The organism is Bacillus cereus ATCC 14579, assembly GCF_000007825.1.
Lineage (GTDB): Bacteria > Bacillota > Bacilli > Bacillales > Bacillaceae_G > Bacillus_A > Bacillus_A cereus.
Map to the genome: position 1 here is coordinate 5,329,043 of NC_004722.1, position 57,671 is coordinate 5,386,713.

A 57,671-nucleotide genomic window follows, 5' to 3' on the forward strand; every position below is an offset into this window, starting at 1 on the left:
TGGTGCATATCGTAAATTCGTTGTATCAAAAGAACTTGTCTAATATATAAATAAAAACACTCACAAGGTTCATACATTGCCTCTGTGAGTGTTTTTTATAAGTTTTATGTCTTCCGGTCATCTTATCTTTAAGATGCAGAGCTGACCTTATTTCTACCATTTCGTTTCGAGTAGTATAACGCATCATCCGCCGCTTGAATAAATTGCTCTGATGCCCCTTCATACTCTGAAACCCCTACCGAAACTGTAATTTTTATTTTTGTTCCATCTAACAATTCAAATGAATGTTTTTCAACAGCTATACGAGTTTGTTCCCCAACATGAATTCCATAAGCTATTCCTTTCCTTGGTATCAAAAGCGCAAACTCCTCTCCACCCTTTCGAAAAACCAAATCCGGAAATGCTGACATTTCTCGCAAAATATGCCCTACTTGTTTTAACACTTCGTCTCCCGCTGGGTGCCCATACGTATCATTTACATGCTTAAAATGGTCAATATCTATAAGTAGTAAACAAAGTGAATCGTTTTTCAAGTGTTTATTACTAATATGACGATTCATCTCTAAATCAAACTGCCTTACGTTTCCTAGACCTGTCAATGCATCTATCGTTGCGTATTGCTTCATCGTTTGAAATAGCTCATTGGATTGTAAAACATAATTTGCACTTATGAATGTTATGTAACCTGTAATAATACTAGAAATTAAATATAATCCCACTATGTGGAACTCTTTAATTAACCATATATATAACGCTGGGATTAGAATAGATAAAATATATGCGTGTAACCATACCCACTTTTCCCCTAAAGAAAGCTTCATACGCGAAATAAAGATACTCCCTATTCCTATCGCAATGATTGTATAAAAGGCCACTTGAGAAGCTAATGAATAATCCATAAACAACAGTCTAGTTACTAAAATCATAATAATTGTTATGGTACTCGCTATCGGCCCTCCAATAATAACAGCTAGAATAACAGCTAAGTAGCGTAAATCCAATAGGATGGTACCAACACGAACACCGAAATACATTAGTAATATACCTAGTATCCCAGTAAAAATGCCTACTACACATTTCTGCCCAAAAGAGAATCCTTCTTTTAACGGCTTATCTCTTAAAAGCTGACCTCCAACAAAAATAAAGGAAAGAATAATTGTTGTATTTACAAATAAGTCCCTTAACATAAAATGATCTCCTTACTTTTCTATCTATCCCTTTCCTTACTTTATTTTATACGAAATCCCTATAATTCCCAAAGTTTTTATTTATTTTTTGCTGTTCCACGTGAAACAGCAAAAAATAAAAAGGGCGAAAACTCGCCCTTTTTCATTAACAACAGCGTGATATTTTTCCACCCTTTGCGTTAAATCTTGCTTCTTGTGCCTCAGCAAAAAATTGCTTTTGACATAAAACCTCTTCTTCAGGATGATGCTTTTTCATATGCTCCACATATACTTCATAACTTGGTACCCCAACGAGCAAACTAATAAAGCGCTTCCTTTCCTCCCATACTTGCCACAGCTTTTTAAGCATAGTTCCTCGACTCACTTTCATCTCTAGGAATATATGGTGCCTCTTTTAACGGCATTGGCTTATTTCTTAATACTTGTATCCAAATTCGAAGTGCTGAAATTAACACAGCGATTACAACTATCATAAAAATCCCACAAAGCGCTGCATCAATATAATCATTGAAAATAATTTGCTTCATTTGAGCGACATTTTTAGCTGGCGCTAACACTTTTCCCTCATCTAATGCTCTCTGAAATACCTTTGCATGCGATAGAAATCCAATTTTAGGATTTTCATGAAATAGCTTTTGATACCCCGCCGTCATTGTTACAATCAGCAACCCGACAGTTGGAATAAGTGTTACCCAAACGTACGCCTTTTTTCCCATTTTGAACAAAATTGTCGTTCCAAGTAATAATGCAATACCTGCTAGCATTTGATTTGCAATACCGAAAAGTGGCCATAATGTATTAATTCCACCGAGCGGATCTATTACCCCTTGGTATAAGAAATATCCCCACCCTAATACACATAATGTTGTAGCGATTACATTTGCTAATGTAGAATCCGTTTTCCCAAATGGCTTATATACATGCCCTAAAATATCTTGAATCATAAATCGGCCGACACGCGTTCCGGCATCAATCGTTGTTAAAATAAATAGGGCTTCAAAGAGAATCGCAAAATGATACCAAAATGCCATCATGGCCGTTCCACCTATTACTTGTGAGAAAATATATGCCATACCTATCGCTAATGTTGGCGCACCACCTGTACGTGATAAAATCGTTTGCTCTCCAACATTTACAGCGAGATCTTTTAGTTCATTTGGTGTAATAGCAAATCCCCATGAGGAAATAACTTGAGCTGCCTGCGAGACATCTGTACCGATAAGTGCTGCGGGACTATTAATTGCAAAATACGTTCCCGGTGTTAATACACAAGCTGCAATCATCGCCATCGCTGCTACAAACGACTCCATTAACATTGCTCCATAACCGATTGGCTGTGCGTGTCCCTCTTGCTCAATCATCTTCGGCGTCGTACCTGATGAAACAAGAGCATGGAATCCAGACACTGCACCACAAGCAATAGTAATAAATAAGAAAGGGAATAGGTTTCCAGAGAACACAGGACCAGTTCCATCAATAAATTTCGAAACTGCTGGCATTTGTAAATCTGGTGCTACAATTAAGATACCGATTGCTAACCCTACAATTGTTCCGACTTTTAAAAATGTACTTAAATAATCACGTGGTGCTAAAAGCATCCAAACTGGTAATGCAGATGCAATAAATCCATATACAATAAGCATAATAGCAATTGTTTCACCACTAAATGTGAACATACTTGCAAGTGTTGGATTTTCTGCTACATACTGTCCTCCAACAAGAGATAAAATAAGTAGGATAATACCAATTACTGATCCTTCTCCAACACGACCAGGCCTAATATAGCGCATATAAACTCCCATTAAAATAGCGATAGGAATCGTTGCTGCTATCGTAAACATTCCCCAAGGACTTCCGATTAGTGCCTTTACTACGACCAACGCTAATACTGCTAATAAAATAATCATAATTCCTAAAATACCTATCATTGCAATTAGTCCTGTAACAGGTCCAATCTCATCTTTAATCATTTCTCCTAACGATTTACCATTACGTCTCATTGAAGCAAATAAAATAACAAAATCTTGGACAGCCCCCGCAACAACTACCCCAACAATAATCCAAATGGTCCCTGGTAAATACCCCATTTGTGCCGCTAAAATCGGTCCTACTAAAGGTCCCGCTCCAGCAATCGCTGCAAAGTGATGTCCAAACAATACCCACTTATTTGTTGGAACATAGTCTTTCCCATCATTTAATGTATGGGCTGGTGTTTGCCGATTATCATCTAAATTAAAAACCTTTCTCGCTATAAATCTACTATAAAAGCGATAAGCAACTGCATATACACATACGGCAGCTACTAAGAGCCATACAGCATTAATGGTTTCACCTTGTGATAAAGCTATTACCCCAAAAGCACCTGCTCCTACTGCTGTAATAACGCCCCAAAGTAAGATCGATTTCAATGTCTTCACATACAATTCCCCCAATACTATTTCTTAGTGGAGATTGTACTAAATTTTCTGAATATTTAACTTGAATCCTCCCTATCATGAAGGATTTTCAGTTTATCATGTTAAAATACTCTCATTATCTACTATAATTCAATGTTATTTCGAAGGCGTTTTACATAATTACGACTGACTGGAATCGGTTGCTCATCATACCTATCTAAATACAAATTATACGTGCCATTATAATAAGGTTTCAGTTCTTTTACATATGACATATTAATTAAATAGCTTTTATGTACACGTAAAAAATCATATGCATTTAGCTTATTTTCTAATTCCTGAAGTGTATATGTTGAAATATACTGATTATTCGTTGTGTAAATTGAAACAGTTTTATTTTCTTTATTTTTACTTACATATACGATATCTTCTGGAAGAATATATCGTATGCCCTCTTGACTTTCTATCGGTAGTTTTCGCAAATAACTCTTTGCTTTCTCACCTTGTTCTTTACCTATTTTATATAAAAGAAATTGTAAATCTTCTTCACGAAATGGTCGCAATAAATAATAAAATGCTTGAAAACGAAAAGCTGTAATAGATTCTTCTATGTTTTCACCTACAAAAATAAATTTTGTATAGCAATTTATTTCTCGTAATAAACTTGCATATTCAAAACCAGTACCATCTAGTAATTTGGAACTTAAAAAAACAAAGTCTGGTATATGTTTTTTCATCATAAATAAAGATTCTGTTCCTGTCTTTGCTTCAAAACATTCTACATTTCTCATATTTTCAGTGAAATTTTCAGCTAACTCTCTTCTCTCTTCTGCCTCTTCCATAATCAGTAAAATTTTCATTTCTTCAACCACCTAATTCTTTGTCCATATGTCCTGTTGTATACATTCGCTTTTATAAGAAATAATCCCTTTTTCTTACTATACCATTATTTATCTAAAAAAACAGAAAAAAGGAAACCACTTCGGTTTCCTCTCCCCCTTTATCCCGTACTAACTGCCTATAAAGAGACAAGTAGTGTAGGATGATAAACGATCCAGGATACGTTTAAATTTTCACTTTATACTAATTCTCGTTGCTTCGTTTCCTGTCCAAGTATTATTACAGCGAATACACCAATTAAAATTGATCCACAGAAAATCGTAAATATTAATGATAGTGAAGCTTCTGAGGCAACTAAATATCCCACTAATAGTGGCCCAAGGATACCACCGATACGACCAAATGCTGCTGCCATTCCTGCACCTGTACCACGAATAACCGTTGGATACTGCTCAGGTGTATAGGCGTATAATGCTCCCCAAGCACCTAAGTTAAAGAAGGATAGTAGCATACCTGCCACAATTAATACTGTTAATGAATCCGCAACCCCAAACAAATAAGCACTGCAAGCTGTCCCAATTAAATACGTAACCAAAACAAATTTACGACCGAGACGTTCAATAAACCAAGCAGCGGTGAAATATCCTGGAAGTTGAGCTAATGTCATAATAAGTACGTATTGGAAACTTTTTATTAAACTAAATCCTTTTAGCACCATTACACTCGGTAACCAAAGGAACATTCCATAATAGGAAAAGACAACACAAAACCATAGAATCCATAGCATAATTGTTGCTTTACGATATTCCCCAGACCAAACTGATTTTATATTTTCAATAACAGATGGCCTTTTTTCAACTTTTTGGAACCTTGGGGAATCCGGTAAATTCCATCTTAAATATAAAGCATATAGTGCTGGAATTGCACTCAATACCATCGCAACTTCCCAACCATATTTAGGAATAACAAAATACGAGATAAGAGCTGCAATTAGCCATCCACCTGCCCAAAAACTTTCTAATAACACAACAATTTTCCCACGCTCATGCGCTTCAACACTCTCTGATACTAGTGTAGAGGCAACTGGAAGCTCTCCGCCAAGCCCCATACCAATTAAAAAGCGTAAAACGAGAAACATTGCAAGTGTTGTTGTTAATGCAGTTAAACCACTACCGATAGAAAATAACAATAATGTAATAATAAAGACTGATTTCCGCCCTATTTTATCTGATAGTATCCCAAAAATAAGCGCTCCTACTGCCATACCGATTGAGTTAATACTGCCTATCCAGCCCATTTCTTGCGTACTTAATCCCCAATCCTTTTGCAAGGCTACCATTACAAATGAAAGCATTCCAACATCCATTGCATCAAATAGCCATCCAAGCCCAGCTATACCAAGTAGTTTGCGCTTCGAAATTTCTTTTACCTTGCCCACTAGAAGTCCTCCTCACACAGGTGTCTTTACACATCATTTTACATGTGTGAATTGTATAAGTAAAATACTTTTGTGTAAAAAATTCTCCTTCATCATTCCCAAAAAGTAAAACGTCTATCCCGATTGGTGAGAGCTAATAATCAGTGGGGATGCCTCACTAATTAAAGTTTCAATTTATTAAAAATGAACAAATAAAAAAAGCAGCGATATTTCGCTACTTTTTCGAACGCATTACTTCTTTTAAAAATTCCGCTAATACTAACTGACGACGCCAGCGTGTTGGATTACTGCATAATCTATAAAACCACTCTAAATGAATCGCTTGAATCCATTTTGGTGCACGTTTTACCTCTCCAGCCCATACGTCTAAACTTCCACCCACTCCAACAGCCATTTTCGTTTCTAAACGATGCTTATTGTTTTGGATAAAGTTCTCTTGTCTCGGGAAACCAAGTGCAACAAGTAATAAATCTGGTTTTGCTTCTTGAATGCGAGAAATAATATTCTCTTCGTCTTCTTGTTTAAAATAACCATCTTGTATACCGGCGATGGATACAGCTGAATATGTCTTTGTTAAATGATCTGCTGCAGCTTGTACAACATGCGGCTTTGCACCTAATAAGAAAACAGATACCGGCTTACTATCTTCTGATAACTTCGCAAGTAAATTACACATTAAATCAAAACCTGCTACACGTTCTTTTAAAGGTGTACCAAGCATCCCGCTTGCCTTTACAACCCCAATACCATCAGGTGTAATTAAATCTGTATTCAATAATGTTTGATAGAACTTTTCATCCTTTTTTGCGCACATAACAATTTCAGGGTTTGCTGTTACTACCTGAAACGTATGAGTTCGCTCCGCCTCTAGTTGTTCTTTTAAATATTGGACCGTTTCATCCATTGTCATTGTAGAAAAAGGAACGCCTAGAATATCAACTGTTTGTACTGCCATAGTTAACTATCCTCTCTATCATTACAAGTTTTTCGCTATTAATTGCTTATATGTTTCCTTTGTATCTTCATATAGTTTTTGAAGTGAGAAGTTCATAGTAGCATGCTCATAAATATGTTTACCCATTGCTGCTAACTCTCCAGTTTTCCACTTATCATACGCTTCTTCTAAAGCTAATGCTAATGCCTTTCCATCACCTGTTGGCACAATCCATCCGTAAGTTTCATCTACGATTAATGGCTCAATTTCTCCAGCCCTAGTCACAATTGATGGTACGCGTTGATTTGCCGCTTCTAATAAAACTAGTGGGAACCCTTCACTATGGGAAGTTAATAAATTTACATGTGACGACGCAAATAATTGTTTTACATCTTGACGATGTCCTAAAAACTCTACTTTATCGTTAATCCCTTTTTCAGTAGCTAATGACTTTAGATTTTCTTCTAATGGGCCATCGCCAACTAATAATACTTTAATTTTCTCTAATTTTGTTTGTTGTAACGCATCGAATAAAACTTCATGTCCTTTGACAGGATGTAATCGTGCTACTTGGATTGCCGTAAATACATCTTCATCAATATTGAACATTTCTTTTTTATTATAACCTTCTGCTTTTTCCTTATCGTATTCAATTCCATTATAAATAACATGCATCTTTTCATTTGAAATACCTAATGCTGCCAGGCTTTTTTTCAATCTATTCGTTACAACGAAAAATAAGTCTATATTTTTTAAGGCTTTCAAATTTAATTTCGTAAAAATCCAACCTTTTAAGCCCTGTTTAGTAAAGTCTTGAAACGGATCACTATGAATAGTCGTTACCCATTTTGCCTTTATTCTCTTTTTCATTAAAGAAACATAGAAATTAGCCCTAGGGCCATGTGTATGAACTACATCAAATTTTTCTTTATTAATAAATTCACTTATATTCTTTAAAATGGATAAATCATAGCGCGATTTTTGTGAAAACACATGGACTTTTATCCCTAATTCCCTTGCTTCCTTCGCAACAATTCCATCTTCAAATACTGCTAATTCTACTTCACCAGTTGGAAACTGATCGAGAAGTGAAATAATATGTGTTTTCCCTCCCCCATCTTCTGCTCCTGCATTCATATGCAATATTCTCATATTTTTTCCTCCTTTAAATCCTCGCTACGTTTCCATCTATTTTTATTTTACTGTACTAAAAAATAAAAGCTAACAAAAGTTAGCTTTTATTTTTATCATTCAATTTCTAGGTCTACTATTAGATAAGCTAACACCACTACAAAGTAAATTCCAACTCCTGGTGCTGTTAAAATATGTCCTGCAATATAAGCAATACCTAACGCTAACAATAAGCTTGCTGAAATCATTCCATATTTTATATTAAATATGTCCTTAAATCTCGTAGCAAATGCTAGTAGAATTCTTAGCCCGTAATAAATAAATGGGAATCATTAGTAATACAAAGCCAATAATCCCGAAATCATAAAACCAATCATGGAAATCCATTTCGATTAGTTTTGGATCTGGCTGCTTTTGTTCATTGTATTTAAAGTTACCTGCATAACCCATTCCTAATAACTTTTGTGACATTGGCGCTTCTTTAAAGAACTGCTTATGTCTTTCTTCATATACTTGACGTCCACTGAAAATAAGGTTTTCTTGATTTTCTTTCTTTTGCTCTTTCTCAAGCTCTTTCTTAACTTCAACTTCTATCTTCGCTTTTTCTTCTGGTTTTTCAACCTTATGGTGCTTTTCTTCTTTTTCTTTAAGTTCTTGTTCTTTTTTCAGCTTCTCTTTAATTTCTTGTTCTTTTTGATCTTGTTGTGCTACATTTTGCTCTGTTAAATAGTTATTGTGAATACCCATATTTTGCGCTAATGGTGTTTGCTTAAACGTCCCAACTACACCGGCTAATAGGATAATAGCAATTACTGCGTTAAGTGCAAGAGATTTTTTGTTCGGGTTTTTTCTATCAAATAATAATTGTAGTACAATGATTCCGATTGCTGCCGCTAACGTAACACCAATTGAGCCCATTCCTACTTTCGTACCAACTTGAATTAAAGAGTAAATCATTAAAAGTGATGGAATCCAATATAAAATATGTTTCCAGCTCTTTGTTTTTTGAATAGAATATAGTACCACAATAGGGAAAATAATAGCTAAGATTGAACCTAGTTCATTCCCTGCATAGAACCAACCTCGAGAACCAACCTTCATCCATTCATAACTACCAAAGTCAGTAGATGTTGAAATAGAAATAACCATAATTGCATTAATGATTAATGTAGAATATACAATACTATTTCGAACCTTATCACTAATATTAACTGTCTTTTTCAATGATTTTAAAGCTAAAATGTATGACCCCAGCATAATATATATATATAATGCTTTCGCAACGAATTTAACTTCTTCACTAAGTACAATAGGATCCTTAACTATTTTGTTATTAATAAATCCTACCCCTAAAACTCCGGCTAATAATATAAGGTAAATTAAAAACTTTCTATTTTCCTTCTCTTTTGCCTGAATTAAAATGTAAATACCACCAACAGCCATAATAAGGAATCTTACTAAAATCCCAACGGTAGCATTTGACTTTAATAAAGTGATGCTAAGAGACGTTAATAAATCTAAAACAGGCTGTAAAATAATAAAAAAGAGCAAAAAATGCTCAAATCTAACCCTAGCTTGATTTGCTAACATTCCAAGACCTCCATACAAAATCTTAACATTATCTTTTAATCATAATTTATTATCGTTAAAACACACCTAGCAATTATAACATAACTCATATTTAAATTGAGAACTATTTTTATACCGAAACTAGCCAATCCACCTTAAGTAGTACTAGAAAATATTATCCTTTAGCTATCCTTCCCTATCTCTATAAAAACTATCTAACACTCTTTCACTTATTATCAGCATTATAGTAACATTCATTAATCCTTGTATTATTATATAAAATTTAATAATTACAAAATGACATCTACTCTGCTATCCTACAACTAAAGATTAACCTTGCTTCATTTTCCCCTAAACATTTTCAAACGCTTTCTTTATGTATTTTATCCATTTTTCTACATGTAACGAAAAGTAATTGTTATTTCCAATACTTTAGTGTATATTTTTTCTCTGGAACATCTTTAAGAGAAAGGGATTAAGGCCATGTTATTAATCGATATATTTACGTTTCTTGGCATTATCGCCGCTGCCATTTCTGGTACATTAGTTGGTTTAAAAAAAGATTTAGATTTATTTGGTGTCCTTTGTTTAGCTGTAGCTACTGCGCTCGGCGGCGGTATTATTCGTGATATCATGATTGGTAACCTGCCCCCTGTCGCATTTGTAAAACCCATTTACTTTTTCGTAAGTGTATTATCAGCATTATTTACTTGTATGTTTTTTGAGCGCATCAATAAACTTCAAGTCGTTATTATGCTTTCTGATGCTGTTGGCTTAGGCGTTTTTACAGCTATTGGTGCAAATGCGGCAATGTCACATCATGTTGACGCCTCATTTCTAGTTGTTTCAATGGGAGTCATTACAGGTATTGGAGGCGGTATTTTACGTGACATTTGTGCTCAAGATATCCCTTACGTATTCCGAAAAGAAATTTACGCAATCGCTTCTATCTTAGGAGCAATTAGCTTCCTAATCACACACGCTATGGGCGCGCACGTATTAGCTTTCTATGTTTGTTTATTAGTAACATTCGTTATTCGTGTCGTCACTGTAATATATAATGTGCATTTCCCTGTTTTCTTTAAAACACATGCTAAAATTAATAAAGGCCATTAAGAGAATTCTAAATAGAATTCTCTTAATTTATATACTATTCAACGAACTAATATAGAGTAATTATATATAAGCATATATAATTACTCTATATTAGTTTTAAAATTGAAAAGGTTTTATATACAGGGGGAAGAATGATGCTTGGGGTTTTCAAAAAAAATATTAATAAAACAAATGTCAGTATAATCGAATTAAGTAAGGACCAACAAATAACTTTTAATGTACCTACTAATTCTGAATTGAAAATTCAAATGGATATGCTACATATTTCAAAAGAAGATCTACAAGTCGTAAAAGTACTACAGCCTTTTATTTATGCAGAAATTGATTGGATTACTGAAAAATTCTATGCCAACATTACAAAACAACCTAATTTAATTACTATTATTGAACGTTACAGCTCTATTCCAAAACTAAAACAAACTTTAAAAACACATATTAAAGAATTATTCAGCGGCAATATGCATGAAGATTTTATTGAACAGCGTGTTAGGATTGCCAAAAGGCATGTACAAATTGGTTTACATCGAAAATGGTATACTGCTGCTTATCAAGAATTATTCCGCTCTATCATAAAGATTTTGCAAACAAAAATAACAACAATCGATGATTTTTCCTATTCTATAAATGTTATAAATAAATTATTCACTCTTGAACAAGAACTTGTTCTTGCAGCTTATGAATCTGAATATGAAAGAATACAAAAAGAGCATGAGAAAGAAAAAGAATTAACTGCTATGACAATTACGCATATCGCAACAGAACTAGCTGCTGTATCTGAAAAGACAAGCTCTTCTATTCAAAAACTAACCGCTAAGTCTGAAACTATTGTAGAGATTGCTAAAACAGGTACATCATTAGCTACAACATCTGAAGAAAAAGCGAATAAAGGGAAAGAACAATTAAACCAGCAAAACAAACGAATGGGATCTATTCAAATGAATATGGAAACAATTATTACAGATACTCATGAACTTCTTGATATTTCTAACAAAATTAACGAAATCATAGATATCGTTAAATCAATCGCGGAGCAAACAAATTTACTCGCACTAAATGCTGCTATCGAGTCTGCACGTGCTGGAGAATTTGGGAAGGGGTTTTCTGTTGTTGCTGGTGAAATACGAAAATTATCAGAGCAAACGAAAGAATCTATCTTTAACGTTACAAAGCTCGTCGAAAAAACAAATGAACAAATTATCCGTGTCTCGTCTTCCGTGAAACAAATTAGCTCTCTCGTATCAGAAGGAACGGATAGTATGTCGGCAACAGATCGATACTTCGAAGAAATTGTAAAAGATATGTCTAACTCAAAAGAACAGAATAAGAAAATTGAACATGAGCTACAAGCTATTTCACAAGTAATGAAAGGAATTCAAGATGATTCCTCACAAATGGCTCTAACAGCCGATAATTTACAACTAGAACTAAATCGATAAGATCAAGTGAAACTTTAATCAGCCCTCAACAATCGGGCTTTTACAGGCGGTCCGCCCCCACCTAACTTCTTTGCTTTCGCTGATTTTGAGGTGGGGGGCTTACTACCTGGAAAATAACGGGATAAAATTCAGGTCCGGCATACTTTCCATTTTGCACTGACTACTAAATTTCATCTTCCATCAATAAAAAGAATCCAGAATGGATTCTTTTTATTTTCTGAAAAATATTTTTTGACAATACACATAACTCATATAAACACCAAAGCTCTGCAAAATAAACAATGCCGGCATAATTACATTGTAATATACCATATCTACTTGGAATAACTTTAACAATACGTAGCCACTAATTAAAAATAAGAACAACATATATCCCTCATTTTGTTGTTTCTTAATAAGAAAGTGTAATAGAGCTATAGTCATAAACAATGTTACGGCTATATATATCAGTTTTTCACATTTGAAAAGAATAGAATTTATCCCCTCATCTGAAAACTGATTTATCATCGGTTCTAAAAGTTTAAATCTTTCTCCCTCAATCTCTTTTAACTTTTGATCAATATGCTCTGTTATACTTTGATTTTTCGATATGTTTTCCTCATGTTTCGTTTTCCCAATTAAAACAGATTGAACATATGTCTCATTCTCAATCGTATATTGTGACAGTCCCATTGCCTTAATTCCATAATTCACACCAAAATGAGTACTATAAAATAGAATAAGTATCCCTACCATCTTTAGTAACACCTTTTGTTTCGGTGCTGATTGAGACACTTCAATTAATAATACATATACCGTGATAAAAATAGGAAGAAATAATCCCATTGGAAAAATCATATTACTAAATGCAAATAAAACCGCTGAAAACACCCACATATAAGGATGATCTAACCCTTTATATAAAAGTATGTAACAAGCAAAATAAAATAAAAATATTGCAAGTGACTCAGGAGTTAATACGGAACTCAGCAATATATTTGGAATATACAGAGCATAAAATATAGAAGCAATACGACCGCATTCTTCTCCAAAAACCATTGCCGCAATACGATAAATAAAAAATGCGGTTCCTGCGCAAAATAACACATTAAATAGTTGTAAAGCGAATAATGTATCACCAAATATACGAATAATTACTGACTCATATATAATAAAAGGCAAATGAGTGACAGTCCCTATATTATTACCAATTGCAATCTGCTTTGCAGACTCATACATCACTTTCATATCACCAATTATTGGAGCATCTACAAATAACAGCATACTAAGCCTCACAACTATAGATATACTTATAAGAAAAACAAGAAATTGTTTATCTGTAAAACGATATTGTAGAATTGATGCCACTAACAAAATGAGTATGACGAAAATTGCCAAAATGATTGTTACACTTGTTGTACTTCCTCCAAAGAATTGCTTACTTGTCTCAAACGCTGCCCAGCAACTATAAACAAAAAATGCTAGCATTGCACCGATTATAATTTTATTGAAGAAAGATGAAAAATTTGTTTGTATATGATTCATATGTCCATTGCACCTCTATTTCCATTCATAACAAAACGATTCTATCATGAATGGGTACACCGCTGATAGAGAATTTCTATGACAAATACATAGTCATTACTTTTTACTTGCAATGTAAGCGAATCCTCTTTTACACTACATTTTAGATAAAATAAATTTTCTTTCAGTTACATGAATACAAATACAGAAGTTTAAATAATACTCTTTTGGACTACACTTTACTTCATTAAATATCTAATATGAGTACTAAGCTTACACATATTATTCTGATTGAAAACAGACTATAGGGGCTGAATATATGGAAAAGAAATTCATGCGAGAATCTAAAGCAATTAAGACAACACGTGTTTTTCCTAACGATTTAAATAATCACCAAACACTTTTTGGGGGGAAATTATTAGCAGAAATTGATAGTATTGCTTCAATTGCGGCTGCAAGACATAGTCGTAAACATTGCGTAACAGCATCTATTGATTCAGTTGATTTTTTAACTCCAATTCACCAAGCTGATTCTGTTTGTTATGAAGCATTCGTATGTTATACAGGGAAATCTTCAATGGAAGTTTTCGTAAAAGTAATTGCAGAAAATTTATTAGCAGGCGAGCGTAGAATTGCTGCTACTTGCTTCATTACATTTGTAGCAATAAAAGATGGAAAACCTTCGTCTGTACCACAAGTACTCCCTGAAACTCAGGAAGAACATTGGTTACACAAAACCGGTTTAGAACGCGCGGAAAACCGAAAAAAAGGACGTTTAAAAAGTAAAGAGATGGCTGAAGTTTTAACTTTAAGTAAGCCTTGGAATATTTAACATAATCTTCTCATCATACATGCACAGGCTCTTCCTTGCATGTATTTTTTATTATAAAAAATACTATCGCTTGCCTTTGTGTTCAGTGGCCTCCCCCTAAAATAACCCATCAGTTTTTCCTTTATTTTCTTATACTTTTAATGGTATATTAAGTAAAGTTGTTTATAAATAACCATAATATAGTTAAATATGTAAGGGGTGGTGCGGTAATGTCTATCGAGGTACCAATTTCAATACCAAAAACTTTGATTATTATTCCAGCCTATAATGAGGAAGAAGCAATTGCGGATACATTAACAAGATTACTAGAACTAAAACAACATTTTACAGCGTTAAGCATTTGCGTTATTAATGATGGTTCACAAGATAAAACAGCTCAAATCGTAAAAAATTTCCCAGTTCATCTTATTAATCTACCATATAATCTGGGCATCGGTTCAGCTGTACAAACTGGTTATAAATACGCATATGAGAATGGATATGATATTGCAATTCAGTTCGATGCTGATGGACAACATAATCCGGATGATTTATACAAAATTATACAGCCTATCGCTGAAGGCCAATGTGATATGGTGCTGGGTTCACGCTTTACAGAAAAAACAGCTTACAAAGGTAGTATTTCAAGAAGAATTGGTATTTTTTATTTTACTGCTCTACTGAAAGTGTTAACGAAACAAACATTTATGGATCCAACTTCTGGATATCGTGCTATCAATCGAGAAGTAATTACGATTTTTGCACACAATTATCCAAAAGATTATCCAGAGCCAGAAGTTCTTATTCATTTAAAAAAGAAAAAACTTCGCATTAATGAGATATCTGTAAATATGCAAGAGCGACAAGGTGGACAATCTTCCATCACACCTCTTAAATCTGCATATTACATGATTAAAGTAAGTCTTGCTATATTGATGCAAAAAATCGTGAAAGGTTGATAGTGAATGCATATAATTACCTTTTCATTCATCTTTATTTTGTTATTATTCTTCTTAATTATTAATTCTATTCGTCGCGGGGCTTTAGAAACAAAATATGCTATTTTGTGGATTTTTGTTTGTGTTGCAATGGCTATTTTAAGTTCTACTGATAAAATTATAAATTGGATTGGAAAACTATTAAAAGTAGAATATCCACCATCCATCTTATTCTTATTTGGATTATTATTCTGTTTCATTTTAATTTTTGACTTAACAAGAAAAATTTCTAAGCTACACCATCAACTTGTAACATTAACGCAAGATTATGCGTTATTAAAGCAAAAATTAAACGTAACACAAACAAAAAATGAAACTGATAACGAATAGTTTTTCATTTAAATATGAATATATATAAAAAACATCTTAATTTCCTTGAAAAATTAAGATGTTTTTTATTTCAAACTATTTTTTGCTAATTAATAATTTACTAATTTTCATAACCGTTGCCACGGTTCCTACTCCAATTATAATAAATAAAAATGGGATTAACGGTAATGCATATCTTTCATATGCGGCATAAAAACAAGTTAAGGCTGTTTGCAGTAAAAGAATTGACCATAAAAATGTAGTCTCTCTCCACCTTTTTAAAAGGAAGATAAATGAAAGTATAGTACATATTAAAAACATCGTCTTAATAAAATTATGTATTTCATTCATATCCTTTGCAGAAACATTAAATACTTCAATATTATGCTCTATAGAATAATACGGTTTTTTCCACATAATTTCTGGCTTCAAGATTAAATAACTCTCTATCATGGAATTCCTATCTGTTTTCCACCATTCTTTCATTCTATCTTTCGCTATTTTTTCTTCTAATTCCATAAATTCATGTGCTTCCAGATTAGGGTACTTTGCGTGTAATTCTACTTCAAGTTCTGCCATATTCTTACCTTCTGGGTAACCTTTACCTTGATACGTTCCAAGTAATAACGGATTCCCTGCCCCAGCAGTTAGTGGAATAAATTTATCAAATTGAATGTAATTGCGGGCCCACCATGGTCCAAGTACAATAAGTCCTATTCCTATACTTATAATCGCTTGCTTCATCATAATGCGGAATGGATAGCGCTTCATTAAGAGATATATAAATAATGGTATTGGATATAAAGCAACTTGTACGCGTAAGTACAATGCTAAAAAGTAGAAAATTAATACAATTAGGAAATGTTTCGTTTTATGAGTATCAGCTAATTTTAAACTCCAATATAATAATCCCAATGAAAAGAATAGAAACGGCCCTTCTGTTAAAGTTAAATTTTCCACAACAATCTCTGGAGGATACACAGCTAATAAGAAAGCACCTATTAACCCTGCAGCGGGATTCAATAAATAAGTACCAATCTTATAAGTTAGTAAAATACTAAGTACCCCTAATAGGATAATAATTAATTTAGCTACAAAAAGGCCTTCATTGCCATTTCCAAAAAAGTAAAATACAGTAGCTAAAAATGCTGGAAAACCTGGCATAATATGAATAGTTGGTTTATCCGGCTCATGATATGTTAACATTCCTGTTTCCAATAAAATAGTTGCCGTTTTTTGATACCCTAGATCATCACTAGCTAGGGTCAAATCTGCACCATGTGTTTGTAAAGTTGCAAAACGAAGCGCAAAACCGACTATCATAATAATCCCTAAAAGGATTACATTAGATTTGCGAGTAAATCGCCTTAACATCTCATCTTCTCCCTTCAAATACATAATTTTCAAATTATATTTCTATATTTTTACAAGACAATATATTCTATAATAAATACTTTTTATACAAAGTACAATAATAGAAAGTTGATTTACAAAGTTTATATGCGTTAAACTGATACAGATGTTCTTGTAATCTTCTTCCTTTCAAAAGGCTTGTATATATGGTGCAAGACATAAAAAATTTGAGGAGATAAAAATTCTATGATGGAACAAAAACAACTTGTTTCTGTTGTCATACCCCTGTATAACACAGAAAAATATATTGAAGAAACGATGCAGTCAATACTGGATCAAACATATAAAAACATTGAAATTGTAATTGTAGATGATGGAAGTAAAGATCAATCACCTTCTATCGTAAAAAATCTTGCGGAAAAATATCCGGGTCAAGTAAAATACGTTCACCAAAAAAACCAAGGTGTTTCAGTAGCTCGTAATACAGGGATTGAAAATGCTAGCGGAGAATACGTGGCTTTCCTTGATAGTGACGACTTATGGCATCCAACTAAAATTGAGAAACAAATCGAGAGTATGCATAAAAACAACATGGACGCGTGCTATTGTGGTTATATGAATTTCTACGAAGAAACAGGCGAAAAGGTTGAGCATACAACAAACTTTATTAAAGGTGATATGGCAAAAGCATTCTTAACACACCAAGTTGTTGCTCAAACAAGTACTTGGATTTTCAAACGCTCTATCGCAATGAATCATAATATCCGTTTTACACCAGGATGTAGCTGGGGAGAAGATTTGGAGTTTTTATTTAAACTAATGAGTGTGACAAATGTATGCTATGTCGATGAATACTTAACATATTATAGAATCTTATCAGAAGGAAATCTTTCTTCTAAGTATAAAGATTATGAATTAAAAACGACAAAAGAGTTGGAAGTATTCAATCGTATGAAAGATTGGGTACATAACAAATCTCAAGACTTCATTACGAAAGACCCTCAGTCACTTATTGATATTCTTGAGACTTATTTATTCCCTTATACTGTTATCAATAATGCTTGTATATACATTAAAGAAAACTCTCAATTAAATAATGCCCAAGTTCAATTAATCAAAAAAGATATAAAGAAATATTGCCATAAAATCTATTCAAAAAACGGAAAGCGTAGTAAAAAACTATATGCAATGCTTTGGTTTGTACGAATTAAATTTCTGTTTTCTTAAACTGAAAATATAGTACTCACCTCTCTTTCCGTAAACAAATCAAATTTACAAATAGGACAAACGAAAAAGGTCCTAAAGAATAGAAAGGTTTTTTCTCATGAAAACAAATAAGATTCTTAAAAATGCCTCCTACCTATTTGTAGGAAATATTACTGTTCGATTTGTACTTGCTATCGCGACGATTCTCTTCGCAAGATACGTTTCTCCCGGTGAGTATGGGATGTTCACAACTGCATTAGCAGTTTCCGCTGTTATTTGTTATTTCACAGATGCTGGTTTGACACATACGTTTATGCGTGAAGGAACGAGAAAGGATGCAAATATTAGCGTACTAATCAGTAGTTATTTACGCATTCGTTTCGTATTAGCTGTCGTAATTTCTGTACTCTTCGCTATTTTTGCTCAGTTCTTCTATACTGATGCCTACCTACGCGCCATGGTATATTGGGTTGTACTACCAACAATGTTTGGAGCAACTTTACAAGGCGTTGGAATGGCTTATTTCCAAGTAACAGAACGTATGCAATTTACAGCGATTATTTCTGTACTACAAGGTGTAACAGCCGCAGCTGCGCTTCTACTCGGAATGTCGTTGAAATGGTCACTTATGACGGTCGCTGCTATGTATGGGATATCTAGTCTTGTAACAGGAGTCATCGCCTTCATAATGGTACTCCGCCATACGACAGTTCATAAGGGCTGGGACAAAGGGATTTTAGATCAACTGCTGATTTTCACAATCAATGGCATTATCATTATGCTTTTACCGCAGTTAGGCCCTATTATATTAGAAAAAGTTTCGACGTACGAGCAAGTTGGATTCTTTGGAGCTGCATCAAAAATACCTGCAGTCCTTTATCAAATACCTGGTGTAATTGCAGCAGCCTTTTATCCAAAATTATTTGCCTTTGGAAATGAAAAGAATATTGATGAACATAGAAAACTATCTCAGTTTGAATTAAAACTGATGTCTTTTTTAGGAATGGGAATCTCCATTCCATTTATCGCTGATCCAAGCTTTTGGATTGTTACTTTATTAGGCAAAGAATATGCGCCAGCTGGTGATGCTCTTGCCATTTTAGCCTTTATGGTCATTTTACAATCTATTAACTATCCACTTGCTGATAATTTGACGACAATTGGTCAACAATGGAAACGCGCAACAACAATGGGAATCGGACTAGCTGTTGCCGTTATAAGTTACATCGTCTTAGGTAGTCAGTTCGGAATGATGGGAGCAGCTATTGCCGCTATCCTTACCGAGATTACGTTATTAATCGGATTCACTCTATTTGTTCGTAAAGGCTTCTCGTTACTATTTAAAGGGATTATATTCAATACCTTAGCCTTTATCATCAGCTATATTCTATACCGTACAATATTAATTACCTTACCCCCATTAGTTGCTTTAACAATTACTGGTATATTATACGGTATTATCGGTCTTGCGATCGATCCACAAATACGCGGATTGATTTTAGGATTTATAAATAAAAAGCTGGCTCGAAAATAAATAAAAATAAAAACTTCAAATCAAATTTGAAGTTTTTATTTTTATCTTCTTCACTTAGAAAATGAGCCCTTTTTCAATCTATATCTTAAATTGACTTGCCTTTCTGGAATGATTATACTTGGAAACGAACAGCACTAGATGTACAACACCTATTATTAAGGTAATTCATAGTTAATTCTTCATGTAAATATTAACTATTTACACCCTAAATTTACCACACATTGCACCAATAAACACTTTATTAATACTATTAAAAATCGCCGATTCATACACAGTTTTTCTTCATCCTAAAACGATATCCAGAGATGAAGAATATGGCAATTGCATTTAAGGAGGCTTATTTATTTAATGACTTCAGAAGTAAATAAAAGAACATTTTTCACTAAAAGCACACTTATTATTATTCCATTATTAATAATATGTGCATTTGCTTTTCATTACTTTTTCCTAAAATCAGACAATGTATTTTCTAGTACAGGAGATGCATTATCACAATTTAGTTTCTTTACATTCCTTTTACAACACGCATTTAAAGATGGAAATTTATTTTGGTCTTGGGATTATGGCTTAGGTGGAGATTTATTCGGAGAATTTAGTTATTACTATAGTACAGCACCATTTTTCTGGCTTACGCTTCTACTTCCTAAACTAAATTTTGACCAAATCTTTGAGATGAAACTATATATGAGTATTTTAAAGAGTACATTAGCTATGTTATTCATGTATGGTTCTTTACGTTATCACAATAAAACTATTTTTTCTTCTTTCATTTCTGCCATTATATATGGAGGATGTGTAACTTTCATTCGCCATTCTTTATTATGGGATTTCATGGCAGATGCTATAGTGTTTTTACCTTTAGTAATATGGGGATTAGATAAATATATTTTAGAGCGAAAAAAAGGGTTATTCCTGTTTGCAACAGCACTTATGCTTGCATCAAATTTCTATTTCGCTTTCATTACTAGTATTTTTATCTATATTTATGCCTTTTTCCAATATTTCGCTACACAGCAGAACAAAACAATTAAAACATTTATAATTTATTATATTAGAATTGCTTTTCTATATGCTTTATCACTAGGTTTATCTGCTGTTTGCTTTATACCATCTGTAAATGGTGTATTTAGTTCCGATCGACTCGCTACAAAATTTACTATACCGTTATTTTTTGAAGGTACGTTTTATAAAAACTTAATGGAAAGTATCTTTTTCATTAATAATACAGAGGATTATCAGCTTGCATTCCCTGTTTTCATCCTCTTCCTTATTACTAGCGCGCTTCTAATACGCAATAAACTTGTCACAAATAAATTAACCTTTACTGGGTTTATGTTAGTGCTATATATGCTTCCATATACGTATTCCGTATTTAATGGCTTTTCTGCCATGCAATACAGATGGTTTTACTTATTTGCATTTGTGGTTGCACAAACTGTCGCCTACATTTTAGATTGGATGCTACTCAACAAACAAAAGGTCAATTCTTTAATAGGTCCTTTGCTAGCAACAACATTATTTATTTACGCATTCTATAGAAAAGTAAATATAAATGCACAGCCGCTACAAACAATTGATAAAATTTTAATTTGCACTACTGTATTATCTATTATTACAATATTACTATGGCGCTATTTATCAAAAGTAGCCTTACAATGTTTCATTGTATTAAATGTACTCGTCAATGTAATATTTATTAATTACTTCTATTCAGATTTTGCTCTTAGTAAACACTTTAATCAAGCAGGCGTGACAAAAGAATCATTACACGGGCCAGGTCTTGATAATAAGGATGAAATTGATGCAATTCGTTACATACAAAATCAAGATAAAGATTTTTATCGAATTATCAATCCAAACAATAATTATAAAAATACGCCGATGTTGCAAGGTTATCATGGTACAAGTACTTATCAAAGCTTAGTCAATTATCATGTTCATGACTTTATGAAAAATAAGTACAATGTTTTCCAAGGATACGATAGTCCATCTATGTTCTTCCAGTTAGATAAACGATTATTCCTTGAGAACATGCTAGGGGTAAAATATTATGTACTAAGTGAAGGTGCTAATAAAACCGAAATTCCTTATGGTTATAAGCATTTACAACAAGTAGGTCCTTACAACATTTATAAAAATGAATTTGCACTACCATTAGGCTATGTATACGAAGCTGGAATAAGTGATGAAGAATTTTCAAAACTTAATTTTGCCGAGAAAGATCAACTTTTATTAGATGCTGTAGTTGTAAATGATGTTGGAAGTCTCCCACTAAAACAATTTAATACAAAACAGCTAGATTCAAAACAAATTAAGATTAATCCAAATAAAATGAAGTGGGAAAATATAGAGAAAGAGAAAGATATACTCACTGTTCATGAAAATGGGCGTATAATAGTACCTATTGATAATAACGATATGTTAGGTGATCTTCTTGTTGAAATTAAAATTAGAAATATAAACAAGGTATCATTTGGGGTTACCGTGAATAACAAATCTATGATAAAAGGTAATGAAGATGGAGCTTATGCTTATCCGTTAGAAAGATTTGTTTACAACTTAGGAAAAGATGCAAAGCCAACCGAGCTAATCATTTCTATTCCTACTCCTGGTCAATATGAGTTGAAAGATTTACAAATCAACAGTACTAACTATCAGACTGTCCCGAAAAAAGTAAATACTTTAAAAGAAAATAGCCTACAAAACATTTACTATGAAGGTAACTCCTTAAAAGGTGATATTAATTCCACTAAAGATGGATTACTATATTTATCGGTACCATATAGTAAAGGATGGTCAATAAAAGTTGACGGTAAAGAAACGGAATTTACGAAGGCTAATTCCGCCTTTATTGGCGTTCCTATTTCCAAAGGGCAACATGTAGTTGAAATGAAATACGTCACACCTTATTTCAAAATGGGTCTCGTTATTTCTATCATTTCATTTATCATTTGCATCTCGCTTCTAGTTCTTGGAGATACGAAAAGATATTCAAAATTAAAAAGTCGTTTTAAAAAAAGGTATTAAAATGAAGTGAAGTAAAAGTTGAAGATGATTGCTTCACTTTTACTTCATGCCCACTTTAAAATTACACCTAAGGAGGTCCTAACATGACCCTTTCAATAGTAGTACCATGCTACAATGAAGAAAAGGTGCTTCGTGCCTTTTATTCAGAGACTTCTCTTGAAATTCATAAATTAACTACCGATTATGAATTTGTTTTTGTTAATGATGGTAGTAAAGATGATACATTAAATATTTTACGTGATTTAGCTAGTGCAGATTCATCGGTACACTATATATCATTTAGTCGAAACTTCGGAAAAGAAGCTGCAATGTTAGCTGGTTTAAAATATGCTACAGGCGATGCAATTGTTATTATGGATGCTGACTTACAACACCCTCCTACGTTAATAAAAGAATTGTTAGAAGGATATAACGAAGGCTACGACCAAGTCATTGCAAAAAGAACAAGAACTGGTGATTCACCTGTTCGCTCTTTCGTCTCTCGTCTTTACTATAAGGTGATGAATAAGTTTGTAGATATTGAATTAGTAGATGGTATTGGTGACTTTAGACTTTTAAGTCGAAGAGCAGTGGATTCTTTAGTGTCTTTAAGTGAATACAACCGATTTTCAAAGGGTTTATTCTCTTGGATTGGTTATAACGAATTAATCATTGAATATGAAAATGTATTACGTTCTGATGGAGAAAGTAAATGGACCTTCTCGAAATTATTAAATTACGGAATTGATGGTGTAATTTCATTCAATAATAAACCGTTACGTCTATCTATATATCTCGGATTACTAACAACCATTTTAGGACTTTTATACGTAATCACTACGTTCGTTCAAATCATCCTTGGTGGTGTGGAAGTTCCTGGTTACTTTACTCTCATTTCCGCTATACTATTTATTGGCGGTATTCAACTCATATTCCTAGGTGTGATTGGTGAATATATCGGTCGTATTTATTATGAAACAAAACGTAGACCGCATTTTATTGTAGCTGAAAAGAAAGTTAGTGAAGTTAAACAAAAGGCATAACCAAAAAGTTACTTCTGTAGGTAGAAGTAACTTTTTTATATACTAACATTTACAAACACTTCTTTTGAAAAAATATACATTTTGAAATGATGGCATTATATGAAAGAATTTAGTATCATGATTCAAGGTACTATTTCAAGTTGGACGGAGGATACTATGAGCTTATTAACAGTTGAAAAATTAGGACATACATTTGGCGATCGTACATTATTTAAAGATGTATCTATGCGATTATTAGCAGGTGAACACGTTGGATTAGTTGGTGCAAACGGTGTTGGTAAATCAACATTCATGAATATCATTACTGGTCAGCTTATTCATGACCAAGGTCGCGTAGAATGGACACCGGGCACACATTATGGCTACTTAGATCAGCATACTGTTTTAACGCCTGGGCGTACAATCCGTGACGTACTAGCGGATGCATTTTTACCGTTATTCGAAAAGGAAAAAGCTTTAAATGAAGTTACAGAAAAAATGGGAACTGCTACACCAGAAGAACTAGAAGAACTTCTTGAGCAAATGGCAGAAATACAAGATGCACTTGAAGCAGGTGGTTTCTATTTACTATATATGAAAATTGAAGAGGCTGCACGTGGTCTTGGAATTGATGCAATTGGTTTAGATCGTGATGTTTCAGCACTAAGTGGTGGACAACGTACAAAAGTATTGCTTGCAAAGCTATTACTTGAACAGCCAGAAGTGTTATTGCTTGATGAACCTACTAACTATTTAGACGTTGAACATATTCATTGGTTAACAAATTATTTGAAAGAATACCCACATGCATTCTTATTGATTTCTCATGATACGGAATTTATGAATAAATGTGTTGATGTTATTTTCCATCTAGAATTCACAAAAATGACACGCTATACAGCGACATATGAAAAATTCCTAGAACTAGCAGAAATCAATAAAAATCAACATATAAACGCTTATGAAAAGCAGCGCGAGTTTATCAAAAAGCAAGAAGACTTCATTGCAAAGAACAAGGCTCGTTATTCAACGACAGGTCGTGCAAAGAGTCGTCAAAAACAACTTGATCGCATGGAACTTATTGATCGCCCAGAAACAGCGATTAAACCTGAATTCTCATTTAAAGAAAGTCGCGCAAGTAGTCGCTTCGTCTTTGAAGGTGAAAATGTAGAAATCGGATATACGCATCCTCTACTACCAAAGCTATCAATGACGATTGAACGTGGTGAAAAAATTGCTATTGTTGGATGTAACGGTGTTGGTAAATCAACGTTGCTAAAAACAATCTTAGGTAAAATTAAACCTTTAAGCGGTAAAACAAGTCTTGGTGACTTCTTAGAGCCTGCATACTTTGAACAAGAAGTTAAAGCTGATAATATAACACCAATTGATGATGTATGGAATACATTCCCTGGCCTAGACCAGCATCAAATTCGTGCGATGTTAGCAAAATGCGGATTAAAAAATGAACATATTTCTCGCCCATTAAGTCAATTAAGTGGTGGAGAACAAGCAAAAGTTCGTTTATGTAAGCTAATGGGTGAGGAAAGTAACTGGCTATTATTTGATGAGCCGACAAACCATCTTGATGTTACAGCAAAAGCGGAACTTAAGAAGGCTATGAAAGCATATAAAGGAACAATTCTCCTTGTATGTCACGAACCGGACTTCTATGAAGATTGGATCACAAAAGTTTGGGATGTTGAAGAATGGTCTCAAAATAGTAAGTAGTCTTTAAGAAAAAACTCCTTGTGTAGACAAGGAGTTTTTTACTTATTTTTATTAAGAATTTTTTATATTGTAGTATCCTATAAGGCGTAATCGAAATTCTTTTAATTCCGGATACGCCTCTAAATTTGCTAACATACCTCTAATTACCGGAATTCTTGGATTAAGCAATCGTATTTCCGCCTCTAAAACATCTAATGTAACCAACAGCTCATCATCCTCTAATTGATCAGCTAAAGTGCGCTTAAATACAATAATCTCTTTTAAAAAATGTTCTTTAACTTGTTCCTTAATAAGCTCTGATTTACAAAGGAATTCTCCAAGCTTTTCTTCATGTAAAATAGGTTCTTCCGAAGATTCTACTAAGCCATCTACTAAATTATCTACTCTTTTTAAAATAAAAGCAGCTACATACGATAAATCAATTTCTGGTGCTTGTAAAATAATTAATTCTAAATACCCACGGCATATGCCTTCTACCATAATTACTAAATCCAATAAATATGGCATAACCTTTTCACCATAAATGGACAATAAACTATTCCGATAAAATGCATGAGACTCTAACTTCATCCGCATCATAAATTCTTCTACTTCTTTATTAAACGGAATCGCATTTTCTCTCGCATGCATAATAATAAATTCTTTATGCTTTTGTATATCATTAAACTGACAATGTAATTGTTTTGCAAATTTTTCACGTGGTAATAAAGACTCTTGTTCAATATCCAGCATTTTCTTTTGGATTTTGTCATAATAATATCGAAGTGTCGCTAATAAAAGCTCATCTTTCGATTTAAAATATAAGTAAAAAGCTCCCTTAGATATACCACTAGCTGTCACAATTTCCTGCACTGATGTCGCATTTACACCCTTAGTAGCAAATAACTTCATAGCCGATTCTATAATTAAACGCTCTTTTTCTTTCATATCTTCTCTCCTAAATTTAATCTCGCATCTTATTATAAATGTATTATACCATCTCTTTTTATTGACGATTGACCGAACGGTCAGTTATATTATGTATTAGACTGACCAGTTGGTCAATATAATAAAAAGGGAGCGCAAACATGAACAAAATCATCAATTTCTCGTTAAAAAATAAGTTCGCAGTTTGGCTACTAACCATTATTGTTACTATTGCGGGGATCTACTCTGGACTCAATATGAAGCTGGAAACAATCCCTGATATTACAACACCGATTGTGACAGTAACTACGGTCTATCCTGGTGCTACACCAGAAGAAGTAGCTGATAAAGTTTCAAAGCCGATGGAAGAACAACTACAAAATTTAAGCGGTGTTAACGTTGTGAGTTCATCATCTTTTCAAAACGCATCTTCTATTCAAGTAGAATACGATTTTGATAAAAATATGGAAAAAGCAGAAACAGAAATTAAAGAAGCTCTCACAAATGTAAAGCTCCCAGAAGGTGTTAAAGATCCTAAAGTTTCACGAGTAAACTTCAATGCCTTTCCAGTTATTTCGTTAAGCGTGGCAAGTAAGAATGAATCTTTAGCTACCTTAACTGAAAATGTAGAAAAAAATGTTGTACCAGGATTAAAAGGACTTGATGGTGTTGCATCTGTTCAAATTGCTGGCCAACAAGTAGATGAAGTACAGCTTGTCTTCAAGAAAGATAAAATGAAAGAACTAGGACTAAGTGAAGATACCGTAAAAAATGTGATTAAGGGATCGGATGTATCTTTACCACTTGGCTTATACACATTTAAAGACACGGAAAAATCAGTTGTTGTAGATGGCAATATTACAACGATTAAAGCGTTAAAAGAACTTAAAATCCCAGCTATACCTTCCTCACCTAACGGTCAAGGTAGTCAAAATGCTGGCGCTGGTGCACAAACGCCGCAAATGAATCCAGCTGCTATGAACGGGATTCCAACAGTTACATTAGACGAAATTGCTGACATTAAAGAAGTTGGGAAAGCAGAATCTATTTCTCGAACAAATGGAAAAGAAGCAATTGGAATTCAAATTGTGAAGGCCTCTGATGCAAATACAGTTGATGTTGTAAATGCAGTAAAAGATAAAGTAAAAGATCTTGAGAAAAAATATAAAGATTTAGAGATCATTTCAACATTCGACCAAGGTGCACCTATTGAAAAATCAGTTGAAACAATGCTGAGCAAAGCAATTTTCGGCGCTATCTTTGCGATTGTTATTATTATGCTGTTCCTACGAAATATTCGAACAACGTTAATTTCTGTCGTTTCAATACCACTTTCTTTATTAATTGCTGTTTTAGTCATAAAGCAAATGGATATTACGCTTAACATTATGACACTCGGAGCAATGACCGTTGCTATAGGCCGCGTTGTCGATGACTCAATTGTTGTTATTGAAAATATTTACCGACGTATGTCGTTATCAGAAGAGAAATTACGTGGAAAAGATTTAATTCGTGAAGCTACGAAAGAAATGTTTATCCCAATTATGTCTTCCACCATTGTAACAATTGCTGTATTTTTACCGCTTGGACTAGTAAAAGGTATGATTGGTGAAATGTTCTTACCATTCGCCTTAACTATCGTCTTCGCTTTATTAGCATCATTACTAGTAGCAGTTACAATCGTACCGATGCTAGCTCATTCCTTATTTAAGAAAGAGAGCATGAGGGAAAAAGAAGTACATCATGAAGAAAAACCAAGTAAATTAGCAAATAGGTATAAACGCATACTTGCATGGGCTTTAAATCACAAAATTATTACATCAAGTATCGCTGTCCTTCTATTAGTTGGTAGTCTTGCACTTGTACCAGTTATCGGTGTAAGTTTCTTACCTTCTGAAGAAGAAAAAATGATTATTGCAACATATAATCCTGAACCAGGTCAAACGTTAGAAGACGTTGAAAAAATTGCAACAAAAGCTGAGAAGCACTTCCAAGATAATAAAGACGTCAAAACAATTCAGTTCTCATTAGGTGGAGAGAATCCAATGAGTCCTGGTCAATCAAACCAAGCAATGTTCTTCGTGCAATATGATAACGACACGAAAAACTTTGAAAAAGAGAAAGAACAAGTCGTTAAAGATTTACAGAAGATGTCTGGCAAAGGCGAATGGAAAAACCAAGACTTCGGAGCAAGTGGCGGTAGTAACGAAATTAAACTATACGTTTATGGAGATAGCTCAGAAGACATTAAGCCTGTCGTAAAAGATATTCAAAATATCATGAAGAAAAATAAAGACTTAAAAGATATAGATTCTAGTATTGCAAAAACATATGCAGAGTACACTTTAGTCGCAGATCAAGAAAAGCTGAGTAAAATGGGCTTAACGGCTGCTCAAATTGGAATGGGACTTTCTAATCAACATGATCGCCCTGTTCTGACAACAATTAAAAAAGACGGTAAAGATATCAATGTATATGTAGAAGCTGAAAAACAAAATTATGAAACAATCGATGACTTAACAAATCGCAAAATTACAACACCACTTGGTAATGAAGTAGCTGTGAAAGATGTTATGACTGTAAAAGAAGGTGAAACATCGAATACAGTAACACACCGAGATGGACGTGTTTATGCAGAGGTTAGTGCCAAATTAACATCTGATGACGTTTCAAAAGCATCTGCTGCAGTACAAAAAGAAGTAGATAAAATGGATCTTCCTTCTGGTGTAGATGTTTCTATGGGCGGTGTTACTAAAGATATTGAAGAATCATTCAAACAACTTGGCTTAGCGATGTTAGCTGCGATTGCCATTGTATACTTCGTTCTTGTCGTTACATTTGGTGGTGCCCTAGCACCATTCGCAATTTTATTCTCGCTACCATTTACAATTATTGGGGCTCTTGTTGCCTTATTAATCTCTGGTGAAACATTAAGTGTATCTGCAATGATTGGTGCGCTTATGTTAATCGGTATCGTTGTAACAAACGCAATCGTGCTTATCGACCGCGTTATTCATAAGGAAAATGAAGGACTATCAACACGTGAAGCTTTATTAGAAGCTGGTGCAACACGCCTTCGTCCAATTTTAATGACTGCAATTGCAACAATCGGTGCTCTTATCCCGCTTGCATTAGGATTTGAAGGTAGTGGCTTAATTTCTAAAGGACTTGGCGTAACGGTAATTGGTGGATTAACAAGTTCAACGTTATTAACACTTCTTATTGTTCCAATCGTTTATGAAGTATTAAGCAAATTTAAAAAGAAAAAAACAAAATAACCTCGCTAACTGCGAGGTTATTTTTTATTTCCAAACAAGATTAGGAAATCGCTATAGCCTTCTTTCTCTAATTCCTCTTTTGGAATAAATCGAAGAGCTGCGGAATTAATACAGTAACGAAGGCCATTTGGTCCTGGACCATCTGGAAATACGTGCCCAAGATGTGAATCTCCTTCTTTACTTCTCACTTCTGTACGTGTCATATTATGACTCACATCCATCTTTTCTTTCACACTTGCTGACATCACTGGTTTTGTAAAACTAGGCCATCCACATCCACTATCAAATTTATCTAGAGAAGTAAACAACGGCTCACCTGAAACGATGTCTACATAAAGACCTTCCTCTTTATGGTTCCAATACTCATTTCGAAATGGTGGTTCTGTACCATTTTCCTGTGTTACATAATACTGCATCTCATTGAGTTTTTCTTTTAAATGAGCATTATCCTTTGGCCAATGTTGCTTAATAAAAGCATCTCGTCCTGAGCCTTTACGATATAACTCATAGCGGAATGTGTTTTTCTTATGGTATCCTTGGTGATATTCTTCAGCTGGATAAAATGTAGCTGCTGGTAGTATTTTTGTCGCAATTGGTTTTGAAAAGCGTCCACTCTGCTCAAGCTCTTCTTTTGAGGCCTCTGCTTTTTTATGTTGTTCTTCATTATGATAAAAAATCACCGTTTCATAAGACTGTCCGCGGTCGTGGAATTGTCCACCAATATCGGTCGGATCAATTTGTCTCCAATATATATTTAACAATTCCTCATACGGCATTTTATTTGCATCAAATGTAATTTGTACTGCCTCATAATGTCCCGTCGTTTCTGAACATACTTCTTTATACGTTGGATTCTCTTTATGACCACCTGTGTAGCCAGAAACAACCTTTATAATCCCTTCCATCTCTTCAAATGGCGAAACCATACACCAGAAGCACCCTCCAGCAAATGTAGCCAATTCTACCTTTTCATTTACAGCCATTACTTCACCCCTATTCTATGTTCTGCTTACAGTATGGCATAAGAAACATCATATTATAAAAGAAAAAGCACCGAACATCGATGCTTTTTCTTTACTTCACTTTATTTTTTCCAACATCCTTCTCCATTTCATCACTTGTCACGTCTAAAACATCTAATAAGAAGATGAAGATTGGAATACCGATAATTAATCCCCATACACCTAAGAAGTGTTCTGAGAAGATTAATACCATAAATGTATAGAAAATCGGTAAATTTGTTTTTTGCGACATAAACTTCGGGTTTAATACGTAACTTTCAAGCGCATGAATCACTGTTACGATAACCAAAATATAAACAACGTACATGATACCGCCAATATTGTAAGCAATCATACAAAGTGGGAACAACGAAATGATAACCCCCGCTACTGGAATTAAGCCAAGCAAGAAAATCATTAACGCTAAACCTAATAATTGCGGGAATCCTAATATCCATAATGCGATAACTGAAAGAACACAGTTAACAACAGCAATTAAAAATTGCGCTTCGATTACCTTTCCAAATGAACGTGCAAATTTCTTTCCGAAGTACTCAATTTCAGTATAGAAAATTGCAAGCCTGCTTTCTTTAAACTTTGCAGTAAAACCGACAATACGAGATTTTTCTAATAAGAAAAACAAACTCAAAATTAAAGAAAGTAAAACTTGAAGGCCAAATTTACCAACATTCGTAATCGATTTATACAAAATGTCTACGCCTTGTCCTACATATTTAGAAAGCTCCATATGATTGACAGCATTAACTGCATACTTAATTAGTTCACTATCTGGTGGGTTTCTTAAAAATACATTGAATTGGTAAATCAGTTGTGAAATTTGTATCGTCAATACTGGTAAATATTTAAATAGCGTAATAGCAATTCCACCAATTAACATTACATATAGAAATGCTATAATAATTTTTCGATTAATAGGCATGAAATGATCTAATTTGCGTGAAATAAACTTTTGGAATCGATCCATTAAATACGTGAGAATAAACGTAATTAATATTAAATTCAACATACTTTGCAGCCCGTATAACACGAGAGCAAGTATTACTAATACGAGTAACCTCTGAAATCCTTTGCTTTGAAACAGGTTTTTTATTTGCATAATCGACGAATACTCTCTCCTGTCCTATAAACTAAAACGTTAATAAGTAGATTTCTCTCTCTTTTCTACTTTTAATTATTCATTCATATTAAGATTTTTATAAACTCATTATATGCCTACCTTACCAGGTATATAGTAGCCTACTTCTTATTTTACAATACAATGACCTAATTCAAAACGTATTCTACATAGTATTAATGAAGATTTAAGGAAACTTACATTTTTTAATAGGTCTTACCACTACTGTAACATAAAAAGCAAGCTATCAGTAGAAATCTGTCCTACAAATAGCTTGCTTTTCTTATTTTTTAAGTAAGTTTTACTATCCAATGAATGGCATGAACATTGGGATGACAACTACTGTTACAACCCCAACTACCGTTACAGCAATACTTGCCATCGCTGCCTCTACCTCACCCATTTCAATTCCTACTGCAACTCCTAATGCATGACCCGCTGTTCCAAGTGCTAAACCTTTTGCAATCGGATGTTTCACTCTAAATGTTTTTAAGAATAATGCTCCTAATGCGTATACGATAACTGCGTTGAAAATAACTGCAAACGATGTAATTGCTGGAATACCACCAATACTTTCTGAAATTGGTAACGCAATTGCTGTTGTTGCTGCTTGTGGTAGCATTGAATTCATTACTGCTGTATCTAAACCGATTGCTTTTGCAACAATGAACACGACAATTACTGAGCAAATAGATCCAACCACGATAGCTGATAAAATTTGCCACCAATATTTTTTCAACTTATCAACTTGTTTATATAGTGGGATAGCGAATGCAATTGTTGCTGGCTCTAAGAAGAAACTAATCATTTTTCCGCCAGTATTATATTCTTCAAAAGTAAAGTTACCTACCTTTAGAAATACAATCCCTAATACCATCGCTACGAATAATGGTGTAAATAGGAAGAACCCTTTTGAATGCTTGAATAATAATGTTCCGATTCCGTATGCGATTAATGAAACGACGATTCCGAAATATGGAGTCATTGTGCTTGCCATGTTCATTACCTCCCAACAATATATAAATACAATGGTTACGCAACCTTTCCGTGCTTGCGTCCTTTATTTACTACTTTCAATTCTTTTATATCTTCTGTTTCTTTTTCATCTTTTCCTAAAATAAATTGTGCAAATAATCCTGTTACAGCGAGTAAAATAACTGTCGCTACAACAATTACAGTTAAAATTTGTACAAAGTATTGCCCCATTACACCAAGAGAATTAATAACTGAAATACCTGATGGGACGAATAAGAATCCAATAATACCTGTTAAAGCTGTTCCGAGTGATTCAACTTGCTCCAATTTAATAACTTTTAAACATAATAGACTAAATAAAATAACTAACCCGATTACCGATGAAGGCATTGGAATTGGTAAATGTGTTGCAATAATATTAGAAATTAACATAATAGCTGAAAATATGAATGCTTGTAATAAGAAACTATATACTTTTTTCGTACTCATTTTGGCCACCTCTTTCGATTTGGTACCTTTATTGTATAGGATACAACCGCCCAAGTAAGCGTTTACATAACGGGACGTCAAATATACAGAATCAGTTACAAATATAAAAGGATGAAATACAAAAGCTGCTCCTTAAATACGAAGCAGCTTCTTGAGTTCTTTTGCATATGTACGACTAACAGGTACTTTTGATCCTTCTTTCATAATTAAATTATAAGTAGAGTTAAACCATGGCTGAATTTCAGTAATATGATTAATATTTGCAATAAAGCTACGATGAACACGCATGAAACTTACTTGCGGCAACTTCTTTTCCAAAATCACAAGTGTATCGTGTGTTACATATGTTTCCCTCATTGTTTTTACTGTCACTTTTCCGTCCACAAGTCCTACATATACAATATCTTCAATATTAACAAGTACGATTGATTCTTCAATTGGTAATGCTAATTTATGCATCTCTACTGTTACATCTGTCCCCTTTATTTCGTGCTTCGTTTCTATTTGCGATTGTTTTTGTTTTTTATACTTCTTTAATGTCTGCACAATACGCTCTTCATCAAATGGTTTTAAAATGTAGTCTAACGCATCTACTTCAAATGCTTGCAGTGCATATTGATCATAGGCAGTAGCAAATACAATTGCAGGTGGATTTTTCATCTTCTTTAATATATTGGCGATTTCAAATCCGTTATCATCGGATAATTGAATATCTAAAAACACAATATCTGGTCTACTTTGCATTAGTTCTTCTAATGCGTCTTCCACACAATCAGCCTCACCAATTATCTCAACTTCTTTCGTTCTCTCTAATAAATACTTTAGTTCATCACGTGCTAACATTTCATCGTCAACTACTAATACTTTTAACAATCTGTTCTTCCTCCCCTACTTTTTTTGGAATAACAAAAGTAATCTCTGTCCCCTCATTTAATTCACTTTCGATATGAAGCATCGTTTCTTTTCCAAATAATCCAATAAGACGTTCATTAATATTATATAAAGCTGTTCCAGTCCCTTTCTTTGACGAAACTACCATCTTTCCTAATTGTTCTAAACGTTCTTCCTCAATTCCCTGTCCATTATCTTTTACTTCAAAATGAACCATACCCTCTTTTTCAAAAACATGCACTTCTACTTCACATACTGGTTGCTTCTTCGGAAAAGCGTGTCGCAATGCATTTTCAACCAATAGTTGAAGAACAAATGGTGGTACTAAAGTTGTCTTTAGCTCGTCCTCAATATACATCTTTACCTCATACTTATTTGGGAACCTTGCTTGTTCTAAGGATAGATATGCCTGTACATGGTTTAATTCTTGTTCTAGTGGAATCAATAACTGACGTGCCCCTTGCAAATTACATCGGAAATATACGCTAAGCTGTAATAATAACTTCCTTGCTTTTTCTACATCTGTTCGGCATAAAGCTGATACTGTATTAATCGCATTAAATAAAAAGTGCGGGTTAATTTGCGCTTGTAATGCTTTTATCTCCGCATCTTGAAGTAATTTACTTTGCAACTCAGCTTCTCCTAACTCTAACTGCGTGGAGAATATTTTTGCTAACCCTTCTGCTAATTCTTCTTCAACGCGACTTAACTGGTTAGGATTTTTAAAATACAGTTTTAATGTCCCTATCGTATTTCCATGCGAAGTTAGTGGAATAACAATCGCCGCTTGCAAAGGGCATCCTTCATGTTGACAATTAATGACCTCACGTGATTTTGCTTTCATTATTTGCCCTGTATGTAAAACTTCTTTCGACAAACCAGTTATTAAACTATGTGAAGGAATATGGTGATCTGATGCTAATCCAACATGAGCTAATATTTTCTCTGTATCTGTTAAGGATACCGCATCTGTTCCTGGAAAACGGTGAATAATTTGTGCCACATGCTTACATGATTCTTCTGTTAAGCCTTGGCGAAAATATGGTAACGTTTTATCTGCAATACGTAATACCTTATGAGTCTGAAGTGCCTTTGCGTTCTCTTCCTGACGCAAAATAGCTTGTATCATAGAAAGTAAAATAAAACTTCCAAAACTATTTACAAGGATCATTGGTATCGCAATTGTTTTCACAATGCTCATTCCATCCTCTACAATTAATAGGATCATAATCATTTCTAAAGAAACGATAAAAACACTTAAAATCGCTGAAAACTTAGGAGTAATTGTACGATTATACTTTTTGAAAATGTATCCAATATACCCCGTTATAACACCTGCTAAAATTGACGAGATTGCACAACTTAGAGCTGTCGTCCCTCCAAGCATATAACGGTGAATACCAGCAATTGATCCTACCCCAATTCCGACGATAGGACCACCAAGCAATCCACTAATTCCAACACCCATAATACGTGTATTCGCAATGGTACTCGATGATGAAACACCTTGTAACCAATTTTCATTCATAATCGTATTTCCTGCTATTTCAATCCCAGTGTAATTGCTTACAATTGTAAATACCGAAAAAATACAAATAAGCTTAAGCTTATCTACATAGCCATCCTGTTTATGAAGGAGGCGTCTGAAAGTTTTAATATGAGAGAGTAAAAATCCTAAAATAACTATAAGTCCGACTCGTTCAATCATCATGAGTACTAAATTTAGCATCTTTGATTCATTCCTTTTTATTTAGTTAGTTTTATTATGGGAAAATAATGAAGTCGGCGTCAAGAAGAACGAAATGTTTTTTGAAATATTTTACACATAATAACTTCCTCTTTATTTGACAATACATATAGAAGAGTGCTAAAAATAAAGTAATATAATACAGTCCTTTAACCCAACCCCGTGAGGTTGAGAAGGAAGTCGGAATACAATATACGTATGTTCTTTTCTTGGGGATACGTATGCTTTTTTGGCCTTCTCATCATATCAGGTGAGAAGGCCTTTTGTTATTCTTCCATAGCGACTGTAGAAAATAAGGAGGAGTAATAATGAACGTCACTACTGATGTACAACAAACAACAGAGGAGACAAAAGCGAAAAGATATAAAACATTATTTGGTTCTGCGCTAGGATATGCAGCAGAAGGTTTAGATATGTTGCTATTATCGTTCGTACTTGTCTATATTTTAAAAGAGTTTCACTTAAGTCCTGTTGAAGGTGGAAACTTAACTTTAGCTACCACAATAGGAATGTTAATTGGTTCTTATTTATTTGGATTTATTGCTGATTTATTTGGCCGTATTCGTACAATGGCCTTCACAATCTTACTGTTTTCACTAGCAACCGCACTCATTTATTTCGCAACAGACTACTGGCAATTATTAATTCTGCGCTTTTTAGTTGGAATGGGAGTTGGTGGTGAATTCGGAATCGGAATGGCCATCGTAACAGAAACATGGTCTAAAGAAATGCGCGCTAAAGCGACATCTGTTGTTGCACTTGGATGGCAATTTGGTGTACTGATTGCTTCACTCCTTCCAGCATTTATTGTCCCACACTTTGGATGGAGAGCCGTTTTCTTATTTGGATTAATTCCAGCTTTACTAGCTGTCTATGTCCGTAAAAGTTTAAGTGAACCGAAAATATGGGAGCAAAAACAACGCTACAAAAAGGAGCTATTGCAAAAAGAAGCTGCAGGTAAATTAACAACTACTGAAGCAGAACAACTAAAACATATAAAAAAATTTCCACTTCGAAAGTTATTTGCCAATAAAAAAGTAACAATTACAACAATTGGTCTTATTATTATGTCGTTCATCCAAAACTTCGGATATTACGGAATCTTCACATGGATGCCCACTATTTTAGCAAATAAATATAACTATACATTAGCAAAAGCAAGTGGCTGGATGTTCATTTCTACCATCGGTATGCTAATTGGAATTGCAATCTTTGGTATTCTAGCTGATAAAATTGGTCGACGTAAAACTTTTGCAATCTATTATATTGGCGGTACAGTATACTGTCTCATTTACTTCTTCTTATTCACAGATTCAACATTATTATTATGGGGAAGTGCATTGCTTGGATTCTTTGCAAATGGAATGATGGGAGGATTTGGAGCAATTTTAGCTGAAAACTATCCTGCTGAAGCTCGCTCTACCGCCGAAAACTTTATTTTCGGTACAGGACGTGGACTAGCTGGATTTGGGCCTGTTATTATTGGCTTACTTGCTACAGGTGGCAACCTACTTGGAGCATTGTCCTTGATTTTTATCATCTACCCAATCGGGTTAATTACAATGCTACTATGTGTACCAGAAACAAAGGGAAAAGTATTAGATTAAACGTAAAAGAGGAAGCATCTCATTTAAGATGCTTCCTCTTTTACGTTTTTATTTATTTTGATTTACTAGCCTTCTGAAATAAGAATGCAGTTTTATCTTCTTCTTTTACAATACCTTGTTTTAATGCTAATTCTCCCGCAACTTTAGGCGCTAACCATAGCATTGGGAATAACAAAATTGATACCGGAACTGCCGTCACCACGATAAACGATTGTAGCGCATTAATACTTCCTTCACCCATATATAAAAGAATTGCTGCAACTGCGCCCATAATAAGCGACCAAAAAATTCGCAAACTAATTCTAGGATCTCCGTCTCCAGTCACTGCCATTGAAATGGAATACGCCATTGAATCTCCTGTTGTCACTACAAATAAAATTGTTAATAAAAGAAATGCTGGTCCAATAATATTAGAAAGTGGCAATTGCCCTGTAATTGCAATCATAGCTGCCGGCATACCAGATTCACTTAATGCGTCCGAGATAGACCCAGGATTCATCAACTCATAAAACACGCCTGATCCACCTAATATAGTAAACCAAAATGTTGTAATAATAGGTGCGATAATTCCAATTGCAACGATGATTTCTCGAATCGTTCTCCCTCTTGAAATTCGACTCACTAAAATTGCCATCATTGGTCCATATCCAATAAACCATCCCCAGAAAAAGATTGTCCAAGATCCTAACCAACTTGTATCACCACGGTATGTGCTCATCGGTATAAACTCATTTACATAAAATCCAAACGAAGAAACAAACGAATCAATAATAAATCCACCTGGCCCAAATAGTAATATGAATGCCATTAACACAATTGCTAATCTAACATTTAAATTACTTATAATTTGAATCCCTTTATCAATACCTGTTACTGCCGATATGGTAGACACGGCCACCACACAAACAATAATTGCTAATTGAGTAGTAAACACATCAGAAATTCCAAATAATTCTTGTAATCCATAACTTGCTTGTAAACCTAAAAATCCAATTGGGCCAATTGTACCTGCAGCTACTGCAATAATTGCAGCTGCATCAATTATCGTTCCAAGCAGGCTCTTTCTTAATTTTTCCCCAAAAATAGGGTATAAAAGTGTTCGAGGTTTTAGCGGCATATCTTTATGATAATGTCCATACATCATAACTACCGCACTAATTGTACCTAAAATCGTCCATGCTAAAAATCCCCAATGCATATAACTTTGTGCTAAAGCAGGCATGACTGCTTCTTTCGTTCCAGCAGATATACCATCATGTATTGGTGGCACCGTCATCAAATGATACATTGGCTCTGCTGCTGCCCAAAAAACGCCACCTCCAGCAAGTAATGTAGACATAATAATAGCAAGCCATTTTGCCGTACTAATCTCAGGTTTTTCTAATCCCCCAAGCTTAACTCTCCCATATTTGGAGAAAGCCATACACATCGCAACAATAAATGTACCTAATAATAAAACTTGCCAGAAGGCACCGAAATATTTAATTGAAAAAGCGAAACTTTTATTAATCGCACTCTCTACATAATCCTTGTTCAAAAAAACTGCAATTACAAATAATAAAAGTGAACCACCACTAATAATAAATACAGGCCAATCAGTTTTTCGACTCTTCATCCTCATTTATACTTCCTCCTTCCTCAGCAATCTAAAAAAACAACTTTATTATGTTTTATTGTTTAAACCCAAAACATAATAATTATATATGCATAACATTTTATCGACTTCCCACATACTTATGTTGTCCCTAAAAATATGCCAAATCCCTTATTAAAAAGAAAAATTCTCTTCCTCTTACATAAAAAAGCAAAACAAAAGACCTTATATTTCTATAAGGTCTTCGAAACAGAAATTTGATTATAACATAAGGTACTCCTTGGTTCAAAAAGCCTCTTCCAAAAATAACCGAGAGTAAAGGCTTCCATTTGCTACATAACAGTAATTAAAAAAAATTATATTTCAAAGAAAAAACCTACACTAAATATTATTTATGAAAGAAATTTGGCTTCAAAATTTCATTCGGATACGGTTTATGATAAATGTGAGTGGTAGCTGGAGATAATGGTGGAATAAGCCATACCCAATTACCTGTTACAACACGACCACAAGCAGCTTCTTGCTTCTCAAATTGCTGAAATTGTTGTGCAGCAGTATGGTGATCAACAATACTAACTCCTTGTTTTTTAAAGGAGTGTAGTACGGCAATATTCAACTCAATTAGCGCCTTATCTTTCCATAAGGTACCGTTTCTCGATGTATCTAAATCCATCATCTCCGCAACAGCCGGAAGTAAATTATAACGATCATGATCTGCTAAGTTGCGCGCCCCAATTTCTGTTCCCATATACCATCCATTGAACGGAGCGGCTGTATAAGAAATACCGCCAATTTCTAAACGCATATCTGAAATCATTGGAACACCATACCATTTCACTCCAAGTGATGAAATAGGGTATTCTGGGTGTTCAATTGGCACTTCTTTTACTTCTTCTCTCGGAATTTCTTTATATGTAGGTGCCTTCCCGTTTATAGAGAACACAAGTGGCAATACATCGAAATTCGTACCTTCTCCTTGCCAACCAAGCCCCTGACAAAAGTCCGTAAATGTAGCGGAATGAGAATCACCAATCACTCCCGTTTCTGTTTTATATCCTGCATATCGAATCAATTGGTGATTATAAATTCTTATATTATTTTCTTCACCTTGATATTGCTTAAAAATCGTAATGGTTGGTTTAACTTTCCCGTCGTTCGTTGCATATTTAATATGATGAATTAATGCATTATATACACCCTCTTCATCATTTACTTCGCGCGCATCTAATATGTGCATCTTACTCCAAAATAGTCTTCCAATACATCTATTACTGTTACGCCATGCCATTCGTGAACCATGAACAAGTTCTTCAAATGTATGCTCATATGTCCCTGTCTTCTCTATCTCAATTTGAATTTCTTTTATACGTTCTTCTATCAATTGTTCTTTATGAAGCTCCTTATAACAAATCGTAATAAAATTACTTGCTTCTTCTATTAATTGTTTCGTTTTACTCATAAACAATCTCTTTCTATTTCAACAAAACCCTGCTACTTTACAGTATAAGCAAAAAGGATAGGAGTCACAAATGAAAGTGAGAGTGTTACTTTTATTGTAATATTTTTCAGAAAATTAATGGACTTACTATTGACTTATATGGAAAATGGGTGTATTTTTGACTCAGGTAAAGTATTTTTACCTAGACCAACTTTTTAAATAGAAAGGAGGTAATGTTATGTCTTCATTTCAATTGCCAAAGCTTTCATATGACTATGATGAACTAGAGCCACATATTGATAGCAATACACTTTCCATTCATCATGGAAAGCACCATGCGACATACGTAAACAATTTAAATGCTACTTTAGAAAATTATACTGAATTACATAATAAATCTTTAGAAGAATTGCTATGTAATTTAGATACTTTACCGAAGGAAATTGTTACAGCTGTACGAAATAACGGTGGTGGTCACTATTGTCATAGTCTTTTTTGGGAAGTGATGAGCCCACGAGGTGGCGGTGAGCCTAATGGAGACGTTGCAAAAGTAATTGATTATTATTTCAATACCTTTGACAACTTAAAAGATCAACTTTCCAAAGCAGCTATTAGTCGTTTTGGAAGTGGCTATGGATGGCTTGTTCTTGACGGTGAGGAACTCTCTGTTATGAGTACACCAAATCAAGATACGCCTTTGCAAGAAGGGAAAATCCCCTTACTCGTAATTGATGTATGGGAACATGCTTATTATTTAAAGTATCAAAATAGGCGCCCAGAGTTTGTTACCAACTGGTGGCATACAGTAAACTGGGACCAAGTAAACGAGAAGTATTTACAAGCAATTCAATCACAAAAACATTAGTCGTACGTATAAGGTAAATTTGGTAATGTAAAATCAGTATTGTCGAAATCCTCCAGAATCCCCCGGATTGCCACCGGGGGATTTATGATTACTTCATTGTATTTATATAATGTTTTAAAACATTTTTCATTTCTAGTTTCAGCTCTCGGAACAAAAATCCGAATTCACGAGCCTTTCCATTATGTAATGTACAGTTAGTTACCTCATTATAAGGAGCTATATTTTCCCCAGCTTTCTGAATGAGTGCTTTTATTCCTGTCTTCTCTTCTATGAAATGAATAATTTCTTCCGTAGAAACTACCCCGTTACTACAGGCGTTAATTGGCCCTTTCACATTTTCCATTCCGCACCAAGCTAGAAACTCTCCTGCCTCTTTTTCATGTATAAATGACAAAGTTCCATCTACATGATCCACAACGATAGGTTTTTGGTTCACAATACATTCAACGTAAAATTGTAACCTTTTCGTATAATCGTTTTCTCCAATAACAACTGGAAAACGAACTGCAACAACTGGGAATGTTGCTTGTTGAAATACAACGGCTTCAGCTAATCTCTTTCCTTCACCATAATTGAAGTCATTCCTATCTCCATACGCGATTGCATAATCGTACGGATTAAAGTCTTCTTCTGATAAGCTTAGGCAGGTTCATAGACGGCCATTAAAGATGTCATAACATATTTCTTCGTTTTCCCTCGTAACACTTCACATGTTATCTTCGCTGCATTCGAGCTATAGCATAAATTATCGTATACAATATCATAACTTTTTCCTTCTAGACACTTTTCTAGTAGCTTTCCATCTTCTCTATCAATAATTATTCTTTTTACTGCGCTACCAAAAGAATCTTCAGTAACTCCCCTCGTCGCAATCGTTACATCGTGCCCCTCTTGCAAAAGTGCTTCTACTAAATGTTTACCAAAAAATCTTGTTCCCCCTAGCACCAATACTTTTTTCAACTTCATCATCCCCATTTTAGCAAATTGTAAAATACTACCTCTCTATTATAAGTGCCAACATATAAAAAGCATGGAATTCGTTTAACGATTCCATGCTTTTCTACAGAAAATATATTAACGTACTCGATATTTATAAATACAATAACAGAAGTACAAAATAGAAATTACTGATACATAAACCCATAGTTCATATACAAATCCCTCTCCCCACACTCCCATAAAATAAAAGAGTGAAGGTAAAGTCAATGTTACCCATGATTGTACGAAGGCAATCCTTCCAAGATATTGATTAATGTTCTTCTTTTGTGTATTTAATACAAAGAATAAATACCAAAGTAATGCCCACATAAACCACGTTAACGCATTAACAACATCATGGAATTGAACAAATGAAACAACCATATAGAATAAGGCTATAATTGCTACCCAAATACAAAACCATCCTAGACCACTACTATCCATTCCTTTTATAAAAGTAACACCTACATATAAATAAGTTAATCCAAATAAGAAAGTAGCCGCATATGAATACACTGTCCAATTGCTTTGGTCAGAAATCATGATCAAATAAAACGGAATAATAATTTGTAGTGCACCCACAAATAAATTAAAAACACCCGCACTTTTCATCTCTGCTTTCCCTAATATAACAAGACTATTTAAAAATAAAGCTGCCCCTGAAAGTAATAATCCTACATAACCCATATATATTCGTGTGAAAATCTTTACCTTTCACACTTTTAACCTCCCCACACTATAAAGTGATACTTATATTATTTTTCTTCCCATTTAAAACTACATACATAATTTTTCATTCAAATAAGTCAGACCTCCTACCTCAAAAAGGAGCAAACTTAAAACGCTTTCAATAATAAATAATCCTATCAAAACATGAACTAGGATTCCTTGATTATAAACGGACTCTATCAATGATACAAGTGTTGGAATACTTTTCAATAATACGCTTTCAATTTCTATAAAAAATTAATAAAATAATACATTCCTCTATCTCATTCTACTACCTTCTAGCATAAGATATTGTAAAATCACATCATTTAAAACAGCGAACGTTCTTTTCTAGGTTCGCTAATAAAATTAATAAAAAATGACCTCTTGCTTTTATGCAAAGGTCATTTTTTTATATTCATCATTAAACTTTTAAATAGCCATTTTTATTATTTGATTGCCATTTCCAAGAATCTGCACACATTTCTTCTAATCCGCGTGTTGCCTCCCAGCCTAATTCACGCTTTGCTTTCGATGCATCAGCAAAACATACTGCCACATCACCTGGGCGACGCTCTGTAATTTTATAAGGAACTTTCTTACCCGAAACTTTTTCAAAGGCTTCAACCATCTCTAGTACACTATAGCCCATACCTGTTCCCAGGTTATAAGCATCTACTCCCGTTCTACTCAGTACTTTCTCAAGCGCCTTTACGTGACCATTTGCTAAGTCCACAACATGGATGTAATCACGGACTCCTGTTCCATCTTTCGTTGGATAGTCATTTCCGAATACGCTTAATTCTTTTAACTTACCTACCGCTACTTGCGTTACATATGGCATTAAGTTATTTGGGATTCCATTTGGATCTTCTCCGATACGCCCACTTTCGTGTGCACCAAATGGATTGAAATAGCGAAGTAATGCGATACTCCATTCTGCATCTGCAAATGCTACATCACGCATAATTTGCTCAATCATTAATTTCGTTTGACCATATGGATTTGTTGCACTTAATGGAAACTCCTCCGTAATGGGTGACGTTTCCGGGATACCATATACAGTTGCAGATGAACTAAAGATTATCTTCTTTACATTATGTTTCTGCATTACTTCACATAGCACTAACGTGCTTGTAATGTTGTTATGATAATATGTTAATGGAATCGCTACTGACTCCCCTACAGCTTTAAATCCTGCAAAGTGAATAACTGCTTCAATTGCATTTTCTTCAAAAATTGCGTCAAGCGCTTCGCGATTTAAAACATCTTCTTTATAAAACTTAAATTGTTTTCCTGTTATTTCTTTCACTCGATTTATAGATTCTACCGAGCTATTCGAAAGATTATCCACTACTATAACTTCGTAACCGCTATTTAGTAATTCTACACATGTATGACTACCAATATATCCTGCTCCACCTGTTACAAGTATTGCCATAATTATAGTCCTCCATATTTCATTCATTATAAACTTCTCAAAGTATATCACATATTTCTTATCCTATGTTTAACATGCGAACACAGAAACTTACATTTTATCCCATAATAAATTTATAACATATACGATTCTAATCAGGTAATAAAAAAAAGCCACATAATTTTTATTATGTGGCTTTTTTTATTAAATTACATAACAATATACACTTAGAAAATGCGCAAGACTACCTAATAATACAAAAACATGAAAAATTTCATGATGCCCCATATATTTAAACTCTAACCATTTTGGCTTTGTTCCATAAATAAATCCACCAATTGTATAAAAAATGCCCCCAAGTACTAAGAAAATAATGCCTCCTGTACTTAAATTCTCAGCTAACGGTGCAAAGAATAACACAATTAACCAACCCATCGTAATATAAATTGCTGTCGATAACCATCTTGGACAATTAAACCAAAACATTTTAAATACAATGCCACAAATCGCAGTTGCATAGACTAAACAAAATAATAGTAAACCACTTGCTGAATTTAATGTAATTAAGCAAAAGGGTGCATATGTACCTGCAATTAATATAAAAATCATAGAATGATCTAGCTTCCTAAAGAAGTAAATAACACGTTCATTGGCCACAACACTATGATACACAGCTGACGCCGTATAAAGGACCATCATTCCAATACCAAACAAAATAACAGCTGTAATTGCAGCAAATGATGGCATCTTGATAGAAACTTTCACAAGCATAGCTAATAAGGCAATAAATGATAATATTGCTCCACCTAAGTGAGTAAATGCATTAACCGGTTCCCTTACATAAGCATTCATAATAACACCCCTCATATAATTACATGTAGTTTTGATAACTACATGTAATTATATACACATTTCTTTTTAAGGTCAACATTTACAATTCATTTGTTTCGTAATACCATATTTAAAGATATATTAAACATTAAGTTCCACTAAGTTATAAAAGTGAGGGATTCTACGTGGAAAATATAAATGAATTACTTGAGACATTGCATTTAGAAAAAAACATTAAACTTGAGGATATTCCAAATGTTGACTTATATGTAGATCAAGTTGTTCAACTATTTGAGAATACTTATGCAGATACAACGAGAACTGATGATGAAAAAGTATTAACTAAAACCATGATTAATAATTACGCAAAAGGAAAACTATTCATCCCCATCAAAAATAAAAAGTATTCAAAAGAGCATATGATTTTAATTAGCCTAATTTATCAATTAAAGGGAGCTCTCTCCATTAACGATATAAAAAGTTCATTAGAAACTATAAATGACTCCTTATTAAATGATGATTCATTCGAATTAAATACGTTATACAAAAATTATCTTGCTCTTACTGAAAGCAATGTCGAAAGCTTTAAACAAGACGTAAATAACCGTGTTACAGAAGTAAATGAGATTTCTTCCTTAGAAGATACAAAGCTAGAAAAATTTCTACTACTAACATCCTTCGTGACTATGAGTAATATGTATAGACGTTTAGCGGAGCAACTAGTGGATGATTTAAAAGAATCATAAATAAAAAACTATCCACCTATTAAAGTGGATAGTTTTTTATTTACTTAATTGCTTCATGAACTTTTAGTTGTTTCCCTTTAATCGTTGTAGTCTTCATGACTTTCAAGACGAGTGGTCCTTTTCCATTTAATATTTCAACATAAGAAACATTATCTTGTATCGTAATAATACCTATATCTTCTGCTGTAACACCTTTAATTTTAGCAATTGTACCGACGAAATCTACCGCCCTAATTTTCTTTTTCTTCCCGCCATTAAAGTACAGCTTCATAATGCCTTTGTTGATGTCTGCATTTTTATCTTTCTTTATAATTGGTTTAGCATGTAGCTTTTCTTCAAATGCAGCTTTCTCTTTCATAACTTCTTCTTTTGAAGGTCCAATTGCCTTTGGAATTTCAAATCCAATATACTCCTCAATCTCTTCTAAAAATCTATTTTCATATGGTGTTATAAATGTAATAGCTTTTCCACTATTTCCAGCTCGTCCCGTTCTTCCAGTACGATGTACATAGCTTTCTTTTTCAAGTGGAATATCATAATTAATAACATGTGTAATATTATCAATATCAATTCCTCTCGCAGCTACATCTGTTGCTACTAAATAACGGAATTTTCCTTTTCTAAAATCATCCATGACTTCAAAACGATCTTCTTGTACCATACCACCATGTATTTTGTCACAGGGATAGTTAGCTCGTTTTAATTGTCTATATACATGATCTACATTTTCTTGTGTACGGCAGAAAATAATACAGCTATCAGGATTCTCAATCGTTGTTACATCTTTAAGTAGTGAAAGCTTCTCGTCTTCTATCACCTCAAAAAGAGTATGTTCAATTTTATCCGTCGTAATCCCAGCCGCTTTAATTTCAATATGAGTTGGTGAATTCATATATGTACGAGACAATTTCTCAACATCTTCTGGAAGTGTTGCTGAAAATAACATCGTCATTCTTTTTGTAGGTAATTCATCAATAATTGCCTCTACTTGATCGATAAAGCCCATATTTAGCATCTCATCTGCTTCATCAATAACTAAATACTTCAAACACTCTAAAGAAAGGGTACCCTTCTCAATATGATCCAACACACGACCAGGAGTCCCAACTACAATATGTGTCTTTTGCTTTAATTCTAATTTTTGACGTGCAAATGGAGATTTCCCATAAACTGCCGCAGCCTTAATCCTTTTGAATCGACCTATATTTGTAATATCTTCTTTTACCTGTACCGCAAGCTCTCTCGTTGGTGTTAAAACTAATGCTTGTGGTTTATTCTCTTCCCACTCCACCATTTCACAAAGTGGAATACCAAATGAAGCTGTTTTTCCACTTCCAGTCTGGGACTTCACAACAAGATCCTTCTTTTGTAATGCAACTGGAATAACCTCACCTTGTACTTCTGTTGGATGATCATACCCTAACCCAGTAAGTGCCCTTACAATTTCCTTACTTAATTTATAATCAGAAAAACTTTTTTTACTCATATATTAACCTCATTTTATTCTGTATTATTTTCTTTTTTATCTTTTGTATACGTTACTATCACCCTACTTATTATACTTGAAACCTCACATAAAAGGTGAATCATGCCAGATTCATCTTTTTATATAGAAATAAACCTTTTCATTTCATATATTGTTCAACTACTTGATAACATCTTTTGCTCGTATTGTTAGCATTAACCTTTTTATAGTATCCTACATCCAATCAAAAAAATAAAAAGAATACATACAACCTTGTATAATTATCTTAATTTTTCAACCCTTCCCATAAACGAACAATAAAAACAAAAAAATGTTTTAAATTCGTTTTTAACGTTTTTTTTCAGATGTAAAATCTACTTTTTTAAAAAATGTTAAGAAATCCTTTGACTTCTTAATAAAAATAATGTAAATTATCCTATGGACGAACATTTTTGATTAATAAAAATAAAATATTCGTATTTTAGGGGTGTAAATGATGGAAAACGTATTTGACTATGAAGATATTCAATTAATTCCTGCAAAATGTATTGTAAATAGCCGCTCTGAATGTGATACAACTGTCACTTTAGGAAAACATAAATTTAAATTACCTGTCGTGCCTGCAAATATGCAAACGATTATTGATGAAAGAATTGCAACTTATTTAGCTGAGAACAACTACTTTTATATCATGCATCGTTTCCAACCAGAGAAACGAATCTCATTCATTAGAGATATGCAATCACGTGGATTAATCGCTTCTATCAGCGTTGGTGTAAAAGAGGACGAATATGAATTCGTACAACAATTAGCTGCTGAGCAACTTACACCTGAATATATCACGATTGATATCGCACACGGTCATTCTAATGCTGTGATCAACATGATTCAACATATTAAAAAACATTTACCAGAGAGCTTCGTTATCGCTGGAAACGTTGGAACTCCAGAAGCGGTAAGAGAATTAGAAAATGCTGGTGCCGATGCAACAAAAGTTGGTATTGGACCTGGTAAAGTTTGTATTACTAAAATTAAAACAGGCTTCGGAACTGGTGGTTGGCAGCTAGCTGCACTTCGCTGGTGTGCAAAAGCTGCAAGTAAGCCAATTATCGCTGATGGTGGTATTCGTACACACGGCGACGTAGCTAAATCTATTCGCTTTGGGGCAACTATGGTCATGATCGGTTCTCTATTTGCTGGTCACGAAGAGTCTCCAGGGGAAACAATTGAAAGAGATGGAAAACTTTATAAAGAATACTTCGGTTCTGCTTCTGAATTCCAAAAGGGTGAGAAGAAAAACGTTGAAGGTAAGAAAATGTTCGTTGAGCATAAAGGTTCTTTAGAAGATACGTTAATCGAAATGGAACAAGATCTTCAATCTTCTATCTCTTACGCTGGTGGAACAAAATTAGACGCTATTCGTACTGTAGATTATGTTGTCGTGAAAAACTCGATTTTCAATGGTGACAAAGTATATTAATTCTTAAATTAACTCGAAGGACAAGCATTTTCATGCTTGTCCTTCTTTTTTGTATATGAAAATGTAAAATATTTTAATTTAACTGAATTTTCTAGTATTATGTGTTTAGATAGTCTTAATAAGGGGGAGATACGACTTGAAAAATGTAATAGAAAATCGCCTTAATCGCGCAGAGGTACCCGCTGAACTAACATGGGATTTATCCGATTTGTATAATTCTGATGCCGAATGGCATACTGCATTAAACGCATTGGAAAATGATATACAGAAACTTGATTCATTTAAAGGGCATTTACATACTAGCTCCCACACTTTATTAAATTGCCTACTTTTAGAAGAAGAGCTTTTAATGACGTTAACAAAACTGTACTCATATGCAAATTTAAAAGAAGCTACTGATCGTACAAATCCAAGTATTCAAGCGAACTCTTCCAAAATTTCTGCTTTATGGACGAAAGTACATACTGCACTATCCTTTATTCATAATGAAATCCTCTCATTCGACGAAGGAACAATTGAAAGATGTTTAACTGAAGAAACAAAACTCGAACCTTTCCGTAAATCTTTACTAGAAATACTACAAAAAAGACAGCACACACTCTCTCCTGAAACAGAAGAAGCACTTGCTGCACTTGGCGAAGTTCATAGTTCTCCATACAAAATTTACGGCATGACTAAATTGGCCGATATGGATTTCACTTCTATACAAGACGAACAAGGAAACGAACTTCCTGTTTCATTCTCATTATTTGAAAGCAAATATGAATTTTCTCCAAGCACATATATACGTCGAAAAGCATATTCATCATTTGTTTCCACACTAAAACGATATAAAAATACAATTGCCACAACATATGCTACTGAAGTAAAAAAACAAGTAACACTTTCTCGTTTACGTAAATATGAATCCGTTACTCATATGCTATTAGAACCACAAAAGGTTCCACTTGAAATGTATAACAACCAACTTGATATTATTTATAAAGAACTAGCACCTCATATGCGCCGTTTTGCAGATTTAAAAAAGAGAGTATTAGGACTCGATCAAATGCTTTTCTGTGACTTACATGCACCTTTAGATCCCGAATTTAATCCGGCGATTACTTATGAAGAAGCAGGCACGCTCATTCAAGATTCTTTAAAAGTATTAGGCGATGAATATAGTTCCATAATCCAAAAAGGATTCAAAGAAAGATGGGTAGATCTTGCAGATAACGTAGGCAAATCAACAGGGGCATTTTGCTCAAGTCCATACGGCTCTCATCCCTATATTTTAATTACATGGCAAAATACGATGCGTGGATGCTTTACATTAGCACATGAATTTGGACATGCTGGTCATTTCTATTTAGCAAATAAAAACCAACGTATCATGAACGTACGCCCATCTATGTACTTTGTTGAAGCACCATCAACCATGAATGAATTACTATTAGCTCAGCATTTACTAGCGACTACTGACGATAAGAGAATGCGCAGATGGGTCATTCTACAACTACTTGGCACATATTATCACAACTTTGTTACTCATTTACTTGAGGGTGAATATCAACGTAGAGTATATGCTCTAGCAGAAAAAGGACAGGCCCTTACAGCTACAACTTTAACTGAAATTAAAACAAATGTCCTTTCGACATTCTGGGGAGATTCTGTAGAAATCGATGAAGGTGCGGGCTTAACTTGGATGCGTCAGCCTCATTATTATATGGGTCTATATGCTTATACATATTCCGCAGGCCTCACTGCATCCACTGCAGTAGCTCAAATGATTAAAGAGGAAGGACAACCTGCTATTGATCGCTGGTTAGATGTGCTTCGTGCTGGTGGTACAATGAAACCACTTGAACTAATGAAACATGCCGGAGTAGATATGTCAAAACCAGATGCAATCCGTAAAGCTGTTTCTTACGTTGGCTCATTAATTGATGAATTAGAGCATTCTTATCAAGAATAAAAAAATAAGCCCTCGCTTTAATGAGGGCTTATTTCATATTTACTTCCCAAAACGTTTGCGATATCCACATTTCCTGCAAAGTTCTTCAACCGCAACTCTTTTCGAAAATCCATCGACAATGTTTGTTGCCCTTTCACCTTCAATAATGTTAGAAAATGAATCATTATTAATATTCCCAAGGTTAATAATCCCTTCACCATCTAAACAACAAGGAATAACTGTTCCATTCGCTAAAATACCCGCTTGATTACGAAGTCCATGACAGAATCCTTTCCCATCATCCTCTTCCTCATGTAATGCTGGCCATTGGAATTCATAGTCTTGATTAATAAAGACACGTTCTGCAATTTTTATACCTTTTCCTGGTGTAAGCTTCTCTTCAATTTGATAAGCTAGATCAAATTCATTTTCAATTATAGATAATAACTCTCTATTTTTCTGGATTTCAGCATTTGTTTTATTATCCTGAGTTAAATTCCATAACCTTAACGATACAATTAAATCTGATTGACTTGTCGCTTCCCTAATGAAGGAAAGTATACTCCTTACATAGCCCTCTTTATCTTGCGAACCTGGATGTCCATCAAAACTATGCAGTGAAAAATTCATTTGTCTTAACGCAGGCTTATTTAACAGCCTATGTCTTCTCTTATTAATTAACGTTCCGTTCGTTGTAATATTAACTTTAAATCCTTTTTCATGACTTAAGTCTAATAGTTGATCTATTTTCGGATGGAGCAACGGCTCACCCTTCACGTGCAAATAAATGTAGTCTGTGTGAGGTTTAATTTGGTCTAATCTTTTAGCAAAATCCTCCACAGAAATGAATTGCTTCTGCCTTTCCGTCGGCGGACAAAAGCTACACGCAAGATTACATACACTCGTAATCTCCAAGTAAAACTTCTTAAACTTCTTCACCTTTAATTCCTCACTTCTCTAACTACTTATACTTTTTCCTCTTCATATTACAGCATATTTTTATGGAAATAGAAACATACTTATTTTAGGAAATCTACACACCATCTAATAATATTTAAAAGACCATCGGTAATTTTTGTCCAATGGTTTTTTTATCCTTTTATATACAAAGAATAAATTTATTTATGATACGGCTCATCGTAACTATTCTAAATAAGGTTATTTTTTATTATTTTCATAATTAAATTTAACAAAAAAGGTAGTGCCTTCCGATCCTGTTTGAATTTCTATTTTTGCATTATGGCGGGCAGCAATGGCATAACATACACCTAACCCCAATCCAGTTCCATTATCTTTGGTCGTGTAAAACGGCGTACCCAGTTTCTCTAATACTTCAGGCCTGATACCTTTTCCTTGATCCCGCACTGCAAGCACCACACAATTTTGACCTTCCTTGTAAGTGCTAATGGTTAGAACTTTCCCTGTATTCATCGCTTCTAAGCCATTACGATATAGATTCATTAATAATTGCCGTATCTCATTACGATTTAAAAGTAATTCTGGAATGTCATTTGTATCGACTTGAATATATTTATTTTGATTGTACGTATCAATCTTTATTAAAGGAATAATATCGCGGATAATTGAATTTAAATCTAACATCTGCAAATCCAATTTCCTTGTATTACCCATTGAGAGAAATTCAGTAATAATAGAATTGGCACGGTTAAGTTCTTCAATCATTAAATGAAAGTACTTATTATGTTTCTCATAGGTATTCTCTTCTTTTAATAACTGTAAAAATCCCAGTACTGTTGTCATTGGATTTCTAATTTCATGGCTGATACCTGCTGCCATTTGCCCTATTAAATCTATATTGGATAATCTTTTCAATTCCTGTTCATATTTCTTTTTTTCCGTTATGTTTTTAAAAATACAACAAATACCATCATCATATGGGTATGCAATAACTTCGTGCCAATATTCATCTGCAGTAGAAAGAAATTCGAAATGAACTGTAGTTCGCTCTGACATCGCACGATGAAATTCCTTATACATAACTGTTTCAATTTCACTCGGGAAAACATTCCATATATTCTTTCCTAATACATCTTTTGCTATTTTTCTTTTCGGAAAATATTGGTGCTTATTTACGTACGTAAATTCCCATTTATTATTTAAAATAAAAAATCCATCCGTAATACATTCAATCACACTTGTAACTTTTTCATTAGCAGCAGCTAGCTCTCTCGTTCGCTCTTCCACTATGCTCTCTAGTTGATCCATATACAACAAATTCGAAAACGTAGGGGCTGTGGCATCAACGATAGATTTTGCTAGTTGAAGTTGGGAATCATCATAATTGTGAGCTTTTCCTTCTTTGCCAACGATGATTACCCCTAATACTTCTCCCATTGAAACCAATGGAATCATCAATAGACCCTTACTATCTATATTTTTTGTTTGAATAACCTCTTGGATCTTGGCTTCATAGCTTTTCTCTGTCCAATCCGCTTCTGTCCAATGACAGTCCTTACTTAATTTCGTTGTTTTAATTGTTGTTTTGTCTAGCGGATCTAGAAGATGAGCAGTCATATTTTTACTCTCTAAAATCTGTTCTAGGTAAAAAAAGCATTTATCAAAACTCTCCTGTATCGAGGAACACATCGATAAATCACGTGTAACATTTAGTAACAGTTGTTTCTCAGCAATAAGGTTTTCCTTTTGTTTTAAATTATTTGCGTTTTGAATTGCAACCGCAGCCATATTTACATAAGCTTCAACACTTTGAATTTCTGAATCTGTTAAGTTCATCGGAATTCCATAATCAAATAAAAAAACCAGACCAAATAACTCTTGCCCAAATGAGATAGGCAGAGCTAATAAGGACTTAATTTTGAATGCATTAACCGGTCTCGGATCTGGTCGATGATCCTTTGAGGTATCAGGAATATAGATGGTTCTTTTCGTTTCAATAACTTCTTTTGCCAGTAAGTCTATTTCAGGATTAATTACTTGAGTATCGAGCGTTACACCATTTATAGTCTCTGGTTTTCCTGCAAACCCTCTAAATGTTCCATCTTCCTGGGGTAAATAAATTCCAACAGCGTCGCACCTAACAATCTCCTCTGATATCGCCATTGTCACACGCTGCAATACGTCACGTAGTTCTAATTTCGTATTTATTATTTTTGTTATATTCGCGAGCCTAGAATATCTCGTCTGATCACTTACCATTCACATAGCCTCCAGTTATAGGCATAATAAAATAAATATGATAATATCAGTGTTTTATATAGAATACATCACTTATGATACGGTTCACCACGATTAATCCGAAACGCTCTATACACTTGCTCAAGCAACACTAATCGCATTAATTGGTGTGGCAATGTCATCTTTGAAAAAGAAAGAGATTCATTTGAACGCTTCATCACTTCTGAGCTTAGTCCAAGTGATCCACCAATTACAAATGCGACTTTACTCTTTCCGTATGTAGCAAGGCGATCTAGACTTATCGCGAATTCTTCTGATGACTTTTGCTTTCCTTCTATAGCTAATGCAATCACATGTGTGTCATCAGAAATTTTATCCAGTATACGTATACCTTCTTTTTCCTTTACAATTAACATTTCTGCTTCACTTAAATTTTCTGGCGCCTTTTCATCAGGCAATTCAATTACTTCTACTTTTGCGTATGCAGATAATCGTTTTAAGTATTCTGCTATACCTTGTTTCAAATATTTTTCTTTTAATTTCCCAATTGAAATAATCGAGATATTCACACGTATCCTCCACCTTACAAACATGTTATCCACAAAACTTATCCACATATCCACAAATACTACCCACATATTGTGTGAGAATCTGTGTTCGATACAACATATGTCGCCTCATTTTGACAAAATTCACATGTTTTTTTCTCTTTTTTCGAGTTATCCACATTGTTGATAACTGGCGCAACTTCACACTCATCCACAATAATATCTAACGCTAATTCAACATGCTCTAAACAACAAGGTAAATTCATTTTCTTCACCTCACTTTTCTACAATAGAAAACAGGAGGTAGGCCCTCCTGTTTTTAATACTTTTGAATGCCTAATTTCACTGTTGTTGTTACTCTTTTTGTGCCACGATAAAACGTAAGAGTCATTTTATCATTAATTTCCTTATCATATAAGGCCGTACGGAATCCAATAATATCGCGAATCGGTTTTCCATCTACCGCCACAATAACATCATGTTCTCTTAAACCAGCATCCGCACCTGGCGAAGGACTTTTCACATCCAAAATACAAACTCCCTCTGTTACAGTACCTGGTAAATGTAATGTTTTTGACCAATAATAGTTTGGAATTTCATTTAATGACCTAAGTTCAATCCCAACATATGGTCTTCTTACTTTTCCATACTTCTCAAGTTCATTCATAATCGGAACAGCTCTAGTCACCGGAATAGCAAGGCCGATTCCTTCTACTTCTTTTGCAGCAATTTTCATTGAATTAATACCAATTAATTGTCCTGCTGCATTTACAAGCGCACCGCCACTATTCCCCGGATTAATCGCTGCATCTGTTTGTAACACTTCTACTTGCCAATCATAATGTCCATCTTGATCTAAATCTACAGGGACAATACGTTCATTAGCTGAAATAATACCTTGTGTAACTGTTCCAGAAAATTGCAGTCCAAGTGGGTTTCCAATCGCAATAACTGGCTCTCCTCTGCGAACAGTATTAGAATCGCCAATTTCAATTATTTTTTTCACATGCTTTGCATCTATTTCTAATACAGCTAAGTCTGTGACTACATCGGTTCCTAATACTTTTCCAGGAACCTTCTTACCGTCACTTAGACTTACTTCAATACGATTCGCTCCAGCTACAACATGATTATTCGTTACAATATAAGCTTGACCATCTGTCTTTTTATAAATTACTCCTGATCCTGTACCGGCCTCTGAATCTGCCTCTGAAAAGTTATCTCGTTGAATGTTAATAACACCCACAACAGCTTCAGATGCACGATCAACAGCATCTACAAAGCTAATCTGTTTAATCCCTTGAGCTTCGGCCATATTACTTCCGCTTGCTTCAGCTTGCGGAAGCGTATCAGCAGAATTTGAAAATAAAGGCGCTCCAAACGCGAATAAAGAAGCTCCTACAATTGTTCCCGCTATACTAGAAAGAACTATACCTTTGTGCTTCTTTTTTCCTGCACGTTTCATACGATAATTTTCTTCATCAATAAAGGACATATTTGTTCACCTATCTTCCTGAAAACAACTATATTCACCTTTATTGTTTACTAAAATGAAGAATTATACGTATTGAATTTTTGTAGGCATTTTTGGATCTGTATCGTGAATTTCAAAGGATTCACCCACTCCAAATCCTTTTTCCTCTAGTACTTGTGATACTGACATACGCGCTAGTTCTTTCATGTTATTATCTAAGCTTAAATGGGCTAAATAAATATGCTTTGTCTCATCTGTAATTACATCTGCCATCGCTAATGCAGCATCCTCATTACAAACAATGCCCAACGTCACTTAAAATACGTCGTTTAATGCTCCATGGATAACGTCCCATACGAAGCATTTCTACATCATGATTACTTTCAAATACGAAAGCATTAGCTCCCTTAATAACGCCTTTCATACGGTCACTTACGTATCCCGTATCTGTAATAAGCGCTAACTTCCTATTATTGTTATGGAAAGCATAAAACATCGGTTCCGCCGCATCATGAGAAACTCCAAATGACTCGACTTCAATATCACCAAAGGTTTTCACATCACCAACTGAGAAAATAAACTTTTGTTCAGTTGGGATATTTCCTATTAAATGTTCCATTGCATTCCATGTTTTCTCATTCGCATAAACAGGTAAATCATATTTACGTGCCAGTACACCTAATCCTTTAATATGATCACTATGCTCATGCGTTACAAGAATACCTGATACATCATTTATATTCAGTTCTGCTTGTTTAAATAAAGCCTCTGTTGCTTTACCACTTAAACCTGCGTCGACTAGTAATTTTTTTTCATCGGTTCCTACGTATAGCATATTTCCTGTACTTCCACTTGCAAGTACGCTAAAATGCAACCCCATTCTTTCTCACTCCAGTATGTTCATCAACCACTTGATTTTCCTTTTCTCCTAATTCCATAACTTGTCCTTCAATTGCATTCACAAAGAAGTCCTGCTTCTGCTCCGTTTTCAAATTCCACGTTGGAGCCAGTACTTGGTTATTAGAAGTAGATGCGGTAAGAGTGGCATAACCAATTTGCGCTTCTTTAACATGCGTATTTCCATGAATTTTATTTTTTAAATACAAATTTTCTAAAGCTGTTTGAGCCGTAATAATTTCTTGCTCTTTCGTTTTTTCACCTTCGCCCATTTCTTTTAAATCAGTTAGCATTGTCTGCGTATATGAAACAAGTTCATTTTTTTCATTTAATTCCACAACAATCATCGCCTGATTATTATAGAAAATAGGCTTATCTTTATATTTTTGGAAGAAATAAATTTTAGAGTCTTTCACCGCTCCAAATTCATACTTTTGTCCATCCAATACATAGTTCTTCAAAAATTCATTATACTTATCTTTTGATAATGATTTCGTATTTAAAAAAGGCTCTTTTAGCTTACTTTCTATCTTGTACATATTTTGTATATGCACTGTTTGATTTTTCAAAGACTGTATATCTTCTTCTT

Annotated in this window: 45 protein-coding genes and 5 pseudogenes (2 of these 50 running past the window's edge); 18 read left to right on the forward strand and 32 right to left on the reverse strand. The window is 34.1% G+C overall.

The window, feature by feature from the left end; translation table 11 throughout:
- Positions 1 to 43: the end of a pyridoxine/pyridoxal/pyridoxamine kinase gene (gene pdxK / locus BC_RS26995; protein ID WP_000174260.1), read on the forward strand. Its footprint begins 782 nt before the window's first position; only the last 43 of its 825 coding nucleotides appear in the window; its start codon lies off the left edge, out of view; the stop codon is at positions 41 to 43.
- Positions 44 to 128: 85 nt separating this feature from the next.
- Here the strand turns inward: pdxK and BC_RS27000 are convergent, their stop codons facing one another.
- The 8 genes and pseudogenes from BC_RS27000 to BC_RS27035 form a co-directional block, all read right to left on the reverse strand.
- The gene (locus tag BC_RS27000; protein WP_000942915.1) at positions 129 to 1,187 is read right to left on the reverse strand and encodes a GGDEF domain-containing protein; all 1,059 of its coding nucleotides are present in this window, start codon (positions 1,185 to 1,187) and stop codon (positions 129 to 131) included.
- Between the two features lie 145 nt (positions 1,188 to 1,332).
- The gene (locus BC_RS27005) at positions 1,333 to 1,536 is read right to left on the reverse strand and encodes a YbdD/YjiX family protein (protein WP_000914500.1); all 204 of its coding nucleotides are present in this window, start codon (positions 1,534 to 1,536) and stop codon (positions 1,333 to 1,335) included.
- Positions 1,529 to 3,604, reverse strand: a complete 2,076-nt coding sequence (cstA, locus tag BC_RS27010) for a carbon starvation protein CstA (RefSeq protein WP_000854314.1) — start codon at positions 3,602 to 3,604, stop codon at positions 1,529 to 1,531. Before cstA ends, BC_RS27005 begins: the two co-directional genes overlap by 8 nt.
- A gap of 122 nt (positions 3,605 to 3,726) precedes the next feature.
- On the reverse strand, positions 3,727 to 4,443 hold the full coding sequence (locus BC_RS27015) for a LytR/AlgR family response regulator transcription factor (RefSeq protein ID WP_000698256.1): 717 nt from the start codon (positions 4,441 to 4,443) through the stop codon (positions 3,727 to 3,729).
- A gap of 218 nt (positions 4,444 to 4,661) precedes the next feature.
- Positions 4,662 to 5,861: an MFS transporter gene (locus BC_RS27020; RefSeq protein WP_000521075.1), complete on the reverse strand. Its 1,200-nt coding sequence runs from the start codon at positions 5,859 to 5,861 to the stop codon at positions 4,662 to 4,664.
- Positions 5,862 to 6,075: 214 nt separating this feature from the next.
- The gene (locus BC_RS27025; protein WP_000290748.1) at positions 6,076 to 6,816 is read right to left on the reverse strand and encodes a WecB/TagA/CpsF family glycosyltransferase; all 741 of its coding nucleotides are present in this window, start codon (positions 6,814 to 6,816) and stop codon (positions 6,076 to 6,078) included.
- Between the two features lie 21 nt (positions 6,817 to 6,837).
- A complete protein-coding gene (locus BC_RS27030) occupies positions 6,838 to 7,947 on the reverse strand; it encodes a glycosyltransferase family 4 protein (protein WP_001221227.1) in 1,110 nt (369 codons plus the stop codon).
- Positions 7,948 to 8,042: 95 nt separating this feature from the next.
- Positions 8,043 to 9,516: pseudogene (locus BC_RS27035) on the reverse strand (O-antigen ligase family protein).
- 462 nt (positions 9,517 to 9,978) lie between these two features.
- Between BC_RS27035 and BC_RS27040 the strand changes: the two are divergent.
- From BC_RS27040 to BC_RS28505, 3 genes and pseudogenes are all read left to right on the forward strand, one after another.
- Entirely contained in the window at positions 9,979 to 10,611 is a 633-nt protein-coding gene (locus BC_RS27040) for a trimeric intracellular cation channel family protein (RefSeq protein WP_000924371.1), read from the forward strand.
- Positions 10,612 to 10,745: 134 nt separating this feature from the next.
- Positions 10,746 to 11,291 (forward strand): annotated as a pseudogene (locus BC_RS28500) (protoglobin family protein); the annotation flags it as partial.
- A gap of 54 nt (positions 11,292 to 11,345) precedes the next feature.
- On the forward strand, positions 11,346 to 12,047 hold the full coding sequence (locus tag BC_RS28505) for a methyl-accepting chemotaxis protein (RefSeq protein WP_370445139.1): 702 nt from the start codon (positions 11,346 to 11,348) through the stop codon (positions 12,045 to 12,047).
- 210 nt (positions 12,048 to 12,257) lie between these two features.
- Here the strand turns inward: BC_RS28505 and BC_RS27050 are convergent, their stop codons facing one another.
- Positions 12,258 to 13,571, reverse strand: coding sequence for an ArnT family glycosyltransferase (locus tag BC_RS27050; protein WP_001015618.1), 1,314 nt, complete (start codon positions 13,569 to 13,571; stop codon positions 12,258 to 12,260).
- A 298-nt stretch (positions 13,572 to 13,869) separates the two neighbouring features.
- Here BC_RS27050 and BC_RS27055 point away from each other — a divergent pair, with 298 nt between their 5' ends.
- The 3 genes from BC_RS27055 to BC_RS27065 all read left to right on the forward strand — a co-directional run bounded on the left by BC_RS27055 (position 13,870) and on the right by BC_RS27065 (position 15,689).
- The gene (locus BC_RS27055) at positions 13,870 to 14,382 is read left to right on the forward strand and encodes an acyl-CoA thioesterase (RefSeq protein WP_000412124.1); all 513 of its coding nucleotides are present in this window, start codon (positions 13,870 to 13,872) and stop codon (positions 14,380 to 14,382) included.
- Between the two features lie 209 nt (positions 14,383 to 14,591).
- Positions 14,592 to 15,320, forward strand: coding sequence for a glycosyltransferase family 2 protein (locus BC_RS27060; protein ID WP_000021473.1), 729 nt, complete (start codon positions 14,592 to 14,594; stop codon positions 15,318 to 15,320).
- A 6-nt stretch (positions 15,321 to 15,326) separates the two neighbouring features.
- Positions 15,327 to 15,689, forward strand: a complete 363-nt coding sequence (locus BC_RS27065) for a DUF2304 domain-containing protein (protein ID WP_000547570.1) — start codon at positions 15,327 to 15,329, stop codon at positions 15,687 to 15,689.
- Between the two features lie 75 nt (positions 15,690 to 15,764).
- Here the strand turns inward: BC_RS27065 and BC_RS27070 are convergent, their stop codons facing one another.
- On the reverse strand, positions 15,765 to 17,042 hold the full coding sequence (locus tag BC_RS27070; protein WP_000946116.1) for a glycosyltransferase family 39 protein: 1,278 nt from the start codon (positions 17,040 to 17,042) through the stop codon (positions 15,765 to 15,767).
- Positions 17,043 to 17,267: 225 nt separating this feature from the next.
- Between BC_RS27070 and BC_RS27075 the strand changes: the two genes are divergently transcribed.
- The 5 genes from BC_RS27075 to BC_RS27095 all read left to right on the forward strand — a co-directional run bounded on the left by BC_RS27075 (position 17,268) and on the right by BC_RS27095 (position 25,520).
- Positions 17,268 to 18,248 (forward strand): glycosyltransferase family 2 protein, encoded by a 981-nt coding sequence (locus BC_RS27075; protein WP_000970524.1) that lies wholly within the window; start codon positions 17,268 to 17,270, stop codon positions 18,246 to 18,248.
- Positions 18,249 to 18,345: 97 nt separating this feature from the next.
- Positions 18,346 to 19,761: an oligosaccharide flippase family protein gene (locus BC_RS27080; protein WP_000856149.1), complete on the forward strand. Its 1,416-nt coding sequence runs from the start codon at positions 18,346 to 18,348 to the stop codon at positions 19,759 to 19,761.
- 348 nt (positions 19,762 to 20,109) lie between these two features.
- Positions 20,110 to 22,788, forward strand: coding sequence for a YfhO family protein (locus BC_RS27085; protein ID WP_000200226.1), 2,679 nt, complete (start codon positions 20,110 to 20,112; stop codon positions 22,786 to 22,788).
- A gap of 83 nt (positions 22,789 to 22,871) precedes the next feature.
- Complete coding sequence (locus BC_RS27090) at positions 22,872 to 23,810, forward strand: glycosyltransferase family 2 protein (RefSeq protein WP_000175826.1); 939 nt, start codon at positions 22,872 to 22,874, stop codon at positions 23,808 to 23,810.
- A gap of 156 nt (positions 23,811 to 23,966) precedes the next feature.
- The gene (locus BC_RS27095) at positions 23,967 to 25,520 is read left to right on the forward strand and encodes an ABC-F family ATP-binding cassette domain-containing protein (RefSeq protein WP_164928353.1); all 1,554 of its coding nucleotides are present in this window, start codon (positions 23,967 to 23,969) and stop codon (positions 25,518 to 25,520) included.
- A gap of 51 nt (positions 25,521 to 25,571) precedes the next feature.
- Here BC_RS27095 and BC_RS27100 read toward each other — a convergent pair whose 3' ends face one another.
- On the reverse strand, positions 25,572 to 26,447 hold the full coding sequence (locus tag BC_RS27100) for a TetR/AcrR family transcriptional regulator (RefSeq protein ID WP_000659648.1): 876 nt from the start codon (positions 26,445 to 26,447) through the stop codon (positions 25,572 to 25,574).
- 140 nt (positions 26,448 to 26,587) lie between these two features.
- Between BC_RS27100 and BC_RS27105 the strand changes: the two genes are divergently transcribed.
- Positions 26,588 to 29,704, forward strand: coding sequence for an efflux RND transporter permease subunit (locus BC_RS27105; protein WP_001033498.1), 3,117 nt, complete (start codon positions 26,588 to 26,590; stop codon positions 29,702 to 29,704).
- Between the two features lie 17 nt (positions 29,705 to 29,721).
- Here BC_RS27105 and msrB read toward each other — a convergent pair whose 3' ends face one another.
- From msrB to lytS, 7 genes and pseudogenes are all read right to left on the reverse strand, one after another.
- On the reverse strand, positions 29,722 to 30,174 hold the full coding sequence (gene msrB / locus BC_RS28135; protein ID WP_227599596.1) for a peptide-methionine (R)-S-oxide reductase MsrB: 453 nt from the start codon (positions 30,172 to 30,174) through the stop codon (positions 29,722 to 29,724).
- Positions 30,175 to 30,219: 45 nt separating this feature from the next.
- Positions 30,220 to 30,687: pseudogene (gene msrA / locus BC_RS28140) on the reverse strand (peptide-methionine (S)-S-oxide reductase MsrA); the annotation flags it as partial.
- A 91-nt stretch (positions 30,688 to 30,778) separates the two neighbouring features.
- Positions 30,779 to 31,822, reverse strand: coding sequence for an AI-2E family transporter (locus tag BC_RS27115; protein WP_001166010.1), 1,044 nt, complete (start codon positions 31,820 to 31,822; stop codon positions 30,779 to 30,781).
- A gap of 322 nt (positions 31,823 to 32,144) precedes the next feature.
- Positions 32,145 to 32,837, reverse strand: a complete 693-nt coding sequence (gene lrgB / locus BC_RS27120) for an antiholin-like protein LrgB (RefSeq protein WP_000168869.1) — start codon at positions 32,835 to 32,837, stop codon at positions 32,145 to 32,147.
- A 35-nt stretch (positions 32,838 to 32,872) separates the two neighbouring features.
- Positions 32,873 to 33,304, reverse strand: a complete 432-nt coding sequence (gene lrgA / locus BC_RS27125) for an antiholin-like murein hydrolase modulator LrgA (protein ID WP_000104891.1) — start codon at positions 33,302 to 33,304, stop codon at positions 32,873 to 32,875.
- 132 nt (positions 33,305 to 33,436) lie between these two features.
- Positions 33,437 to 34,177: a LytR/AlgR family response regulator transcription factor gene (locus BC_RS27130; RefSeq protein WP_000921843.1), complete on the reverse strand. Its 741-nt coding sequence runs from the start codon at positions 34,175 to 34,177 to the stop codon at positions 33,437 to 33,439.
- Positions 34,155 to 35,924, reverse strand: coding sequence for a two-component system sensor histidine kinase LytS (gene lytS, locus BC_RS27135; protein ID WP_000933560.1), 1,770 nt, complete (start codon positions 35,922 to 35,924; stop codon positions 34,155 to 34,157). Before lytS ends, BC_RS27130 begins: the two co-directional genes overlap by 23 nt.
- 326 nt (positions 35,925 to 36,250) lie before the next feature.
- Here lytS and BC_RS27140 point away from each other — a divergent pair, with 326 nt between their 5' ends.
- Positions 36,251 to 37,549 carry an MFS transporter gene (locus BC_RS27140; protein ID WP_001103412.1) on the forward strand — a complete coding sequence of 433 codons (1,299 nt, stop codon included), beginning with the start codon at positions 36,251 to 36,253 and terminating at the stop codon, positions 37,547 to 37,549.
- A gap of 52 nt (positions 37,550 to 37,601) precedes the next feature.
- On the opposite strand, the gene BC_RS27145 is transcribed toward BC_RS27140, so the two are convergent.
- Together BC_RS27145 and BC_RS27150 are read right to left on the reverse strand one after the other, a co-directional pair.
- Positions 37,602 to 39,170, reverse strand: coding sequence for a BCCT family transporter (locus BC_RS27145; protein WP_001242442.1), 1,569 nt, complete (start codon positions 39,168 to 39,170; stop codon positions 37,602 to 37,604).
- Positions 39,171 to 39,531: 361 nt separating this feature from the next.
- Positions 39,532 to 40,602, reverse strand: a complete 1,071-nt coding sequence (locus BC_RS27150) for a nitric oxide synthase oxygenase (RefSeq protein ID WP_000047627.1) — start codon at positions 40,600 to 40,602, stop codon at positions 39,532 to 39,534.
- A gap of 217 nt (positions 40,603 to 40,819) precedes the next feature.
- Here BC_RS27150 and sodA point away from each other — a divergent pair, with 217 nt between their 5' ends.
- Entirely contained in the window at positions 40,820 to 41,446 is a 627-nt protein-coding gene (sodA, locus tag BC_RS27155) for a superoxide dismutase [Mn] (protein WP_000094042.1), read from the forward strand.
- An 88-nt stretch (positions 41,447 to 41,534) separates the two neighbouring features.
- Here sodA and BC_RS27160 read toward each other — a convergent pair.
- The 4 genes and pseudogenes from BC_RS27160 to trhA all read right to left on the reverse strand — a co-directional run bounded on the left by BC_RS27160 (position 41,535) and on the right by trhA (position 45,404).
- Positions 41,535 to 42,421, reverse strand: a pseudogene (locus BC_RS27160) (NAD-dependent epimerase/dehydratase family protein).
- A 99-nt stretch (positions 42,422 to 42,520) separates the two neighbouring features.
- Entirely contained in the window at positions 42,521 to 43,111 is a 591-nt protein-coding gene (locus BC_RS27165; protein WP_000542569.1) for an AmiS/UreI family transporter, read from the reverse strand.
- A 445-nt stretch (positions 43,112 to 43,556) separates the two neighbouring features.
- On the reverse strand, positions 43,557 to 44,573 hold the full coding sequence (gene galE, locus BC_RS27170; RefSeq protein ID WP_000996539.1) for a UDP-glucose 4-epimerase GalE: 1,017 nt from the start codon (positions 44,571 to 44,573) through the stop codon (positions 43,557 to 43,559).
- Between the two features lie 183 nt (positions 44,574 to 44,756).
- Positions 44,757 to 45,404 carry a PAQR family membrane homeostasis protein TrhA gene (trhA, locus tag BC_RS27175; protein WP_000995363.1) on the reverse strand — a complete coding sequence of 216 codons (648 nt, stop codon included), beginning with the start codon at positions 45,402 to 45,404 and terminating at the stop codon, positions 44,757 to 44,759.
- A gap of 164 nt (positions 45,405 to 45,568) precedes the next feature.
- On the opposite strand from trhA, the gene BC_RS27180 reads away from it, so the two are divergent.
- Entirely contained in the window at positions 45,569 to 46,129 is a 561-nt protein-coding gene (locus BC_RS27180) for a DUF1836 domain-containing protein (protein ID WP_000427879.1), read from the forward strand.
- Between the two features lie 40 nt (positions 46,130 to 46,169).
- On the opposite strand, the gene BC_RS27185 is transcribed toward BC_RS27180, so the two are convergent.
- A complete protein-coding gene (locus BC_RS27185) occupies positions 46,170 to 47,615 on the reverse strand; it encodes a DEAD/DEAH box helicase (RefSeq protein ID WP_000039351.1) in 1,446 nt (481 codons plus the stop codon).
- Between the two features lie 475 nt (positions 47,616 to 48,090).
- Between BC_RS27185 and guaC the strand changes: the two genes are divergently transcribed.
- Both guaC and pepF read left to right on the forward strand, forming a co-directional pair.
- Complete coding sequence (gene guaC / locus BC_RS27190; protein WP_000432447.1) at positions 48,091 to 49,074, forward strand: GMP reductase; 984 nt, start codon at positions 48,091 to 48,093, stop codon at positions 49,072 to 49,074.
- 136 nt (positions 49,075 to 49,210) lie between these two features.
- Positions 49,211 to 51,028, forward strand: a complete 1,818-nt coding sequence (pepF, locus tag BC_RS27195; RefSeq protein ID WP_000800003.1) for an oligoendopeptidase F — start codon at positions 49,211 to 49,213, stop codon at positions 51,026 to 51,028.
- Positions 51,029 to 51,067: 39 nt separating this feature from the next.
- On the opposite strand, the gene BC_RS27200 is transcribed toward pepF, so the two are convergent.
- The 7 genes and pseudogenes from BC_RS27200 to BC_RS27230 form a co-directional block, all read right to left on the reverse strand.
- Complete coding sequence (locus BC_RS27200; protein ID WP_000713630.1) at positions 51,068 to 51,946, reverse strand: radical SAM/SPASM domain-containing protein; 879 nt, start codon at positions 51,944 to 51,946, stop codon at positions 51,068 to 51,070.
- Positions 51,947 to 52,165: 219 nt separating this feature from the next.
- A complete protein-coding gene (locus BC_RS27205; protein ID WP_000253119.1) occupies positions 52,166 to 54,184 on the reverse strand; it encodes a GAF domain-containing sensor histidine kinase in 2,019 nt (672 codons plus the stop codon).
- A 68-nt stretch (positions 54,185 to 54,252) separates the two neighbouring features.
- Positions 54,253 to 54,732, reverse strand: a complete 480-nt coding sequence (gene rlmH, locus BC_RS27210; protein ID WP_001027000.1) for a 23S rRNA (pseudouridine(1915)-N(3))-methyltransferase RlmH — start codon at positions 54,730 to 54,732, stop codon at positions 54,253 to 54,255.
- A 59-nt stretch (positions 54,733 to 54,791) separates the two neighbouring features.
- Entirely contained in the window at positions 54,792 to 54,977 is a 186-nt protein-coding gene (locus tag BC_RS27215) for a CxxH/CxxC protein (RefSeq protein WP_002183021.1), read from the reverse strand.
- Positions 54,978 to 55,030: 53 nt separating this feature from the next.
- Positions 55,031 to 56,206, reverse strand: coding sequence for a S1C family serine protease (locus BC_RS27220; RefSeq protein ID WP_000008031.1), 1,176 nt, complete (start codon positions 56,204 to 56,206; stop codon positions 55,031 to 55,033).
- Positions 56,207 to 56,269: 63 nt separating this feature from the next.
- Positions 56,270 to 57,065 (reverse strand): annotated as a pseudogene (locus BC_RS27225) (MBL fold metallo-hydrolase).
- Positions 57,049 to 57,671, reverse strand: partial view of a two-component system regulatory protein YycI gene (locus BC_RS27230; protein ID WP_000383740.1) — the 3' portion only. Its footprint extends 220 nt past the window's final position; the window shows 623 of its 843 coding nt (coding positions 221-843); its start codon lies beyond the right edge, outside the window; the stop codon is at positions 57,049 to 57,051. The pseudogene BC_RS27225 and the gene BC_RS27230 overlap by 17 nt, the downstream one beginning before the upstream one ends.

Excerpts from the sequence above, each read along its gene's own strand:
- BC_RS27070 (WP_000946116.1), bottom strand. The coding sequence starts at position 17,042 with ATGTTAAGGCGATTTACTCGCAAATCTAATGTAATCCTTTTAGGGATT.
- BC_RS27215 (WP_002183021.1), bottom strand. The coding sequence starts at position 54,977 with ATGAATTTACCTTGTTGTTTAGAGCATGTTGAATTAGCGTTAGATATT.
- BC_RS27025 (WP_000290748.1), bottom strand. The coding sequence starts at position 6,816 with ATGGCAGTACAAACAGTTGATATTCTAGGCGTTCCTTTTTCTACAATG.
- BC_RS27090 (WP_000175826.1), top strand. The coding sequence starts at position 22,872 with ATGACCCTTTCAATAGTAGTACCATGCTACAATGAAGAAAAGGTGCTT.
- trhA (WP_000995363.1), bottom strand. The coding sequence starts at position 45,404 with ATGAATGCTTATGTAAGGGAACCGGTTAATGCATTTACTCACTTAGGT.
- BC_RS27150 (WP_000047627.1), bottom strand. The coding sequence starts at position 40,602 with ATGAGTAAAACGAAACAATTAATAGAAGAAGCAAGTAATTTTATTACG.
- BC_RS27065 (WP_000547570.1), top strand. The coding sequence starts at position 15,327 with ATGCATATAATTACCTTTTCATTCATCTTTATTTTGTTATTATTCTTC.
- galE (WP_000996539.1), bottom strand. The coding sequence starts at position 44,573 with ATGGCAATACTTGTAACAGGTGGAGCAGGATATATTGGTAGTCATACA.
- BC_RS27040 (WP_000924371.1), top strand. The coding sequence starts at position 9,979 with ATGTTATTAATCGATATATTTACGTTTCTTGGCATTATCGCCGCTGCC.
- BC_RS27055 (WP_000412124.1), top strand. The coding sequence starts at position 13,870 with ATGGAAAAGAAATTCATGCGAGAATCTAAAGCAATTAAGACAACACGT.
- BC_RS28505 (WP_370445139.1), top strand. The coding sequence starts at position 11,346 with ATGACAATTACGCATATCGCAACAGAACTAGCTGCTGTATCTGAAAAG.
- BC_RS27085 (WP_000200226.1), top strand. The coding sequence starts at position 20,110 with ATGACTTCAGAAGTAAATAAAAGAACATTTTTCACTAAAAGCACACTT.
- BC_RS27100 (WP_000659648.1), bottom strand. The coding sequence starts at position 26,447 with ATGAAAGAAAAAGAGCGTTTAATTATAGAATCGGCTATGAAGTTATTT.
- BC_RS27005 (WP_000914500.1), bottom strand. The coding sequence starts at position 1,536 with ATGCTTAAAAAGCTGTGGCAAGTATGGGAGGAAAGGAAGCGCTTTATT.
- BC_RS27060 (WP_000021473.1), top strand. The coding sequence starts at position 14,592 with ATGTCTATCGAGGTACCAATTTCAATACCAAAAACTTTGATTATTATT.
- BC_RS27080 (WP_000856149.1), top strand. The coding sequence starts at position 18,346 with ATGAAAACAAATAAGATTCTTAAAAATGCCTCCTACCTATTTGTAGGA.
- guaC (WP_000432447.1), top strand. The coding sequence starts at position 48,091 with ATGGAAAACGTATTTGACTATGAAGATATTCAATTAATTCCTGCAAAA.
- lrgA (WP_000104891.1), bottom strand. The coding sequence starts at position 33,304 with ATGAGTACGAAAAAAGTATATAGTTTCTTATTACAAGCATTCATATTT.
- BC_RS27030 (WP_001221227.1), bottom strand. The coding sequence starts at position 7,947 with ATGAGAATATTGCATATGAATGCAGGAGCAGAAGATGGGGGAGGGAAA.
- lrgB (WP_000168869.1), bottom strand. The coding sequence starts at position 32,837 with ATGGCAAGCACAATGACTCCATATTTCGGAATCGTCGTTTCATTAATC.
- BC_RS27140 (WP_001103412.1), top strand. The coding sequence starts at position 36,251 with ATGAACGTCACTACTGATGTACAACAAACAACAGAGGAGACAAAAGCG.
- BC_RS27000 (WP_000942915.1), bottom strand. The coding sequence starts at position 1,187 with ATGTTAAGGGACTTATTTGTAAATACAACAATTATTCTTTCCTTTATT.
- lytS (WP_000933560.1), bottom strand. The coding sequence starts at position 35,924 with ATGCTAAATTTAGTACTCATGATGATTGAACGAGTCGGACTTATAGTT.
- BC_RS27185 (WP_000039351.1), bottom strand. The coding sequence starts at position 47,615 with ATGAGTAAAAAAAGTTTTTCTGATTATAAATTAAGTAAGGAAATTGTA.
- BC_RS27205 (WP_000253119.1), bottom strand. The coding sequence starts at position 54,184 with ATGGTAAGTGATCAGACGAGATATTCTAGGCTCGCGAATATAACAAAA.
- sodA (WP_000094042.1), top strand. The coding sequence starts at position 40,820 with ATGTCTTCATTTCAATTGCCAAAGCTTTCATATGACTATGATGAACTA.
- BC_RS27075 (WP_000970524.1), top strand. The coding sequence starts at position 17,268 with ATGATGGAACAAAAACAACTTGTTTCTGTTGTCATACCCCTGTATAAC.
- BC_RS27115 (WP_001166010.1), bottom strand. The coding sequence starts at position 31,822 with ATGCAAATAAAAAACCTGTTTCAAAGCAAAGGATTTCAGAGGTTACTC.
- BC_RS27105 (WP_001033498.1), top strand. The coding sequence starts at position 26,588 with ATGAACAAAATCATCAATTTCTCGTTAAAAAATAAGTTCGCAGTTTGG.
- BC_RS27050 (WP_001015618.1), bottom strand. The coding sequence starts at position 13,571 with ATGAATCATATACAAACAAATTTTTCATCTTTCTTCAATAAAATTATA.
- BC_RS27165 (WP_000542569.1), bottom strand. The coding sequence starts at position 43,111 with ATGGGTTATGTAGGATTATTACTTTCAGGGGCAGCTTTATTTTTAAAT.
- BC_RS27015 (WP_000698256.1), bottom strand. The coding sequence starts at position 4,443 with ATGAAAATTTTACTGATTATGGAAGAGGCAGAAGAGAGAAGAGAGTTA.
- BC_RS27095 (WP_164928353.1), top strand. The coding sequence starts at position 23,967 with ATGAGCTTATTAACAGTTGAAAAATTAGGACATACATTTGGCGATCGT.
- BC_RS27145 (WP_001242442.1), bottom strand. The coding sequence starts at position 39,170 with ATGAGGATGAAGAGTCGAAAAACTGATTGGCCTGTATTTATTATTAGT.
- BC_RS27220 (WP_000008031.1), bottom strand. The coding sequence starts at position 56,206 with ATGTCCTTTATTGATGAAGAAAATTATCGTATGAAACGTGCAGGAAAA.